General features: G+C 29.6%; 54 protein-coding genes and 2 riboswitches (1 of these 56 running past the window's edge). Of the genes, 8 read left to right on the top strand and 46 right to left on the bottom strand.

Features of this window, described 5'->3' with window-relative positions:
• On the bottom strand, positions 1-17 hold the start of the coding sequence (locus H8R92_RS01780; protein ID WP_022213129.1) for a RidA family protein. Its footprint begins 361 nt before the window's first position; only the first 17 of its 378 coding nucleotides appear in the window; it begins with the start codon at positions 15-17; the stop codon falls past the left edge of the window.
• Positions 18-160: 143 nt separating this feature from the next.
• Here H8R92_RS01780 and H8R92_RS01775 point away from each other — a divergent pair, with 143 nt between their 5' ends.
• Entirely contained in the window at positions 161-1,186 is a 1,026-nt protein-coding gene (locus H8R92_RS01775) for a branched-chain amino acid aminotransferase (RefSeq protein ID WP_022213130.1), read from the top strand.
• Between the two features lie 31 nt (positions 1,187-1,217).
• Here the strand turns inward: H8R92_RS01775 and H8R92_RS01770 are convergent, their stop codons facing one another.
• The 8 genes from H8R92_RS01770 to hemA are packed head-to-tail and all read right to left on the bottom strand — an operon-like array spanning position 1,218 to position 8,570.
• Positions 1,218-2,024: a formate/nitrite transporter family protein gene (locus H8R92_RS01770; protein WP_022213131.1), complete on the bottom strand. Its 807-nt coding sequence runs from the start codon at positions 2,022-2,024 to the stop codon at positions 1,218-1,220.
• A gap of 12 nt (positions 2,025-2,036) precedes the next feature.
• Entirely contained in the window at positions 2,037-2,180 is a 144-nt protein-coding gene (locus H8R92_RS01765; protein WP_186834543.1) for a hypothetical protein, read from the bottom strand.
• On the bottom strand, positions 2,158-3,453 hold the full coding sequence (gene hemL / locus H8R92_RS01760; protein ID WP_022213133.1) for a glutamate-1-semialdehyde 2,1-aminomutase: 1,296 nt from the start codon (positions 3,451-3,453) through the stop codon (positions 2,158-2,160). The genes H8R92_RS01765 and hemL overlap by 23 nt, the downstream gene beginning before the upstream one ends.
• The gene (gene hemB, locus H8R92_RS01755) at positions 3,453-4,427 is read right to left on the bottom strand and encodes a porphobilinogen synthase (protein WP_022213134.1); all 975 of its coding nucleotides are present in this window, start codon (positions 4,425-4,427) and stop codon (positions 3,453-3,455) included. Before hemB ends, hemL begins: the two co-directional genes overlap by 1 nt.
• Positions 4,420-5,895, bottom strand: coding sequence for a uroporphyrinogen-III C-methyltransferase (gene cobA / locus H8R92_RS01750; protein ID WP_186834542.1), 1,476 nt, complete (start codon positions 5,893-5,895; stop codon positions 4,420-4,422). Before cobA ends, hemB begins: the two co-directional genes overlap by 8 nt.
• Before the next feature lie 11 nt (positions 5,896-5,906).
• On the bottom strand, positions 5,907-6,779 hold the full coding sequence (gene hemC, locus H8R92_RS01745; RefSeq protein WP_022213136.1) for a hydroxymethylbilane synthase: 873 nt from the start codon (positions 6,777-6,779) through the stop codon (positions 5,907-5,909).
• Complete coding sequence (locus H8R92_RS01740) at positions 6,748-7,416, bottom strand: NAD(P)-dependent oxidoreductase (protein ID WP_022213137.1); 669 nt, start codon at positions 7,414-7,416, stop codon at positions 6,748-6,750. The genes hemC and H8R92_RS01740 overlap by 32 nt, the downstream gene beginning before the upstream one ends.
• On the bottom strand, positions 7,377-8,570 hold the full coding sequence (hemA, locus tag H8R92_RS01735) for a glutamyl-tRNA reductase (RefSeq protein ID WP_022213138.1): 1,194 nt from the start codon (positions 8,568-8,570) through the stop codon (positions 7,377-7,379). The genes H8R92_RS01740 and hemA overlap by 40 nt, the downstream gene beginning before the upstream one ends.
• A gap of 309 nt (positions 8,571-8,879) precedes the next feature.
• A riboswitch (purine riboswitch) is annotated at positions 8,880-8,982 on the top strand.
• A gap of 30 nt (positions 8,983-9,012) precedes the next feature.
• Between hemA and ade the strand changes: the two genes are divergently transcribed.
• Positions 9,013-10,749: an adenine deaminase gene (gene ade, locus H8R92_RS01730; protein WP_186834541.1), complete on the top strand. Its 1,737-nt coding sequence runs from the start codon at positions 9,013-9,015 to the stop codon at positions 10,747-10,749.
• 73 nt (positions 10,750-10,822) lie between these two features.
• On the opposite strand, the gene H8R92_RS01725 is transcribed toward ade, so the two are convergent.
• The 4 genes from H8R92_RS01725 to H8R92_RS01710 all read right to left on the bottom strand — a co-directional run bounded on the left by H8R92_RS01725 (position 10,823) and on the right by H8R92_RS01710 (position 14,478).
• Complete coding sequence (locus tag H8R92_RS01725; protein ID WP_022213140.1) at positions 10,823-12,325, bottom strand: DUF1846 domain-containing protein; 1,503 nt, start codon at positions 12,323-12,325, stop codon at positions 10,823-10,825.
• 266 nt (positions 12,326-12,591) lie between these two features.
• Entirely contained in the window at positions 12,592-13,242 is a 651-nt protein-coding gene (locus H8R92_RS01720; protein WP_186834540.1) for a ferredoxin-like domain-containing protein, read from the bottom strand.
• Between the two features lie 59 nt (positions 13,243-13,301).
• Positions 13,302-14,114: a sugar-phosphatase gene (gene yidA / locus H8R92_RS01715; protein WP_279287092.1), complete on the bottom strand. Its 813-nt coding sequence runs from the start codon at positions 14,112-14,114 to the stop codon at positions 13,302-13,304.
• An 88-nt stretch (positions 14,115-14,202) separates the two neighbouring features.
• A complete protein-coding gene (locus H8R92_RS01710; RefSeq protein ID WP_243166557.1) occupies positions 14,203-14,478 on the bottom strand; it encodes an ATP cone domain-containing protein in 276 nt (91 codons plus the stop codon).
• Positions 14,479-14,708: 230 nt separating this feature from the next.
• On the opposite strand from H8R92_RS01710, the gene H8R92_RS01705 reads away from it, so the two are divergent.
• Complete coding sequence (locus H8R92_RS01705) at positions 14,709-15,218, top strand: L,D-transpeptidase (RefSeq protein ID WP_022213144.1); 510 nt, start codon at positions 14,709-14,711, stop codon at positions 15,216-15,218.
• Here H8R92_RS01705 and H8R92_RS01700 read toward each other — a convergent pair.
• Complete coding sequence (locus tag H8R92_RS01700) at positions 15,211-15,864, bottom strand: peptidylprolyl isomerase (RefSeq protein WP_022213145.1); 654 nt, start codon at positions 15,862-15,864, stop codon at positions 15,211-15,213. The two genes, H8R92_RS01705 and H8R92_RS01700, sit on opposite strands and share 8 nt — an antisense overlap.
• Positions 15,865-16,007: 143 nt before the next feature.
• Positions 16,008-16,424, bottom strand: a complete 417-nt coding sequence (locus H8R92_RS01695; RefSeq protein WP_186834539.1) for a DUF3785 family protein — start codon at positions 16,422-16,424, stop codon at positions 16,008-16,010.
• Positions 16,425-16,596: 172 nt separating this feature from the next.
• On the opposite strand from H8R92_RS01695, the gene H8R92_RS01690 reads away from it, so the two are divergent.
• Positions 16,597-17,157: a hypothetical protein gene (locus H8R92_RS01690; protein WP_186834538.1), complete on the top strand. Its 561-nt coding sequence runs from the start codon at positions 16,597-16,599 to the stop codon at positions 17,155-17,157.
• 65 nt (positions 17,158-17,222) lie between these two features.
• On the opposite strand, the gene H8R92_RS01685 is transcribed toward H8R92_RS01690, so the two are convergent.
• From H8R92_RS01685 to H8R92_RS01615, 15 genes are all read right to left on the bottom strand, one after another.
• A complete protein-coding gene (locus tag H8R92_RS01685; protein WP_186834537.1) occupies positions 17,223-18,524 on the bottom strand; it encodes a homoserine dehydrogenase in 1,302 nt (433 codons plus the stop codon).
• Positions 18,525-18,640: 116 nt separating this feature from the next.
• Positions 18,641-19,588 carry an ABC transporter permease gene (locus tag H8R92_RS01680; protein ID WP_022213149.1) on the bottom strand — a complete coding sequence of 316 codons (948 nt, stop codon included), beginning with the start codon at positions 19,586-19,588 and terminating at the stop codon, positions 18,641-18,643.
• Positions 19,588-20,676: an ABC transporter permease gene (locus H8R92_RS01675; RefSeq protein ID WP_186834536.1), complete on the bottom strand. Its 1,089-nt coding sequence runs from the start codon at positions 20,674-20,676 to the stop codon at positions 19,588-19,590. The genes H8R92_RS01680 and H8R92_RS01675 overlap by 1 nt, the downstream gene beginning before the upstream one ends.
• Positions 20,676-22,196 carry an ABC transporter ATP-binding protein gene (locus H8R92_RS01670; protein ID WP_186834535.1) on the bottom strand — a complete coding sequence of 507 codons (1,521 nt, stop codon included), beginning with the start codon at positions 22,194-22,196 and terminating at the stop codon, positions 20,676-20,678. The genes H8R92_RS01675 and H8R92_RS01670 overlap by 1 nt, the downstream gene beginning before the upstream one ends.
• Positions 22,197-22,341: 145 nt before the next feature.
• A complete protein-coding gene (locus H8R92_RS01665) occupies positions 22,342-23,397 on the bottom strand; it encodes a BMP family lipoprotein (RefSeq protein WP_186834534.1) in 1,056 nt (351 codons plus the stop codon).
• A 158-nt stretch (positions 23,398-23,555) separates the two neighbouring features.
• Positions 23,556-23,654: riboswitch (purine riboswitch) on the bottom strand.
• Positions 23,655-23,868: 214 nt separating this feature from the next.
• A complete protein-coding gene (gene asnB, locus H8R92_RS01660) occupies positions 23,869-25,710 on the bottom strand; it encodes an asparagine synthase (glutamine-hydrolyzing) (protein WP_186834533.1) in 1,842 nt (613 codons plus the stop codon).
• Positions 25,711-25,956: 246 nt separating this feature from the next.
• The gene (locus tag H8R92_RS01655; protein WP_022213154.1) at positions 25,957-26,058 is read right to left on the bottom strand and encodes a MetS family NSS transporter small subunit; all 102 of its coding nucleotides are present in this window, start codon (positions 26,056-26,058) and stop codon (positions 25,957-25,959) included.
• A gap of 2 nt (positions 26,059-26,060) precedes the next feature.
• Entirely contained in the window at positions 26,061-27,572 is a 1,512-nt protein-coding gene (locus H8R92_RS01650; protein WP_022213155.1) for a sodium-dependent transporter, read from the bottom strand.
• A 342-nt stretch (positions 27,573-27,914) separates the two neighbouring features.
• The gene (locus tag H8R92_RS01645; RefSeq protein WP_022213156.1) at positions 27,915-28,757 is read right to left on the bottom strand and encodes a Cof-type HAD-IIB family hydrolase; all 843 of its coding nucleotides are present in this window, start codon (positions 28,755-28,757) and stop codon (positions 27,915-27,917) included.
• Positions 28,758-28,932: 175 nt separating this feature from the next.
• Positions 28,933-30,348, bottom strand: coding sequence for an aminotransferase class I/II-fold pyridoxal phosphate-dependent enzyme (locus H8R92_RS01640; protein ID WP_186834532.1), 1,416 nt, complete (start codon positions 30,346-30,348; stop codon positions 28,933-28,935).
• Positions 30,349-30,504: 156 nt separating this feature from the next.
• Positions 30,505-31,722, bottom strand: a complete 1,218-nt coding sequence (locus H8R92_RS01635) for a M16 family metallopeptidase (RefSeq protein ID WP_186834531.1) — start codon at positions 31,720-31,722, stop codon at positions 30,505-30,507.
• Between the two features lie 77 nt (positions 31,723-31,799).
• Positions 31,800-33,152: a thioether cross-link-forming SCIFF peptide maturase gene (gene scfB, locus H8R92_RS01630; RefSeq protein WP_022213159.1), complete on the bottom strand. Its 1,353-nt coding sequence runs from the start codon at positions 33,150-33,152 to the stop codon at positions 31,800-31,802.
• Between the two features lie 180 nt (positions 33,153-33,332).
• Positions 33,333-33,470: a six-cysteine ranthipeptide SCIFF gene (scfA, locus tag H8R92_RS01625; RefSeq protein WP_022213160.1), complete on the bottom strand. Its 138-nt coding sequence runs from the start codon at positions 33,468-33,470 to the stop codon at positions 33,333-33,335.
• 151 nt (positions 33,471-33,621) lie between these two features.
• Positions 33,622-33,855, bottom strand: coding sequence for a hypothetical protein (locus H8R92_RS01620; protein WP_022213161.1), 234 nt, complete (start codon positions 33,853-33,855; stop codon positions 33,622-33,624).
• Positions 33,856-34,070: 215 nt separating this feature from the next.
• The gene (locus H8R92_RS01615) at positions 34,071-35,468 is read right to left on the bottom strand and encodes a VanW family protein (RefSeq protein ID WP_186834530.1); all 1,398 of its coding nucleotides are present in this window, start codon (positions 35,466-35,468) and stop codon (positions 34,071-34,073) included.
• 179 nt (positions 35,469-35,647) lie between these two features.
• Between H8R92_RS01615 and H8R92_RS01610 the strand changes: the two genes are divergently transcribed.
• Positions 35,648-36,799 carry a DEAD/DEAH box helicase gene (locus H8R92_RS01610; RefSeq protein WP_022213163.1) on the top strand — a complete coding sequence of 384 codons (1,152 nt, stop codon included), beginning with the start codon at positions 35,648-35,650 and terminating at the stop codon, positions 36,797-36,799.
• Between the two features lie 27 nt (positions 36,800-36,826).
• On the opposite strand, the gene H8R92_RS01605 is transcribed toward H8R92_RS01610, so the two are convergent.
• Positions 36,827-37,660 carry an Mrp/NBP35 family ATP-binding protein gene (locus H8R92_RS01605; RefSeq protein ID WP_186834529.1) on the bottom strand — a complete coding sequence of 278 codons (834 nt, stop codon included), beginning with the start codon at positions 37,658-37,660 and terminating at the stop codon, positions 36,827-36,829.
• A 219-nt stretch (positions 37,661-37,879) separates the two neighbouring features.
• Here H8R92_RS01605 and H8R92_RS01600 point away from each other — a divergent pair, with 219 nt between their 5' ends.
• Positions 37,880-38,536: a hypothetical protein gene (locus tag H8R92_RS01600; RefSeq protein ID WP_022213165.1), complete on the top strand. Its 657-nt coding sequence runs from the start codon at positions 37,880-37,882 to the stop codon at positions 38,534-38,536.
• 78 nt (positions 38,537-38,614) lie between these two features.
• Here the strand turns inward: H8R92_RS01600 and H8R92_RS01595 are convergent, their stop codons facing one another.
• The 6 genes from H8R92_RS01595 to H8R92_RS01570 all read right to left on the bottom strand — a co-directional run bounded on the left by H8R92_RS01595 (position 38,615) and on the right by H8R92_RS01570 (position 46,941).
• Positions 38,615-39,445 (bottom strand): carbohydrate ABC transporter permease, encoded by an 831-nt coding sequence (locus H8R92_RS01595; protein ID WP_186834528.1) that lies wholly within the window; start codon positions 39,443-39,445, stop codon positions 38,615-38,617.
• Positions 39,445-40,287, bottom strand: a complete 843-nt coding sequence (locus H8R92_RS01590) for a carbohydrate ABC transporter permease (protein WP_022213167.1) — start codon at positions 40,285-40,287, stop codon at positions 39,445-39,447. Before H8R92_RS01590 ends, H8R92_RS01595 begins: the two co-directional genes overlap by 1 nt.
• A gap of 102 nt (positions 40,288-40,389) precedes the next feature.
• Positions 40,390-41,754: an ABC transporter substrate-binding protein gene (locus tag H8R92_RS01585; protein ID WP_186834527.1), complete on the bottom strand. Its 1,365-nt coding sequence runs from the start codon at positions 41,752-41,754 to the stop codon at positions 40,390-40,392.
• 302 nt (positions 41,755-42,056) lie between these two features.
• A complete protein-coding gene (locus H8R92_RS01580) occupies positions 42,057-43,394 on the bottom strand; it encodes an alpha-amylase family glycosyl hydrolase (RefSeq protein WP_022213169.1) in 1,338 nt (445 codons plus the stop codon).
• A 149-nt stretch (positions 43,395-43,543) separates the two neighbouring features.
• Positions 43,544-45,109: a C40 family peptidase gene (locus H8R92_RS01575; protein WP_022213170.1), complete on the bottom strand. Its 1,566-nt coding sequence runs from the start codon at positions 45,107-45,109 to the stop codon at positions 43,544-43,546.
• Between the two features lie 296 nt (positions 45,110-45,405).
• On the bottom strand, positions 45,406-46,941 hold the full coding sequence (locus H8R92_RS01570; RefSeq protein ID WP_022213171.1) for a carbohydrate-binding domain-containing protein: 1,536 nt from the start codon (positions 46,939-46,941) through the stop codon (positions 45,406-45,408).
• Between the two features lie 239 nt (positions 46,942-47,180).
• Here H8R92_RS01570 and H8R92_RS01565 point away from each other — a divergent pair, with 239 nt between their 5' ends.
• Complete coding sequence (locus H8R92_RS01565) at positions 47,181-48,104, top strand: polyphosphate polymerase domain-containing protein (protein ID WP_022213172.1); 924 nt, start codon at positions 47,181-47,183, stop codon at positions 48,102-48,104.
• 67 nt (positions 48,105-48,171) lie between these two features.
• Here the strand turns inward: H8R92_RS01565 and H8R92_RS01560 are convergent, their stop codons facing one another.
• The 9 genes from H8R92_RS01560 to H8R92_RS01520 all read right to left on the bottom strand — a co-directional run bounded on the left by H8R92_RS01560 (position 48,172) and on the right by H8R92_RS01520 (position 57,073).
• Positions 48,172-48,411, bottom strand: coding sequence for a hypothetical protein (locus H8R92_RS01560; protein ID WP_022213173.1), 240 nt, complete (start codon positions 48,409-48,411; stop codon positions 48,172-48,174).
• 90 nt (positions 48,412-48,501) lie between these two features.
• Positions 48,502-50,886, bottom strand: a complete 2,385-nt coding sequence (locus H8R92_RS01555) for an ABC transporter permease (RefSeq protein WP_186834526.1) — start codon at positions 50,884-50,886, stop codon at positions 48,502-48,504.
• Positions 50,887-51,555 carry an ABC transporter ATP-binding protein gene (locus H8R92_RS01550; RefSeq protein ID WP_186834525.1) on the bottom strand — a complete coding sequence of 223 codons (669 nt, stop codon included), beginning with the start codon at positions 51,553-51,555 and terminating at the stop codon, positions 50,887-50,889. It abuts the gene before it with no gap.
• Positions 51,556-51,701: 146 nt separating this feature from the next.
• Positions 51,702-52,940 carry a sensor histidine kinase gene (locus tag H8R92_RS01545; protein ID WP_022213176.1) on the bottom strand — a complete coding sequence of 413 codons (1,239 nt, stop codon included), beginning with the start codon at positions 52,938-52,940 and terminating at the stop codon, positions 51,702-51,704.
• Positions 52,941-52,944: 4 nt separating this feature from the next.
• Positions 52,945-53,634, bottom strand: a complete 690-nt coding sequence (locus H8R92_RS01540; RefSeq protein ID WP_022213177.1) for a response regulator transcription factor — start codon at positions 53,632-53,634, stop codon at positions 52,945-52,947.
• An 84-nt stretch (positions 53,635-53,718) separates the two neighbouring features.
• Positions 53,719-54,045 (bottom strand): thioredoxin family protein, encoded by a 327-nt coding sequence (locus tag H8R92_RS01535; protein ID WP_186834524.1) that lies wholly within the window; start codon positions 54,043-54,045, stop codon positions 53,719-53,721.
• A gap of 134 nt (positions 54,046-54,179) precedes the next feature.
• On the bottom strand, positions 54,180-54,968 hold the full coding sequence (gene trpA, locus H8R92_RS01530; protein WP_186834523.1) for a tryptophan synthase subunit alpha: 789 nt from the start codon (positions 54,966-54,968) through the stop codon (positions 54,180-54,182).
• Complete coding sequence (gene trpB, locus H8R92_RS01525) at positions 54,961-56,148, bottom strand: tryptophan synthase subunit beta (RefSeq protein WP_186834522.1); 1,188 nt, start codon at positions 56,146-56,148, stop codon at positions 54,961-54,963. Before trpB ends, trpA begins: the two co-directional genes overlap by 8 nt.
• Before the next feature lie 655 nt (positions 56,149-56,803).
• Entirely contained in the window at positions 56,804-57,073 is a 270-nt protein-coding gene (locus H8R92_RS01520) for a hypothetical protein (RefSeq protein ID WP_022168431.1), read from the bottom strand.
• 150 nt (positions 57,074-57,223) lie between these two features.
• Here H8R92_RS01520 and H8R92_RS01515 point away from each other — a divergent pair, with 150 nt between their 5' ends.
• The gene (locus tag H8R92_RS01515) at positions 57,224-57,490 is read left to right on the top strand and encodes a hypothetical protein (RefSeq protein ID WP_186834521.1); all 267 of its coding nucleotides are present in this window, start codon (positions 57,224-57,226) and stop codon (positions 57,488-57,490) included.
• The last annotated feature ends 181 nt before the right edge of the window (positions 57,491-57,671 follow it).

Below are 57,671 nucleotides of genomic sequence, written 5' to 3'. Positions count from 1 at the left end.
ATTATTTCTTTATTCATTTTTATCCTCCTCATACAATATCATAAATTGATTATATACTATTTTACTTATATTTTTGAATATTATTTTTCTACATTTATCATTTCATATTAATGTTAGTAGTGGTAAAATATTATAAAATAAATAAAAAAGGGTGATACTTATGAGTAAAATTATAGATTTAGATTGGAATAACTTGGGGTTTGAATATATAAAGACTGATTTCCGATATATATCAACTTGGAAAGACGGTAATTGGGATAAAGGATCACTTACTGATGATAATTATCTCCATATTAGTGAAGCATCTTGTGCTCTTCATTATGGACAACAATGCTTTGAAGGGCTAAAAGCATATAGAACAAAAGATGGCTCAATTCAATTATTCAGGCCTGATAGAAATGCTGAAAGATTAAATTCTAGCTTAAGAAAACTTCTTATGCCAGAAATTCCTGTGGAAAAATTTATTGATGCATGTATACAAGTAGTAAAAGCAAATGAACATTTTGTTCCACCTTATGGTAGTGGTGCAACTTTATATTTAAGACCTTTCGTCATAGGTGTTGGTCATAACATTGGCGTAAAACCTGCTCCTGAGTATATCTTTTCAGTATTCTGTACCCCTGTAGGTGCTTACTTTAAAGGAGGATTAACTCCTTGCAATTTTAATGTAGCTGAATATGACAGAGCAGCTCCTCGTGGAACTGGACATACAAAAGTTGGGGGTAATTATGCCGCTTCTCTTCAAGCACACAAACTCTCTGCTGACAAAGGCTTTGCCGATTGTATTTATCTTGATCCAGCAACTCAAACCAAAATTGAAGAAGTTGGTGCAGCAAACTTTTTTGGTATTACAAAAAACAATGAATTTGTTACACCAAAATCACCTTCCATATTGCCGAGCATCACAAAATATTCACTTATGGAAATAGCTAGAAAATATCTTCATATGCCTGTTTATGAACGAGAGGTATATATAGATAATTTAGATGAATTCAAAGAAGCAGGTGCCTGTGGTACTGCTGCTGTCATAACTCCTATTGGTGGAATTGAATATAAAGGTAAACTTCATGTCTTCTATAGTGAAACTGAAGTAGGTCCTGTTATAAAAGAACTTTATAAAATTCTTTATGGGATACAATTTGGTGATATAAAAGCACCTGAAGGGTGGATTTACAAAATCAATTAAAAAAGACACAGCTTTTGCTGTATCTTTTTTATTATGCTACTTTCTCAGCTTCTTTTGTAGATTTTTTCTTATCAGTAATAAAATAATATGGTAATCCTACAAATAATACTCCACCTATAAAGTTTCCAAGGGAAACCCAAGCTATATTGTGGAACCATCCTCCAATTGTAACTGCTGCATCATGTGGTAGTAATAATCCCATAGTTAAGAATCCCATATTAGCAACACTATGTTCAAAACCTGCAGTTATAAATGTAAATAAGCACCAGAAAATCATTATTAATTTAGCTGTTTCTTCTTTTAATTTATAGCACATCCAAGTTGCTAAACAAACTAATATATTACAAAGTAATCCTCTTAAAAATAATTGTCCAGAAGGGGTTCCCATTTTTATAGCAACTTGTTCTACTATAAACTCACCTATATAATCGCTTTTTCCTAAAGCAGCACCACTGTAAACATATAGGCATGCACCTATAACACCACCCATTACATTTCCAATCCAAACTGCAACCCATATTTTCACTGCATCTAGCCATGTTACTTTATTTTCTAAAGCACCTATAGTCATTATCATAGCATTACTAGTAAATAAATCTCCACCTGCCATGAACACTAAACTTAAAGCAACACCAAAACATAATCCCATTACTATTTTGTAGGTTCCAATATCAGCATGATGCATTATTCCACCAATAGAATAAATAAGCATAATTCCTAAACTTACAAATAAGCTTCCAAGCATTGCTGATGTTAAGTACTTTGGCACGCTTTTGTTAAATAATCCAATCTTAACTTCAGCTGAATGAGATAAATTATCAATCTCTTTTCTATACATTACTACTTCCTCCTATAAATCACATATTTTTTCTTTATCACACCTATATGACCTTAATAATAATACAACTTTTTCCCCTTTTTGTAAATTGTCAGAAAAGTCAATCATTTCAAGATATAAATTGTGTATTTCACTATATGGAAACAATGAATTCATTTTCCGCAAACTCCTTAAAAGCTGATAAGAATTTTTTAACATGATCTTCATTATGCTCACTACTTAAAAATAATGCTTCAAACTGCGATTGAGGAATATTTATTCCATTCTTATTCATACATAAGAAATACTTTTTGAACATTTCCAAGTTACAACTTTTAGCATCTTCATATGTTCTTACAGTATCTTTATCAGTAAAGAATATGGTCATCATTCCACCAAATCTATTTACCACTACATTTATATTATTTTCAGAAGCAATACTTTCTACACCTTTTTGTAACATTTGTCCTAAATAATTTATTTTATCATATATTTCTGGCTTAGATTTTAATATATTAAGCGTAGCAAGTCCTGCTGACATAACTATTGGATTTCCAGACATAGTACCAGCTTGATATACTCCCCCTAGAGGTGAAAGATTTTCCATTATTTCTTTTCTTCCTCCATAAACACCTGCTGGAAGTCCACCTCCCATTATCTTAGCATAAGTTATAAGATCAGGGCTTACATTAAATAATTCTTGTGCTCCTTTAAAAGCAACTCTAAAACCACTCATTACCTCATCAAAAACAAGTAATGCGCCATACTCATCACACAGCACTCTAAGAGTTTCCATAAATTCATTATCTGCTTTAATAACACCCATATTACCTGCTACTGGTTCAATAATAACAGCTGCAATATCATCACCATAAGCTTCAAATAATCCTCTTACTTGTTCTGCATCATTATAAACACCAATTAATGTATTTTTTATACTATCTTGTGGTATACCAAGAGAACCGGCAATGCCTTCTGTAAGCACACCTGATCCTGCTTCTACTAAGAATCCATCAAAATGCCCATGATAGCATCCAGCAAATTTGATTATTTTATTTTTCTTGGTATATCCTCTAGCTAGTTTTATGGCACTCATAGTTGCTTCTGTTCCTGAATTAACCATTCTCACCATTTCAACATTATCCATTTCCTCACATAGAAATTTTGCCATTTGAAGTTCTAATTCTGTTGGTGCTCCAAAGGCTATTGCACTTTCACTTATTTCCTTTATGGCAGTCACTACCTCATCATTACAATGGCCTAATATCATAGGTCCCCATGCTAATACAAAATCAATATATTCCTTACCATCTTCATCTTTGATTATTACACCTTTTCCACTCTTCATCACAGGAGGATTTATTCCCATATCCCTATATGCCCTTACTGGTGAATTAACTCCACCTGGCATATATTCGTTTGATTTAATAAATATTTCTTCATTTCTCATTAATTACTATCCTCCTTTAACCATCTTGCTGCTTCTATTGCATAATAAGTCATTATCATTTTTGCACCAGCTCTTTTCATAGACATAAGCATTTCTAAAGCAACTCTTTTTTCATCAATTAGTCCTGCTTCTCCTGCACTCTTAACCATTGCATATTCTCCACTGACATTATATACGCATAATGGTACATCATATCTATTTCTTGCTTCTCTTACTATATCAAGATATGACATAGCTGGTTTAACCATTATAATATCTGCCCCTTCATTTATATCTGCTTCAATTTCTAGCATTGCTTCTCTTGAGTTAGCAGGATCCATTTGATATCCCTTTCTATCGCCAAATTGTGGAGCTGAACCAGCTGCTTCTCTAAATGGACCATAAAATCCTGATGCATATTTTGCTGCATAACTCATTATAGGTGTCATTTTAAAGCCATTATCATCTAAAACCTTTCTAATATGACCAATTCTTCCATCCATCATATCTGATGGTGCAATCATATGTGCACCTGCCTTTGCATGTGATAAAGCTATCTTTCCTAAATACTCTAAAGTTTCATCATTATCTATGCTCTTTCCATGAATGATTCCACAATGTCCATGATCTGTATACTCACACATACATACATCTGTTATTATATACAGTTCATCATCTAATTCTCTAAGCTTTCTTATGGCTTTTTGAACTATTCCATCTTCATTATAAGCTTCTGTTCCTTTACAATCCTTATGTTCTGGCACACCAAAAATTATTACTGATCTTACTGCTGTTTCCTTTAATTCCTTTACAAGTTCACCTAGTCTATCTACTGACCAATGATAATTTCCTTTAAGAGAGCTTATCTCTCTTTTTATATTTTCACCTTCCACCACAAAAATAGGAAGGATAAAATCTTTCACACTAAGCTCATTTTCTCTTACAAGATCTCTTATAATTACTGTATCTCTTAATCTTCTTCCTCTTCTAAACATCATATTCCTCCTTTATACCTATTATTTCTTCCAAAAATCCTTCTTCTGAATGCTTTTTGCAAGTATAACAATGAATATCATTAGACTTTAATGCCTTAGCAGTCTGTCTACCAATGGCTATTGATATCTTCTTGCTTATTTCTTCTTTACCAAATACATTAATCATATTATGTACAGTGCTTGGACTTGTGAATAATACATAATCTACTTCTTCAAGAGCCTTTTTGTTTTTCATATCTCCGCATACTGTATCATAAGTATGAACTCTATCAACATTTAATCCTAAGGCTTCTATTTCTTCCTTTAAATACTCTCTACTACTTGAAGAACACGGAATAAGTACATTTTCTCCTTTTTTAAGATATGGATTAAGTACTTTAAATAATCCTTCACCTACAAACTCCCTAGCCATGATAAAAGGCATTACTCCACGAGCCTCTAAAGCCTTTCTTGTTGCTTTTCCTATAACTGAGAAATTAGCCTTAATAGTTCTAATATCTATTTTCTCTTTAATTAAATAATCAAAGAACATATTTACTCCATTTACAGAGGTTAAAATTATATGGTCATATTTATCAATCTTTTTCTTTACTTCATTTAGATTATGCATTGTAGACTTTCTCTTAATAGAATTAATTTCTGTAACTTCTGCACCTAAATCTCGCAACTTATTTTTTAAGTTTGAAGATTGCTCTCTTGATCTAGTTATACAAATATTTGCTCCAAATAAAGGTTTTTTCTCATACCATGATAATTTTTCATTTAATGATACTACTTCTCCAACCACTATGATACATGGAGACTTTAATCCTACTTCTCTCACCTTAACACATATGTCATCAACAGTACCAATGACTTTTTTCTGCTTAGACGATGTACCTCTCATAACCACAGCAGCTGGTGTACTACCATCTTTACCATTTTCTAATAAATTACTCATTATTCTTTCAATATTTTCAAGCCCCATCATAAATACTAAAGTACCTATTTCCTTTGCTAATGCCTTCCAGTTAATCTTTTCATCAGCTGCTGTCATACCAGTTATTATATGGAATCCTTGTGACATTCCCCTTTGAGTTATAGGAATACCTGCATAATTAAGTACTGCTATAGGAGAAGTAACTCCAGGAATAACTTCAAACTCTAAGTTTTCTTCCTTTAAAGCTAATACTTCTTCGCCTCCTCTACCAAAAACATATGGATCTCCACCTTTTATCCTACCTACTACATGGCCTTCCTTTACCAAACTTACAATCATCTCATTTATTTCTTCTTGAGTCTTATAATGACATCCTGGCTCTTTTCCACAATAATATATTTCACAATCTTCCTTTAAATAATTTAGTATATTATTAGATACAAGCCTATCATAAAGAACTGCTGTACATTTTTCTAATACCTTTACTGCTTTTACAGTTAATAACTCCTCATCTCCTGGCCCTGTGCCAATTATATATGCTTTGCCCATTTTTAATCCTCCTATACTTCTAATATGCTTTCTGCTAATTTAATACCTAATTGTATATTATCATCCTTTTTTCCAGTTATATCTTTAACAACTATTTTGCCATTAACTTCAAATGTTCCTATGATATAAAGATTATCCTTTTTTATTTCAGCATAGCATCCTATTAATGTATGGCATCCACCATTAAGCCTTTTCATAAAACTTCTTTCTGCCTCTACAGCAATTCTTGTATCTTTATCATCTAGTGCCTTAAAATATTTTCTACTTTCACTATTTTTTAAACATTCAATTCCTAATGCACCTTGACCAACAGCCGGTATAAATACCTTTGGATCTAAATATTCTGTTATTATATCTTCCATGCCAAGTCTCTTAAGACCTGCTGCTGCAAGTATTATCCCATCCATACCTTCATTTTTCATCTTTTCTAATCTAGTGCCTACATTACCTCTTATAGGTACAATATTTAAATCACTTCTTATCTTTCTTAATTGTGCTGCTCTTCTAATACTACTTGTTCCAATTATAGCTCCTTTTCTTAAATTCTTTAAGGAAATTCCATCTCTTGATACAAAAACATCTCTTACGTCTTCTCTTTCTGGCATTGCTACTAATTCAAAATCTTCTGCTAATTCATATGGCACATCCTTCATTGAATGAACAGCCCCTTGTGCTTTTCCTTCCAATAAAGCAAATTCTATTTCTTTAACAAAAAGACCTTTACCACCAATCTTATCTAAAGTTACATCTAGTCTTTTATCTCCTTCAGTAACTACTAATAATTTTTTTGCATCTATCTTTTGCTTTTCTTTAAGCATTGCAATAATAGTTTCTGTCTGTTTCTGTGCAAGCTTACTTTTTCTTGTTGCTAAAATCAAATTCATTTATTTTCTCCTTATAAAATAACTCTAATACTATTTTCCCCTTACCTTTATCAAATATATATTTAAAATCTTCACTGTTAACAAAGGAAAGTAACTTTAACTTTTCTGCATTTTCCATATTAATAGTATTTCTTAAATTTCCTGTAAACTCCATAAAATCATCATATCCTACAATTTCTTTTTGAAGTTTATCAGCCAGCATCACTGCACCTTTTGGATTACCAACCTTGGTGTTTATACTCATTAAAATATTACTGCTTTCCCTTTTCACTGGAATAACACCCATACCCTTTTTAAAATTTGCAGAATTAATATATATTTTAGCTAAAGAATTACAATCTCTTATTATATTATCTATAATTTCTTCATCTGATATAGCTATTATGACCATATGTTTATCTTCAATAAATCTTTTATAATATTCTTTTTTTATTAATGTAACTGAAATATTTTGGAAATCATCAATAAATTCTCTTGATAGCACTTCCACTTCCACTCCATTACTACTTAAAGTCTTTGCTTTAATATATGAACCTCTTCCCCCTCCAATAATACCAACTCTTAAAGTATTAGCAAAGAAAGTTATTGGCATATATTCTATTTTTTCGTAAATATCTCCATTAAAATTCTTAGACACTGTTCTTCCCTACCCTTTGCCTTTTCATTCTTTAGCACTTTTATGGCTCTATTTATATAATAATCTGCCGTACTTTTTATCAGTATTTCTGCTAATTTAGCATCTTCTTTATTCTTACATTTATTTTCAAAAGATTTAACTCTATGGCTTACGATAAAATCACCTGAATCTTTAAATTCTTTAATATAGTTGGTAACACATCTTAAATTCAACCAATTCATATATTCTTTTATGTATTTATCAATAATATATTTATTTTTTTGCATTCTTTCCACTCTTAAATGCTTATTTTCATCATCAAGCTTGCTTATCTTATCAATATCTAAAAGTTGTACTCTTTCATAATTCTGAAGCTGTGGATCAATATCTCTTGGCATGGCTAAATCTATCAATAATATATTCTTACCTTCCTTATTTATATGATATTTTTCAACTACAAGATGGCTAGCTGCTGTACAGCTTATTAACCCATCCATTTCATTTAATCTTTCTCTAGCCTCATTGTAAGTTAATATATTTACCCTCTGGTCAGTAATTTTCTCTACTTTACTCTTATCTCTTACTACTATGTTTATTTCTTTAAGCTCTGTACCTAAAGCATATTTAATCACTAGCTTTCCTATAGTTCCATAACCCATAACCATTAATTTTTCAGCTTTACTTTCTATAACTTTATTTACAGCTATAGAAGACGATGATACTGGAATCTCATAAAGCTTAGTATCACTCCTAAATCTTTTACCACAGCTTATGGCTTCCTCAAAAAGTCTCATAAGCTCTGAAAATATATATCCTTTTTCAACTCCTTCTAAATAAGCATCCCTTATTTGACCTAAGATTTGATCCTCACCTAATATTCTGGAATGAAAACCACAAGCAAGCTCAAATAGATGTTTTACAGCACTTTCACCATCTATGTAAAATACATACTCTAAAAGACTCTTATCCCAATTTAAAACCTCAAATATCAATTCCTTATCTATGCCTTGACCTTTAAAGTAAATTTCTGTCCTATTGCATGTGCTTAATATTACAAATTCATCAGTAATATTTCTCAATGAGTTACTTATTAAATCTTTAGTTCTTGGTGAAATCACTAATTTTTCTCTAATACTTACATCTACACCCTTTTTTATCCCTATTAGACCTAACATACTTCACCACCTACTTTTTATTTAAAAACATACTTATAATTATATACACTACCTCATACATTAACAACTTTTCAGCATAATTTTATTATATCCTGTGAAACATCTCTTTCATTATTCATTAAAAAATATTTTCGTCACTTAACACCTTAAATTTAGGTAAATCTCTCGAAATACTTATCTATATTTTTTTTCCTCCCTTTCCTCTACTAAATCATTTTTACTTTATTTTTCATATTTATTATTATTTTCAATTTATAACTATCTTGGTGCTTATATAAATTATTCTTTGACATAGTTACGTAAAATTACTATAATATAAACAATAACTTTCGTATAAGCTTAATAATACGGTTTAAGCGTCTCTACAATATCACCGTAAATGATATTTACTATGAAGAAAAGTCCACGAAGGTTAAGTACATATAAAGAGGTGGATTTATTAATGAAAAAAGATGTATTTATCAAAAACATACAAGCTGCATCTAAGCAAATAATTTCTGACTTGGTCATAAAAAACATCACCATTGTAGATGTTTTTCAAAACTCTACATTCATTTCTGATGTTGCAATTTGTAATGGATATATAGTAGGTATAGGTGAATATAAAGGAAAAACTGAAATTGATGGTACTGGAAAGTACATTTGTCCTGGTTTAATAGATGGACATGCTCATATTGAAAGTTCACTATTAACACCTAAAGAATATTATAAAGCCGCATTACTTCATGGAATAACTTCTATGATTGTTGACCCCCATGAAATTGCAAATGTATTAGGTATAAAAGGCATTAACCTTATGATGGATTTAAGTGAAAACTTACCGTTAGATTTCTACTTTATGCTTCCTTCTTGCGTTCCATCAACTCCTTTTGAAAATTCTGGTGCTATATTAAATAACTTAGACCTAAAGCCATTATATGATAATAAAAGAGTTTTAGGACTTGCAGAAGTTATGGATAGCCCATCAGTTATTAACTGTAGTGAACATATGATATGTAAACTTTATGATGCAGTTGAAAACAACTCCATTATAGATGGTCATGGAGCTGGCTTTGATATTGATAAAATAAATAGCTATGCTGCTGCATCTATTAAAACTGATCATGAATGTCACACTTATGAGGAACTTATTGAAAGAGTTCGTAGGGGAATGTACGTACTTATACGAGAAGGTACTGTAGCTAAAAATTTAAATGAACTAGTTAAAGGTGCTTCAATACATAATAGCAGAAGACTTTGTCTTTGTACAGATGATAAACATATAGATGATTTATTAAAAAATGGTTCCATTGATAATTCAATTAAAATGTGTATCCGTGATGGACTACGTCCAGAGACAGCAATTCAAATGGCTACTTTAAATACCGCCGAATGTTATGGTTTAAAAACAAAAGGTGCCATTGCTCCTGGATATATTGCAGACTTTATCATTCTTGATTCTTTAGTTACCTTTAAAATTTCTTCTGTTTATAAAAATGGTAAACTTGTAGTACAAGATAATAAACTAATTACTAATAGCTCTGTTGAGGTAACGAAAATTAACATTGAGCCAACTATTAATATTCCAAAGCTTACAAAAGAAAGCTTTAATATATCTCTTGAAAATAAGACACAATTAAATGTAATTGAAATCATACCTAATAACTTAGAAACTAATCATCTTAAAATAAATATTTCAGCATTAAATTTAGATAAATCTTTCATCCCATCTATTGATGAAGATTTATTAAAGATAGCTGTAATAGAAAGACATCATAATTTAGGTAATATAGGTTTAGGAGTAGTTAAAGGATTAAAATTAAAATCTGGTGCCATTGCAACTACTGTAGCTCATGATTCTCATAATTTAATTGTATGTGGTACTAATGATACTGATATGATTCTAGCTTGTAATGAAATTAAGCGATTAGGTGGTGGAATAGTTGTGGTGAAAAATGGTTTAGTTCTTGCTTCTTTAAGCTTAGAAATTGCTGGTCTAATTACTAATAGAAGTGCTGATGAGGTTATAAATGATTTAGTAAAATTACATGCTGCCATTGATAAAATTGCTCCATCAATAAACTTTAATCCATTTTTAACTTTATCATTTTTATCACTGCCAGTTATACCTGACATAAAAATTACAGATAAAGGGCTTTTCAATGTTAAAACCTTTGAATTTATAAATATAGCTGAATAAAAAACAGGAAATAGCCGTTAGGTTATTTCCTATTTTAATTAAACAGTACATATCGTTGCACTTATGCACGTAATTAATAATAAAGGCTTTCTGATGGATATACTGCATCACAGGTTATATCTATTCCAAGCTTTCTGAAAGTTTGTTCATCATTAGTTGGAATTATTATTGTTGAATGTGCTTGCCCACCTGTAAGTAGTGGTAATTTATCCATTGCTGCTTGAGCCATTGGATTTGTTGCTGCACAAATACTTAATGCTATAAGAACCTCTTCACAATTTAAGGCAACATTTTTACTTGATAAAGTTTCAGATTTTAATTTAATTATCGGTTCTAATATTACTGGTGATATTAAATGAATGTCATCTGAAATATTTGCTAAATACTTAATTGCATTTACTAAAACTGAAGCAGAACTATCTAAAGTTTCAGTATTTCTACCTGTGATTATTGTTCCATCTTCTAACTCTAATGCAATAACTGGCACTATCTCATTTTTATCTACTGTTTCTTTTAAATTTTCTGCACGTTTTCTAGCTGGTAAAACCACATTTCTATCTTCTTCTTTTAAATTAACCTGTTCCATGATAAGTTTTGCAGCTTCAAAAGTTTCTTTATCTACATAACCTTTTTTATATTCACAACCTGTTTTAAAGTATCTTCTAATTATTTCTTGTTTTGATGCTTCTTTAACAACATCATCATCTATTATTCCAAACCCTACTCTATTAACTCCCATATCAGTTGGCGATTTATATACAGATTCCTTACCAGTAATCTTTTCTATTATTCTTTTTAATACAGGAAATGTTTCAAGATCTCTATTGTAGTTTACTGCTGTTTCTCCATATGCATCTAAATGGAAGTAATCTATCATATTTACATCCTTAAGATCTACTGTTGCTGCTTCATAAGCTATATTTAAAGGATGCTTTAATGGTACATTCCATACTGGAAAAGTTTCAAATTTGGAATACCCTGCCGCCTTTCCTCTTTTGTATTCATGATATAACTGACTTAAACAAGTTGCTAACTTTCCACTTCCAGGACCTGGTGCTGTAACTACCACTATTGGTTTACTAGTTTCTATATATGGATTTTTACCATATCCCTCATCACTAACAATTGTATCCACATCTGTAGGATATCCTTTTGTAGCTCTATGCTTATAAACCTTTATTCCTCTTCTTTCCAGTTTATTAATAAATACTGTTGCCGATGGCTGGTCATTATATCTAGTTATAACTACTGAATTAACTTCTAAATCATAAGATCTTAAATCATCAATAAGTCTCATAACATCCATATCATATGTTATTCCAAAGTCACCTCTTATTTTATTTCTCTCTATATCACCAGCGTATACACAAATAACTACTTCCACATTTTCTCTTAACTTATGTAATAATTTAATTTTAGCATTTTCATCAAAACCTGGTAGCACTCTCTTTGCATGAAGGTCGAATAATAGCTTTCCACCAAATTCTAAGTACAGCTTATCATAATTATTTACTCTTTCTAAAATATATTTAGATTGCTCTTCTAAGTATTTTTCATGATCAAATCCTATTTTCATTTTTTCAACTCCAGTATATTATTTTTTATTTCTTTTGTAATACATAAACAATTATATTATACATAATTTCCTGTATCTTTATCATACATATTCATATTTCATTTTTACAAAATATATAATATTATCACATAGAAAGACATTATTGTAAACATAAACCCGAAATCTATTTTAAATTACTTATTTATAATTCGTAAAATTAAAACCAAGAATCATATTTTTTTTAAATTCCATTCAAAGGACGTTATTCCTCAATTCATCACTCATCATTATCTTAATTTTACTCTTTCAATGAAGCTCTCAACTCCAATTCTTTCTATCATTAAGCTAAGTTTTTCTCCTAGTTCTGCTTCATCTTTATAATATTCAAAGATATTATCTACTAATTGTAGAGCTTCTTCTTCTGTAAGATCCTTGGCAATAACATCTGCCACTCTTGGATGAAAACCTGCTGAGCCTCCTGCCACCACCATCAATCCTGACTTATCAGCTATTACACCAACATCTCTAGCATAAACACTTCCACAGGCATTTCTGCATCCAGCTACTCCTATCTTAGTTCTACAAGGCATTTCTTTTTTAGCATATTTCTTAGTAAGCTTAACACCTATACCAATGGTATTATACTTACTTCTTTTACAAAATCCTGCTGGACAGCTTTCTACATTCTTTACAGAATTAGTTGTTATAACTGCTGGCTCCATTCCAAGTTCTTTCCACACCTTTGGTAAATCCTCTTCCTTTAAATTAGTAATTAATATCCTTTGCCCTGATGTTATCTTTAATACAGCTTTATATTTTTTTGCCACCTTAGCAATTTTTTCTAACGTTTCTGGTTGTATAAATCCACTTGGAATATCTGGTGTTATTCCAAAAGTTCTTTTCCCATCACGTATCTTTTGTAAATTCCCATAATGCATAAATTTCTCTCCTAACTAAATATAAGAACTCTATAAAGAGTCCTTATACGTAAATATTATTAACTATTTAAAACTAAATGCTCTATTGCTTTGGCAACTCCATCATTTTCATTAGTGTCTGTAATATAATTTGCAGCTTTCTTAACTTCTTCAAAAGCATTTCCCATGGCAACACCCATACCTGCACATTCAATCATCTGAAGATCATTTCCTGCATCTCCCATAGTTATTACTTGATCTAATGTTATTCCCATATGCTTCGCTAGCATTTCAACACCTACACCTTTATTTACTTCTTTATTTAAAAATTCAAGGAAATATGGCGTACTTCTAACTACTGTATACTTATCATATACTTCCTTTGGAAGATTATCTACAGCCTTCTGTAATACTTCTTCTTCATCAATCATCATTATCTTTATTATGCTATGCTCTTTTTCTAACTTATTAAAATCTTCAATGTTTATCTTAATATTATTAATATTTGCTTCTACTTCAGTATACTTACTATTTTTAGGTGTAATTAATCCTTTTGTTTCAGAGAAAGCATGAATATTTACCCCTAAATCCTTACTTACTTCATATAAATAATGTAAATCTTCACCAGTTAAACCTATTTTACAAATTGGCTCTCTATCCTTAGTCTTTAAAACTAAACCACCATTATAGCTAAGTACATAGTCATTTTCACCATACATATCTAGTTCTTCTAAATATCTAGTTACACCATCTATAGGTCTTCCTGTAGCTAATACTACCGTTACTCCCTTTTCTCTAGCATCATCTATTGCTTTTTTAGTTCTTTCAGATACTGTTTTATCCTTTCTTAGTAACGTTCCATCCATATCTAATGCTATTAATTTATAATTCAAAAATACTCACCAATCCTTACTTATACTTTTACTTCTTTAATTATTAATCATTATATCATAGTTATAAATCCAATAGCAAAAATATACATCATTGTTTTTCATAACCTACGTATTTCTCTATTATGTCAGAAAATCCATCTCTTTTTAATATAGCAATTACTATACCAGATATTTCATAACTTGAAGTGTCTTCGCCATTTTTCCTTACTTCTTTCATTTTAGAATTGATGTCTTCCACTAATATCTTTACATCTGATTCATTTAGTAACTCTTTACTATCATTAGTAGCACTTAAAATACTGATTTTTATTTTTTCAAGATCAAGTTCTTGAAGTCTTCCATCTTTCTTAATAACTTTCATCATATATCACCTCAAGAATTATTTTGTCTTGTTCCCTAAAAAATACTCTTTCTATATGGTGATTTTATTTTTTTATCATAAATTTCAACTATTTTATTATTAAAATATTATCAATTCTCATAGATGATATCATCATAAATATCAATCTATAGCATATAAGTTATAAATTTCATACCATTTTATATTTATTTTTATAATATATAGTATATTAATGATTTGAGGATTTCTAAATTATGATTTCTAAATTTATAAAAAAAATTCATACGAAACTTAATTTAAAAAACCTTCATCCATTTTCATCAAAACGTTATGCAAAAGACTACTTATCAAATGCCGAATCTTTTATAAATTCAAAAAATATTAATAGCTCAAGCATTTATCTAATCTGGGTTGATACTGACCATTTCAAAACTAATATCTTTAAAAAATCTAAAAATTCCTGGACTCTATATAAAAGCTTTTTATGTACCATAGGTAAACCATGGGAACCAACCATTAAGGGAACCTTTTTCGTTGGCGTAAAAGGTTATTCCTTCGGTGAAAATCGTGGCTTTAGATGCCTCTACTACACCCAAATTAAAGGAAACTATCTCTTTCACTCTATAGTCTATTATCTAGATGGTACCATAAAGGATGATAGACTTGGCATGCAACTCACCGATGGTTGTATTCGCCTTTCCACTGAAAATGCCAAATGGATTTATGATAACATCCCTGAAGGAACAACCATCTTTATTAATTAATCTTTTCCACTTCTGGATAATTAACTCCCTTTGTATCTACTGTAATAGATTCTATAACCACAGCTTCCTTTGGCTTATCGTTGTTATCTGTTGCTACTTTGCTAATGTTCTTTACTATATCTAGTCCACTTATTACTTTCCCAAAAGCAGCATATTGACCATCTAAATTATTGAACTCACCTACCATAATAAAGAATTGGCTTCCTGCTGAATCATTACTTCTTGCTCTTGCCATTGATAATACACCATCAATATGCTTTAAATCATTTGCTTCATAACCATTACTAGAAAATTCTCCTGCTATAGAATATCCTGGACCACCAGTTCCGTTTCCTTCTGGATCTCCACCTTGTATCATAAATCCATCTATAATTCTATGGAATGTTAATCCATTATAAAAGCCAGAGTTTGCTAGGGAAATAAAGTTATTCACTGTATTTGATGCTTTACTTGGATATAACTCTGCTTTTATAGTTCCATAGCCCTTTACCACTATTGTAGCAATTGGTAAATCACCATTTTCAACACTAACATCATCCTTACTTTCTTTTACTTCTGTACTGCTTTCATTCTTAGTACATCCAATTGCTGCAATTATTGCTGTACAAACCGTTGCAGCTAAAATAATTTTTTTAACAATCTTCATATTTCTACCTCAATTTACTAATTTTTTACTATAGCACTTATTATATCATTTTTTCCATATAAAGAGGAACACTATTTACTTAATAGTATTCCTTCATAAATAGCTATATTTATTCTAAATCCTCTCCATTCATATACTTATATCTATATTTCAAATTCCTCTATTTCCACTGAATAGCTTCCGCAATGCTTACATACATTGACTAATACTATATAGCTATTATCCACTTTCCCTGCCTTTTGCAGCCTGTTAAATGAAAGTCCTTCGTATTCTTTATCAATTGAACTTATAACAAATTCTCCATTATTAGTATATATGTAAAAATTATATCCTAGAAAAGCAAAGAATTTTTTCTTTTCCCTAAGACCTTCTTTACATTCTCCACATGACATATCAAAGTACTCTTTTGAAAAATCCACTTCATTACTATTTGTCATTATTTCTAATACTTTATCTAAATCAATATTTTTTATAGGATTTTCCTCATCATTAATAAAATAATCTAAGTTTTCTTTATTTAGTTTATATTCTCTTCCTTCGAAAGTAAATCTGTATTCCATCTATTTTTTTCCTTTCTTTTTTATTAACTAATTCTATCATAAGATATCTTATAAATAAACAATATATTGTACCTATTGACATTTTCTTAAATAATTATTAATGTATTTCACTTTTTATTAACATTGATGGAATTTTAGTGTACAATATACTTTATATAATGGAGGGATAGTTATGAGCTCAAAAAATATTTATTTAGTATTTTCAAAAACTGGTACAATGTTTTCACAATTAATTTCTTTATGTACTCACGAAGAATATGCTCATGTTTCACTTTCTTTAGACAACACCTTCACAAAAATGTATTCTTTTGGCCGTATTAATCCAGCTAAAGTGCTTCCTGCTGGATTTGTATATGAAAATATATATGACGGAGTATTTGCTATGTTTCCTGAAAGCAAATGCCTAATTTATAAAGTTAGTGTTACTGAACACCAGTATCATAAACTTGTCAAAGAAATACGTATTTTCGAAAATAACAAAGATAATTTAAAATACAATATTTTAGGGACAAGCCTTGTATACTTTAATAAACCAAAAAAAAGAGAAAATTATTATTTCTGCTCTGAATTTGTCTCTGAAGTATTAATAAATAGCGGTATCTTTAATACCCATAAAAAACCTGAGGAAATCTTACCTTTAGACTTATTGGCAGTTGAAAATAAAACATTAATTTACGAAGGATATATTAATAAACTAAGTTTTGCAAGTGAAACGTTAACCAGCGTAATTTAAATATAAAACAGCGGATGTAATAAACACATTCCCGCTGTTTTTTATATTAACCTCATATCTTTAATTTATCTAAAATCTTCTATTCTTATTATATTATCAATACTTTTAACAGTTTTCAAATCATAAAGCCTCTCTATTGAATCCATAATTAATCCTTCTGTGGTACTATGAGTTATCAAGACCAATGTGACGTCAATATTTTCTTCCTGCTTTACACCCTTTTGAATTACTGATTTTAAACTGACTTTATTGGCACCAAATATTGTTGTTATCTGACCTAATACACCTGGTTTATCACTTACTGTAATTCTTAAATAATATCTGCTTTCAATATCCTTTAAATCTTTAATATTCATTTCCCAAAGGTTGTTCTTAACTACTGGCTGCATATTTTCAACTTCTACATTATTTCTTAATATCCATATAATATCACTAACTACTGCACTTCCTGTTGGAAGACTTCCTGCTCCTCTACCATAAAACATCATATCCCCTACAGCATTACCATTAATGAATACTGCATTAAATGAATCATAAACATTAGCTAAAGGATGAGTTTCTGGAATCATGGTTGGATGTACTCTTAATTCAAGTTCTCCATTCTCTTCTTTAGCAATAGCTAGAAGTTTTATTACCATACCAAAGCTACTAGCATATTCCATATCTATAGAATTTATCTTTGTTATACCTTCTCTATATACATGTTCAGGTTTTATTTTGGTACCAAATGCTAAAGAAGACAATATTACAAGCTTGTATTGTGCATCATATCCTTCTATATCAGATGTGGGGTCAGCTTCAGCATATCCCTTATCCTGAGCCTCTTTTAACACATCCTCAAAGTTCAAATTCTCAAGTTCCATCTTACTTAAAATATAATTGGTAGTACCATTAATAATACCATATAAAGTATTAATTTTATTAGCTGTTAAGCTTTGACTTATTCCATTAATAATAGGAATACCACCTGCTACACTTGCTTCATATTGGAAACTTACTCCCATTTCATCAGCTTTTTCAAATACTTCATCACCACAAGTAGCTAAAAGCATCTTATTAGCTGTAACTATTTGTTTTTTAGCTTCCATAGCCTTGATAATGTATTCTTTTGCTGGCTCTATACCACCCATAACTTCAACAACTATCTTTATTTCATTGTCATTTAATATCTCTTCATAACTTGTTGTAAGTATTTCTGTTGGTACTTCTACACCTCTATCTTTCTTTACATCTCTTACCAGTATCTTAGCTATTTCTACTTCATATCCTGAGCGCTTAACTATTTGTTCTTTATTCTCTCTTATTATTGATAATACACCTTTTGCTACATTACCTAATCCTAAAAGTGCAATTTTTACTTTTTTCATAAATATCCCCCTTTGTTTTTAGGTTAGTGTAAAGTTTTATTGCATAAAAAACAACGATCTCCTAATTTTATGTTAAAATTGAATATCCAACAAAACAAATTATATATCTTTATTACCTATCTCTTTCCTGCATCAAATGGTTCTCCAGCTGCTTTCGGAGCTTGTGTAGATTTAGAGAATATAATAAGTGCTATTAATGTTATTACATAAGGGAACACCTTTAATAGTACTAGTGGTATCTGTTGTAATTGTGGAATTACTTGTGAAACATTGGCAAGTGTAGACGCAAATCCAAAGAATACTGTTGCTCCTAAAATTCCAAGTGGTTTCCACTGTCCGAAAATTAATGCTGCTAAAGCTAAGAAACCTAACCCTGCCACACTTCCATTAAACTCTCCTGAATAAGTAACTAATATTATACATCCACCTAAAGCTGATAAAGCTCCTGAAATTATAACCCCAAAGTATCTCATCTTTGTAACGTTAATCCCTACTGCTTGTGCAGCTTGTGGATTTTCACCACATGCTCTTAATCTCATACCAAAAGCTGTCTTATATAATAAAAATGTACTTACAGCTAATATAACAAGTACTAACCATGTTGTTGCATAAGTTCTTGTAAAGAATAGCGGTCCTAATACCGGTATATCTTTTAATATACTTATACTTTGTGGTACAAACCCCATAGTTATTCTTATATTACCACTACCAGTGATATTTCTTGCTAAAAATACTGTTAAAGCTCCCGCCACCATATTTATAGCTGTACCACTTATTACTTGGTCTGCATTTAAATTTATACTAGCAAAAGCATGTAATATTGAAAATAACGCCCCAACTAAAGCTGCTACTAATAAGCCAATCCATAAAGCACTTTCAACACCTGCTGCTTGAAGCTTAGATATAGTTAAAGCTCCTGCAAAAGACCCAACAATCATAAATCCATCTAATCCTATGTTAATTATACCACTTCTTTCACAATATAATGCACCTAAAGCTGTAATTAGCATTGGTATTGTATAAGCTATTGCATAAGGAAAAATCTTAACTAATATATCCCACATTATTTCTCCACCGCCCTTTCAGTAGTTTTACCTGCTATCACTTTTTTCTTTTCTTCTTTTATTTTCTTAAACTTATTTATTACCTTATCCATAATCATACTTGTAGCTGCAAAGTAAATAATTGTTGCTATAATTGTATCTGCAAGTTCTGGTGGTACTTTAACATTAGCATTCATAAATCCTTTACCAACATAAAGAACGCCAAAGAATAATGCTGATAATAATACTCCCAATGGTGAGTTATTACCTAATAAAGATACTGCTATACCATCAAATCCTTGTGAAGGCATAACCCCTATTTGCATAACTTGTGAGTTACCCATATATTGAACAACTCCTGCAAGACCAGCTAGCGCCCCTGCAATCATCATTGATACAACAATATTTCTATTTACTGGCATACCTGCATATTCTGCACCAAATTTATTATATCCAACGGCCTTTAATTCATATCCTAAAACTGTCTTATTAAGTATAAGCCAAATAATTACAACAGATATTATTGCTAATAATATACCAAGGTTTATGTATGAACCTCCAAACATTTTTGAAAGCCACTCAGACTTTAGTGTAGCTCCTTGAGCAAGCTTTGCTGATTCTGTTTCTGTAGTTCCTTTTAAATATTGTGGAACCATATAATATACTATCCAGTAAGCAGTCCAGTTCATCATGATTGATGAAACAACTTCATTAACCTTAAATAACGCTTTTAAAACTCCTGGTATAGCTGCCCATAAAGCTCCAGCCATTATACCACATATAACCATTAAAGGTATTAATACTGGTGATGGTAAATCTACTAAAATACCTATTGCTGTTACTGTAAATCCACCTGCTAACATTTGTCCAGGAGTACCTATATTAAATAACCCAGTCCTATTTGCAAAGGCAACCGACAACCCTGTTAAGATTAAAGGTGTAGCCGTCGCAATTGAATTACCAATTCTCTGAGTATTCATTAATCCACCTTTAAAAAGGTAAGTATATCCATCTATTGGGTTATACCCCATAGATAACATTAATAAAAATCCTGCAAATAATCCTAAAACTATTGCCATAAGAGATTTTAACAATTGATTCTTATGCACTAAGCTTCCTCCTTCTTTACGCCGGCCATCATTAAACCAACTTCATTTTCATTTGTTTCATTAGCATTGACTATCCCTATTAATTCACCATTATTTACTACAGCAATCCTATCTGATACATTTAATACTTCATCAAGTTCAAGTGATACTAAAAGGACAGCCTTTCCTAAATCTCTTTGTTCTACTAATCTCTTGTGTATATATTCTATAGAACCAACATCTAGCCCTCTTGTAGGCTGAACAGCTATTAATAAATCCGGATTCGATTCTATTTCACGTCCTATTACTCCTTTTTGTTGATTACCACCTGATAAAGATCTTGCTATAGATTGTCCACCTTCACCACTTCTAACATCGAAAGTTTCTATTATTTTATTTGCATATTCTCTTATCTTTGCTCTATTAATTAAGCCAAATTTAGAAAATGGAGCTTTTTTATATGCCTTTAACACCATATTATCTTCCATTGTATAATCAAGAATCAATCCTCTCTTATGTCTATCTTCTGGAATATGTGCAATGCCATCATCAATTCTTTGACGGATAGATTCTTTTGTTATATCTTTATTCTTAAATTCTATTATTCCTGATTCAACTTGTCTCATACCAGTTAATGCTTCAACCAATTCAGTTTGTCCATTACCTTCAACACCAGCTATACCTACTATTTCTCCAGCTTTAATATCTAATGAAAAATTCTTTAGACCTAAAACTTTCTTATTATTTTTAACTGAAATATTCTTTATACTTACAACAGTTTCTTGGGGTTTAGCTTCTGATTTTTCTACTTTAAATGATACCTCTCTACCAACCATCATTTTAGCCATTTCTGATTCAGTAGTATCTTTTACATCAACTGTTCCTATGTATTTACCTCTTCTAATAACTGTACACTTATCAGCTACAGCTTTAATTTCCTTTAATTTATGTGTTATGATGATTACAGATTTCCCTTCTTTTGTCATTTCCTTTATAATTGAAATCAATTCATCAATTTCACTAGGTGTTAATACAGCTGTAGGTTCATCAAATATTAATACATTTGCATTTCTATATAACATCTTAAGTATTTCTACTCTTTGTTGCATCCCAACTGAAATATCTTCAATCTTTGCGTATGGATCTACATTTAATCCATACTGTTTAGATAATTCTTCAATTCTCTTGGCAGCTGTTTTAATATCTACTACTAAACCTTTTTTAGGCTCACATCCTAGAGTTATATTTTCAGTAACTGTAAAGTTCTCCACAAGCTTAAAGTGTTGGTGAACCATCCCAATTCCTAAATCATTTGCTACATTAGGATTAGAAATTTTCACTTCTTTACCTCTTACCTTTATACATCCTCTATCTGGTTTATACATACCGAATAACATTCCCATAAGAGTTGATTTTCCAGCTCCATTTTCTCCTAAAAGAGCATGTACTTCTCCCTTTTTAAGTTGAAGTTTTATATTATCATTCGCCACTATTCCTGGAAACTCTTTACGGATATTAAGCATCTCTACTACATATTCCATTGATATCCTCCTTAAACTAAAAATATTTACTATTCTATTCAGCTACTTTTACAATTACATTTTCATACACGAAACTTTATTTAATTTATAACGACAAATAAAAATGCATCCAGTTTTACAACCGGATGCATATATATATAATATATTATACTTCTGAATTAACTACTATTTCACCATTCTTTATAGCTTCTAAAACTTCCTTAACTTTTTCAACTGTTGAATTACTTAAGTTTGGATTTTCTGATGGTATACCAATGCCATCATTTTTAGCATCAAATGTTATAGTTTGTCCACCCGGGAAAGTACCTTTTAATTCTGCTTCTATCATTTGGTAAGCTGCTTCATCTATCTTCTTAATAGCTGAAGTTAATATTACAGATGTTCCATCCGATTTTAAACCATCATTGTATTGGTCAGAGTCAACACCAATTACCCATACCCCTTCTCTATTCTTAGCTTCAGTAATAACACCATTTCCTGTTCCACCTGCGCAAGCAAAGATAGCTTTTACACCATTATCATACATAGTTGCTGCTAATTGCTGCCCTAATACTGTATCAGTAAATGATCCTGAGTATACTACGTTCTCATCTTTTAAAGTTACTCCTGTACCAAGATTTTCATTAGCATAAGCTACACCTTGCTTAAATCCAGCATCAAATCTTTGTACTGAAGGTATTTCCATACCACCAATGAATCCCAAATCACCACTTTTTAATTCTAAGGCTGCTGCAACACCTGCTACAAATCCTGATTCTTGCTCAGCAAAAAATAGCGCAGCTGTATTATCTGCTACTAAAGCATTTCCATTTCCATCATTTGGCTCACCATCAATGATTACAAACTTTGCATCGCTATATTTTTCTTGAGCTGAATATATAGCTCTTTCAAACTTAAATCCTGGACATATTATAAATTTATAATCTGCATCGTAAAGATTTTGAATTTGAGTTAAGTAATCAACTTCTGTTTCTCCATCTGGTTTCATATAATTTCTTTCAATTCCTAATTTCTCTTCAGCTAATCCAATTCCTTCCCAGCTTCCTTGGTTAAATGATTTATCATCTATTGTTCCTGAATCTGTTACCATACCAACTTTTAAAGTTGCCTCTTCACTACTTTTGACTTCATTATTTCCACATCCTACTAACCCTGTTACCATTAAAGCTGAAAGAACTAATGCTATTGATTTCTTTTTCATAAATTTTCCTCCTAAACTTTTTTCAATAAGTTATATTTCCTAAATACTTCTATATGAAAACCCATGTAAATTATCTGACTAAATTAACATGTATAGCTTAGTTACATTTAAATTAAATATATCAATTAGCATTTTATACCTTATTATGCATTAAGTCATATACAATTAAATTTACCCATAGCTTAGAAATTTTAGGTTTCCAGTAGAAACATCCCACCATATTAGGGATTTATATGAATAATCATAGCCCTCTTATAACAAACTATATTTCTTATAACAAACTATATTTTCATTATAATTCAAAACATTCGTAATATCAACATATTTTTTTCATTTTTTATAAACTTATACAAAATTTGCTTTGCTTCTGTTATTGCACCATTTCCAGTTATCGCCGCTGATTAGAATATGGCTGTAACTCAACTATAATACATTTTAGCTGCTAGTTGTATCCCTTCCCAAGTTCCTTGGTTAAATCAATATATTTACATTATATTCTTTCATCCATATATTAAGTTGAATTAAATATGCTATAAGTTGTGGCCCTGTCATCAATTGCCCAAACCAAGGAGTAGTATATGATTTTCCTTCTGTATCAACTATTTCTTTAACAACTTTGTTATCAATTATTTCTAAAATAGGAGAATTATTATCACTTAAAATTTTATTCATTTCTTTACATACCATTTCTGTATATATAGGATTATGGGTTTTAGGATACGGGCTTTTTTTTCTATAAACCACATCTTCTGGCAGTACTCCTTCTAAAGCTTTTCTTAAAATCCCCTTTTCTCGTCCATGAAGAAGCTTTATCTCTGCTGGAAGATTAAAAGCATATTCCACTATCCTAATATCTGCAAATGGAACTCTAACTTCTAAACTATTATACATACTACATCTATCTTTTCTATTTAATAGATTTACCATAAACCATTTTAAATTCAAATAGAACATTTCTTTCATTCTATAATTTTTCTTATCTTCATTTTCAAAATGTGGTACTTCCTTTAAAGTTTTTAAATATTCATATTCAGCACATTCTTCTATATTAAACTTTTTAATTTTTTCATTTAAAATACTTTTTCTCATTCCTACAGCTCTAGACCAAGGAAAAGTTTTTGCATTTAACATTTCTTCATTAGTATACCATGGATATCCACCAAAAATTTCATCTGCACATTCACCTGATAAACTTACTACAAAATTCTTTCTAATTTCTTTACAAAATAGCAATAAAGACGAATCTACATCTGCCATCCCTGGAAGATCTCTTGCCAAAGTTGACTCTTTCAATGCCAATACCAAATCTTTATGATTTAATACGACATTTTTGTGGTTACTTTTAATAAACTCTGCCACCCTAAAAGCCCAGTACTTATCTGAAGTAGGCTGAAATAAAGAAGATTTAAAATACTTTTCATTATCTTTATAATCAATAGAATAAGTATTTAGTATCTTGCCCCTATTTCTAAACTCTTCTGCTGCTATTGCTGATATGGCTGATGAATCCAATCCACCTGATAAAAAAGTACATATTGGTACATCTCCCACCAATTGACGCTTTATTGCATCAAAGAGTAATAGCCTTACATGTTCTGCCGCTTCTTCTACTGTTTCTTTATTTTCCTGTAAAGTAACCTTCCAATACTCCCAAACTTTTATATTTTCCTTACTTATAAGCAAACAATTAGCTGGTGCAATTTCCAAAATATTTTTATAAATAGCTTTTCCTGGAACTACCGCTGGACCTAAAGCAAATAGTTCAGTTATTCCTTCTCTATCAATTTGAGCCTTTACCATAGGATTTGCTAGTATTGCTTTTATTTCAGAAGCAAAAATTATATTTTTATTATTTATAGAATAAAATAAAGGTTTTACCCCCATTTGATCTCGTGCCAAAAATACTTGCTCTTTTTCTTCATCATAAATGGCAAAAGCAAATATTCCATTAAATTTTTTTATACAATTAACACCCCATGCTATATAAGACATTAATAGCACTTCTGTATCACTGTAAGAATCAAAAAAATAACCTTCTTCTAAAAGACTTTTTCTTAACTCTTCAGTATTATATAATTCACCATTATATACTAACACATACTTATTACCATTGATTATTTTTATCATAGGTTGTTCTCCACCTTCAGGGTCAACCACTATCAATCTTCTATGTCCTAAAAGTACATTTTCACTTTCATATATTCCTTCACTATCTGGTCCTCGCCTCTCTAATATATCAGTCATTTTTTTTATAATTTTGCTGTTTGATTTTAAACTTTCACTAAAATTTACCCATCCAGCTATACCACACATAATTTCACCTTCTCATTATTTTAATATAATACACAATTTATGTAATAAAAATAATCTAGGTGATTATTTTTAATTAATAGTATAATAATTAGTTGAATCACATTAAAGCTAGTTAAGATTTCATAAGTTACAAGGTGAAATGCTACACCAGTTAAGAATTAACACTTCGTTAATTAAGTTCATAAGCAAAGTAACATGAAGTGTTTAACTAAATAATAAAGGAATAGCCAAACGGCTATTCCTTTATTATTTGCTTTCATTTCTTATTGTTATTGTTAATGTTGTTATTAATCCTCCATACAGAACTATTGCTCCTATAAAGAAGAATGTCATTGCTATCGGTGTCATAATTACGCAACCTCACTTTCATTATCAAAATCTAATGAATTTTTATTTTTCCACGGCATTTTACTAAATAAAAGTGCACCTATTATTCCAATTCCTACAATAGCCCAACCATATGTTATAAGCTCAGCTGTTGAATAGCCTCCATATGGCGTTTTAATTTCAGTAATTATACTGCTTATTAACATAATTGCAAGTATTGCTGGTGTTACATATTTAATAATAATATCCCACCATTTTCCTATTCTATAATAAGAAACTGAATTTGTATGATTTCTAATAGTTTCTGGTTTAATTATCCATCCTATTACAAAGGCTTCTAATAATCCAATAACCACTATTCCATAATTATTAACAAAGTTATCTATAATATCTAATAAATAAAGTCCTGCTCTTGTAGCAAATGCTATACTAACGATAAAACCTACTCCGCATATTAGACTTACTACTTTTTTTCTTTCCCATCCTGTTTTATCAATAACTGCTGAACTTACAGCTTCTACTAAAGATACCGATGAAGTTAAACCTGCAAATACTAAACATGTAAAGAATAATACTCCAAGTATTGTTCCCCATACTCCCATTAATCCAAATACCTTAGGGAAAACTATAAACGCTAATCCTATTCCACCTGAAACAACTTCTTCAAATGGTAATCCTTGGCTTGATGCCATAAATCCTAATATTCCAAATACGCCTATAGCACATAAAAACTCAAATCCACAGTTTGCAAATGCTGTCATAAATGCACTATTATTTATATCACTTTTCTTTGGAAGATAACTTGAAAAAGTCATCATAATTCCCATTCCAACACTTAATGAAAAGAACACTTGTCCATAAGCTGCAATCCAAACTTGTGGCTCTAACATTTTACTCCAATCTGGTGTAAATAATTTATTTAAACCAATAGTTGCACCTTCTAATGTAACTCCTCTTATAACAATTATAATCATTATAATTATTAATAGTGGTAATAATATTTTATTAAGTTTCTCTATACCACCTTTTACACCCTTATAACAAATAAACCAGTTAACTGCCCATAAAATTGCAATTCCTATAAGTATTGGCCATATTATGTAACCGAACTCAAATGCAGAATTTGAAGATTGAAGGAAATCATTATAAAAATATGAATTTGTATCATTTCCCCATCCTTTTGTAAAACTTAATGTTAAATATCTTAATGCCCAACTTAATATCATTGAATAATAAGCTAATATAATAAATGCATTAATAGTTGGCCACCAACCAAGCCATTCCCATTTTTTATTTGCTCTAGCAATTGCTAAAGGTGTTGAACCTTTATATTTATGTCCCATTCCATACTCTAATATAAGTATTGGAATAGCCGCTGTAAATATAGCTACAAAATATGGAACTAAGAATGCTCCTCCACCATTTGTATATACTAAATAAGGAAATCTCCATATATTCCCTAAACCTACAGCTGATCCTACAGCTGCAAGAATAAATCCTAACTTACTCCCCCACTGTTCTCTATTTTCTTGCATTTTTATCCCTCCGTTTTATTAATTTATCATCTAATAAGCTTTTTTATTGCTAATTCGTTATGTTTTATCGTTCTTTTCTATATAATATATCATTTAGTATATTTGTGCAAGATAAAATTATACTTTTATCATATATACATTAATATTTTTATAAAAATATTAATGTATACGATTATATTTTAATTATTTTTAAATTTAAAGTACCATTTTATAATAAAATGATTTTTAAATCACCTCCTAATTCCTTTAAATAAACAATGGGGCTGTCTCATCAAAAATTTTATATACAATATATTGTATTATTTATTCTTAATGCGACATCCCCATCTCTTAATTATATTATTAACTTTTTATCTTTAATTCATTTAATCTTTTTTCTATAAATAGTGCAACACCATCTTCATCACAACTTCCAATTACATCTGTAGAAATACACTTAACCTTCTCCACAGCATTTGATGTAGCATAACATTCATCAGCTAATTCAAACATTGGTATATCATTTAAATTATCTCCAAAACACACAAGCTTATCATGCTCTATATATTCACTTAAAAGCTTAATTCCATTTGCCTTAGAAGCTGCTGCACTATAAGCTTCAAGGAAGTAACATCCACTTTCATATATATCTTCATAATATTCAACAAATATTTCATCTATCTTCTTAAGTTCTTCATATATCCCTTTTATTTTTTCGTATTTATCAAAAACTATAAAATTAATTATTTTTGATTCCTTCAAAAACTCCTTATAATCTTCTACTTTTAAGAAAGTTTTTTGCTTTCTATCAGCTCTTTCTTTGTAGAAATTATATTCCCAAGAGTATTCAAATTCTTTATGATAAACCCATAAATGATCATTTCTTACTCCATATACCATGGCATTCTTATGAAATTTATTTAATATATCGAAAACTTTGTCTACTGTATTCTTTTCTATTTCTTTTATATTAATATATTTTTCTTCTTTAATATCGTAAAGCAATACACCATTCATTAGTACTGCTGGAAGTTTTAAATTTACATCTTGTAATAAATCCACAACTGTTGCAGGTGTTCTTGCCGTAGCAACTGTAAAGTTAACACCATCATCTATAAGCTTATTTAAAATCTCAATTGATTTTATAGATACCTCTTTATGACTATTTAATAAAGTTCCATCTAAATCTGTAACAAATAATTCCATAACTTTTACCTCATACCTTATCTTTATAGTTACTTATTTCTTTTCCTGCGAGTATTACATTATATACTATAAAGAATATAAATTCTAGTACTTTTTTAAAATTATGTTCTTTTTCTTCTGTGAATAAAAAGTTAAGGAATAATATTCTGGTTTATTTTACCAATATATCTTTCTACTATTCTTTAATAACTTTGATATATTCTTTATTTCTTATACCAATTACCGAACGATTATTGCTAAGATAGTCATTGATAATAGCTATTGCTTCTTTTGTTATGACTTCACCAGGACATAACAAAGGTATTCCAGGTGGATATGGTATTATAGCTTCACTGGCAATATTTTTATCTGCTTCATTTATTTTTACATATTTATACTCTTTTTTAAAAACCTCATAAGGTTCCAATACCTTTTCAGGAATAAAGGAATAATATTTAGAGTAATTATCTTGTCTTATATCCTTAAGCTGTAAATTTTCAAATGATTTTAAGAGCTTATTAAAATCATTATCATCATTTATAGGAGATAATAATAAAACCACTCCTGAAGCAAAGCTCATTTCACATTGTATTCCTTGCGTTCTTAAATACTCTAAGAGCTTATGCCCACTATATTCCTTTGATAAAGTTACAATATATCGAGATTTATCAATATCATAATTTTCTGATAAATCCTCTTTTGATATTATATGAACTTTATTTAACAAATTAATTATATTTTTATATTTCTCCGCCTTATTTATAAGTTTTTCATATTCATCATTACCATATTCATCTAAATAGAATCTTGCATAATCCAGTGATGACATAATAAGATATGACGGTGAAGTAGTCATAAAAGTATTTAGATAAAATTCTATATCATTATCGTCTCTATTAGATAAAAGATAAGATCCTTGGGTTAAGGCTGGCAATGTCTTATGAGCACTTAAAACCACATAATCAGGTATACTATAAATAGCTTTAGGTAGATTGTCATTTGCAATAAAATGAGCACCATGGGCACTATCTACTACTATTTTTAATCCTCTTATCTTTAAATCTCTAAGCACTTCTTCAATATCATAAGTTATACCAAAATAACTTGGATAAGTTAAAATAATTCCCTTTAAGTTTTCACATTGCTCTATGGCATCATAAATATTCTTCTTATCTGGTGGTAGAAATATTCCTAACTTTTCATCTATTAGTGGTTCAATATATTTAACTTTTAGTTTCCTTAAAATAAGTCCATTATAAATAGACTTATGGCAATTCCTTTCAACTAATACCTCATCACCTTCATTAAAGGCTACAAAAATTGAACAAAGATTACCTCCAGTGCTTCCATTAACCATAAAGTACGCCTTTTTCACACCATATGTCTTAGCTAATAATTTCTGTGCTTCTAATATTATGCCTTCTGGTGCATGAAGGTTATCTAAAGGTTCCACTTCTGTTATATCAAGATAACCCATGGTATCTACAAATTCTTTTCCTATATCGTCTTTTAAAAAGCCCTTTCCACACTTATTGCCAGGCATTGAAAAAATTAAATTTTCTTCCTTTTTATATTTTAATACTTCATCTAAAAGAGGTGTTTTTTTACTCATCTAAGTTCTCCATTCAATGTTTTATCTATGATATTATAATACAAATTGTAGCTTTTCTTCACATTCTTTAATAAATTATTTAATTATTTGTAATTATACATATAATTATTGTAAGTAACTAAACTGTTAGACATACAAAACTTACTATATTTCTTATTACCTTGTAATTATTTCTATACACTTATTATGAAACACTTTACTGCTTACAGCTATCAAATCTTCTTTATTTATATTTTCTAAGCCCTTGATTTCATCAAAATATAACTCATAATTACCAAACATAATATCATACATTGCTACTGCATTAGATAATCTTATGCTTTGTTCTTCATTAAATAACCTCTTTAATTTCAAGCTTTTTACAAGTCCATCAATTTCCTTCTTAGATAGATTTTCTAATGTTTCTTCTAAATTTTCAAAAATAATCTCAATGGAATTTATAGCTTCTTGTATTTTTTCTTCTCCAGTACTGAAAGTAATTTTATATAATCCAATACCACTTTCATTACTCACTTTAGTTAACACATCATACACTAGACCTTTTTTAGTTCTTAAACTATCAAATAGAAGGGAGTTAACACCTTCCCCAATATATTGATTTAAAACTTTAAAAACCTTTATTTCTTCATGATTTAAAACACTGATATCATATGTAATTAAAACTTTTGCAGTGTTAATGCCCTCTCTTTTATCTCTATAAATTCCTCCCTTAGCTTTTTCACTTTCTGTTAAAGTTGTTGTAAAACCACTATTATCCCAACTAATGAAATATTTATTAACAATCTCAATTATCTCCTCAAAACTCTTTTGAGATATTATCACTATGGTTGTGTTTTCTGGGAAATAATATTTATTATAAAACTCTTTCACATCCTCAATGCTTATATTTTCTAAAGATTTTTCCATTCCAATAATTGGATATTTTATCCTTCTATCTTTGTAGCTATTAAGAAATAATTTATCTTCACAAAATTGCTCTACTTCCTCATCCCACTCTTTAAGTTCTTCCTTAATAACATCCATCTCTTCTTTAAAACCATCATTTCCTAAAGTAGTATTAATTAATAAATCTGCATATAACTCTATACCTTTTGCTAAATCCTCACTTAATAATGTACCATAATAAATCACATAAGGATAATTAGTCATGGCATTTTGAAAACCAAAAATTTCACTGAACTCTTTATTTATTTCTACTTCTGATCTATTGCTTGTACCCTTATATATCATGTGTTCTGTTACATGTGCAATCCCAAACTTCCCCTCTGTATCTCTTATTGCACCTGCATCTAGTGCAATAGATATAGATGACAACATGGAATCAGTACTTTTATACACAAGCTTTAAACCATTCTTTAATATATATTCTTGCATAATACCCCCTAAAAATTTAATTGATAAACTGCTACTGCTTTTTAATAAAAAAACGAAGCTATTGCTTCGTTTTTTTATTATTCTGCCTTAAGTGCTATAGCACATTCAATTCTCTTCTTTTGCATTTGACATCCAATATCGTAAGGATTGTTAATATCGTTATTGAACGCTATGTTATTAGCTTGGCATCCACCAGAGCAATAGAATCTAGCCCAACAGTTTCTACATTTTGGCTTATTGTATATATGTGCTTTCTTAAAACTCATTCCTAAATCTGCATTATAACTATCATCATAAATGCTTCCTAATTTATATTCTTCCTTACCAACAAATTGGTGACATGGATAAACTTCACCTTGTGGCGTTATTGCAACATATTCAAATCCTGCTCCACAACCTGATATTCTCTTATAAACGCAAGGACCACCATTTAAATCTACTTTAAAGTGGTAGAAGTTAAACTCTTTTCCTTCTGCTTTCTTTTGTACTAGTTCATCATATAATTTATCATAGCTTTCAAATATTTTAGGTAAGTCTTCTTTTCTTAAAGCTAACGGATGTCCATCTTCTAAAACAACTGGCTCGATAGATATTTCTCTAAATCCTTCATCTACCATCATCTTAACATCTTCATAGAAATCAAGATTTTCTCTTGTAAATGTACCTCTTACAGTATGAGCTTTAGTCTTATCTCTCTTAGCTACCATTTTCTTTATATTTGGTAATATTTGATCATATGATCCTTTACCATCAAATCTAATTCTTACCTTATCATTCACTTCTTTTCTACCATCTATGGAAAGGATTATGTTTTCTAACTCCTTATCCATATAGTCCATCATCTCATCAGTTAAAAGTGTAGCATTAGTGGTCATGGTAAATCTTATTCTCTTATTCCATTTTGCTTCATTTTCTCTAGCATACGCAATAATTTCTTTGATTGTATCCATCATCATTGTTGGTTCTCCACCAAACAAATCTATTTCAATATTTTTTCTAGGACCACTTCTTTTAACTACATAATCTATTGCTTTTTTTGCTGTTTCTAATGACATCTTACCTTTATGTCCATTATATTCTCCTTCATCGGCAAAGCAATACTTGCATCTTAAATTACAAGCATGGATTATATTTAAACATACTGCTTTTATATAATCTCTATCATCCATTGAAGAATGAGCTATATCTTCATACTGATCTTCTGTGTAAAGAATTCCTTCAGCAACTAATTCTTGTAGTTCTTCATAAGCTTCTTCAACTACATCAGCCCCATATTTAGCTCCAAAATCTGCTACTAACTCCTCTTTTGATCTTAATTTGTTGTCATCTACTAAATCATATACTAGCTCGTCTACTATATGAACTGCTCCAGTATTTACATCTAAAACAAAGCATTTTCCACCTTGTTTAAATTTATGAATTAATGACATTAATACATCCTCCTTATAACAATACAGCTATTATTAAACACTACACTATATATAAATTTTTCTTTAGTAATCTTAATAATTCAACTTTATTAACTTACGCTACAATTTATAGGTATTCTTTCTTTGATTTCTTAAAAGTATAGGCAGTAACTAAGCATTATAGTTACTGCCACTTTTTAACTATGCTTCACATTCTAAGTTAGCAACTGTGCAAGAAGTCTTGCAAGCTGATTGACATGAGTTTGCACATTCCTTACAACCTGGTTTGCTTAAGCTATTTTTTATATTTGTCTTGTTTATTGTTTTGATATGTTTCATGTACAAATCCTCCATTTTATATTAATAACAACGGTTATTATAACACATTTTACCGTGGTAATAAAGCTATTACTTTCCATAACATCTTTTTTTTACTATGAATATAAATAAAGTAGCTAAGCTAACAAGCTTAAACTACTTAACTACTTTTCTACAATGAACTTTCCTTCTTAATTTCATTTATCATTTCTTCTTCACTTAAAGTCTTATCATCATAAGAATTATATAAATCATCTAATGAAACAGTATAATAAAGTCCTTTTTCTTTTTTATTTTTTTTATTTTTTTCACTGACCTTATTTTTTATCATGGTTCCAGCTGCAACTGAAGCTGCTATTGCTGAAAGTGCTCCTATAAGAATCTTTTTTCCATTTTTTCCTGACATACTTTCACCTCTCTTATTATAAAAATTATAATAATTTATATTAACTTAATCAATTTATTTTTTCATTGAATTAAATTAATAATTTCTATTTTTTTTCATACTTACATCACCATATCCTAAAAATTATAACTATTAATTATATTTCCATTATAATTGTATTTTATAACCATATATAACAAAAAAGCTATTGCAACTTTGCAATAGCTTCTAAATTTTTAAGAAAATGGTTGATATACACTTTCATTTAAGTATATGCTATCAACTAAATTTCCTGATGAATCATACTTATCTAAGTAAGTATAGCAATAAAGACTGCTTACAGCCTCTACTCTTGGTTCATAAGTATATCCATTAGTAGCATTTGAATTTGACCATATTTCCACAGTTAATGACCCACCTGTTGATGAAGTAGTTATTATTAATGGATAATCATAAGTATTAACAAATCTTAAATCAATTAAGTCATCTGCTAATGTTGCATCTAATCCTATTCCTATATATCCTACTGTCATCATATGGTTTTGTCTTTCTGTTGGAAGTATTCCAGCTCTAAGCTCTGCGTTGTATAAAGTAGTAGCTATCTGGCATACTCCTCCTCCCATTCCTGGAACTACTTGTCCACCTACATACGTATTGGAACTTACAAAACCTCTCTCTGCTGTAGTTGGACCGATTCCATCAGTACAAGAGAATTCTTTGCCAGGCATTAATAACGTATTATTAAAATATGCTGCCCCAGTTTGAATGTTATGTCCACTATTTCCAGCTGAAAAATACGTTGTAAAGCTTGAAATTCTAGTATCTATTGTTCTTAATTCACTAGCTTTTATATCTGCTTCACTTTCAACTAATGATCCATTAGCAACTACATCAGCACCACCATTTTTTCCAGTAATTTGAGAAGTTATTGAATCAACTAATGTTTGCTCATCTAATATATATCCGCTTTGTTCTTCTACTACATTAACTACTCCACCTGAAATTGATGCACTTGCATTTACTGGTTCAACTTTTACATCTTCAGCTATCTGTGCAACAAATTCTTTAATTTTTTCTTCATTAACAGTAGTTGTTAAGTCATAAGTTTTTTTCTTAGGTTCATTAATTAAATTTAATTTGCCCTTGAAGCTTTTATTTTTACCATATGACATTATTTCATCTTTAACTTTATCTGTATCAGTAGTTACATCTAACTCAGTATAACTTGAAGAATATTCTTTACCATTCACAGTTACCTTAATTGTTTTATTAGCAATCTCAGCATCTTTTTCTGCTAATATTTTTGATAAATCCGCTTCATTTAATTCACCTACAGATTCAGAATAAATATACACTTCTGGATATACCTTATTTTCATAACTATCAACAAGCTTTTTATTGCTTATCCACCAATATAATATCCCACTTATAATGCCTATAAGAACTATAATACCTATTGTTAACCCTACCTTAAATTTTTTACTTTTTACATTTACATCCTTATGAATATCTTTTTCAGAAATTCTCTGCATAGTATCTTCAGATTCAATCTTTTCTTCATGAGTTTTATTTTCTATTTCTTCTTTAGCAATTGTTTCTTTTACTTCATCTAATTTTTTATTATCATTATTCATATTCATCCCTCCCTTATTTAAACAACTTTTCCCATAAACCATTATACACTATTTATACCTATTCTTATCATTTTTTGTTCGCAAAATTCTCTAATTTTTTTACTGTTTATTTTTTTCTTTATACTGTTATTTATTTTAGTGTATACTATAAATACTATTATTATATTAAGGAGACACCAATGAATAAATCATTTAATGAATTAAATATAAACCAGTCTATTGTTATGGCATTAAAAAAACAAAATATCACAACCCCAACAGGTATTCAAGAAACTTCTATTCCTTTTGCTTTAGAAAATAAAGATATTATTGCTGAAGCACATACTGGAACTGGCAAAACCCTTGCATTCCTTATTCCTATATTTGAAAAAATAAACTTAGAAAAACGTGAAATGCAAGCTATTATTTTAGCTCCTACTCACGAATTAGTAGTTCAAATTGAATCACAAATAAAACTTCTAGCTACTAATTCTCATATGGATATTAAATCTTTATCAATAATGGGCGAATCTAATATTGAAAAGCAAATAAAGAAACTAAAAGAAATTAAACCTCACATAATTGTTGGTTCTCCTGGAAGAATCCTTGACTTAATCAAGAAAAGAAAAATTACTGCTCACACTATTAAAACAATCGTACTAGATGAAGCAGATAATTTATTATCTAAAAATAAACCTACAATAATAAAAGATATTATAAAGTCAACTATGAAGGACCGTCAGCTAATGTTCTTCTCTGCAAGCATTAATAAAGAAACTTTAAACCTTGCTAAAACATTAGTAAAAGAAGTTGAAATCATTAAGATTGAAAATAAATCTGAAATAAATCCAAGAATTGAACATATCTGTATCTTAGGTAGCCTAAGAGATAGATTTGAAAATTTAAGAAAACTACTTGCTGCTGAGCAACCTAAAAGAGCTATTGTATTTGTTAATAACAATACTGAGCTTAGACAAATTAATGAAAAACTACAATACCATAAGGTTAAATCTACAGCTATTTATGGAAATGCTTCTAAAGAAGAACGTCAAAGAGCTTTAGACTCCTTTAGAAGAGGTAAATGTAATGTTCTTGTTTCTTCTGACTTATCTGCTAGAGGTCTAGATATTCCTGAAGTAAGCCATATAATCAGCTTAGATTTCCCTGTAAATCCTGATGAATACTTACATAGAGCTGGAAGAACAGCTAGAGGAGATAATTCTGGAGTTTCTGTGTGCTTAATAACTAATAAAGATATTGAAATACTTCAATCTTATGAAAAAGCCTTTGGCATTGAGTTTACCGTAAAAAAATTATACGGTGGAAAACTTATGGACATGGAACAACAATAAAAAAGCAGCTTTATAGAGCTGCCTTTTTTATAGGATTATTTTCTTTTTGCATTTACTTATTATTTTATCAATTATCGGATCAAATAAATCTAAAAGGTCTTCATTCTGCTCTGCAATACTATAATTTACAATTGATTTATGCATTGGAAGCTCACCTAATAAATCTACATTCATATCCTGCAAGAATTTTTCTGTATTCTCACCATCAAACATCCTAATTTTCTTGTCACAATCGGGACATTGTATATAACTCATATTTTCAATAACACCAAGTACTTCGATGTTCATTTTTCTAGCCATATTAATTGACTTTGATACTATCATAGATATCATATCTTGAGGTATAGATACCATTACAACACCCTTTATAGGAATTGATTGCATTACAGTTAGTGGTACATCACCAGTCCCTGGTGGCATATCTATTATTAAGTAATCTAGTTCTCCCCAATATACTCCTGTCCAGAACTGATTAACAATCCCTGTAATGGCTGGCCCTCTCCAAATCACAGCTTCATCTTCTTTTTCAACCACTAAATTAAGAGACATAACTTTAATTCCTTCAACAGTTTCTACTGGATAAATAAGCTCTTCAGTTCCCCTAGCTCTTTCATTTTCTATATGAAATAATCTTGGTATACTAGGTCCTGTTATATCAGCATCTAAAACCCCAACTTGATATCCTCTAGCTGCTAATTCTTTTGCTATCATAACTGACATTGTTGATTTCCCAACTCCACCTTTACCGCTCATTACTCCAATTATATTTTTAATCTTATTTTGTGAATTATTTACTATTCCACAGCTTTCTTCATCTTTACCACATGTTCCTTTACTTGGACAACTATTACAGCTTCCCATAGTAATCACCTCTTATCTATTGAATTCAATATAAATTCTATTTTATTCTTCTTATATATGGTTGTCAAACAATAGCTATCATACAGAATACATGTCATTATATCACTTATAGATATTATTTGCTAAATATAGCATAACTATCATTTATTAATTATACCTAATAATTTTTATAATTTTACATAAAATAATTTATATTAATTAATATAAGGAGTAAATTTTATGAAAAAATTATTAATTACATTTTTAATAGGAGTTGCTTGTACAACTGCATTTCTTCCATCTTTACATAGTACTGCCTCATGCATGAGCATTACTAATCACTCTGCTCCTGCCTCTAAAGATTATTATAAAGATAGGGCTGCAGTGCACATCACAGATTTAAAAGATGAGTTTTCTATACTCACCTCATCTGGCATTAATGATGTAGATTTTCTTAATTCAGAAATTGCAGTACTTAGAACAACCATTTACATTTCAGCTTTAATTCAAAGTTATATAACAGATGAACAACTTATTGATCTTGCAGAAGAAATTGTACAGCAAAATAGTGGTATTATACGTGAAAGTAGAATACTAATAGATAAACTTTCTATTTCTGAAAAATCAAATTCTACTAACAATGAAAATTATGTAAAATCATCAAAGGAAATTACTGATGCACTATTTACTAATTTAAGCAAAATAAATCCTGATGAAAGCGACTCTTTGACTTATATAAATCAAGTTCAATACCTTATTGAAGCCTCAAAATCTCTAGCTAACTTAATAAATAAATCTACTGAAAATAATATTATCAAGGAAATGGCTGAAGATATAATTAATAATGCAGATAATAATCTTGAAACAATAACAGAAATAAAGCCAGCCTTTAACTAATTGATTATAATATGAAGAAAGTCATAATTGACTTTCTTCATATAGTTTTCTTTTCATTATCTATTATCAATTACTCCACTATCCTTTAACTGCTCCTGCTGCTACTCCTTCAATAATATATTTCTGACAAGTTAAATAGAATATTATTATAGGTATAATTGCTAATACTAATACGGCCATCATTGCACCCATATCAATTGCGCCATAACCGCCTCTTAAATATTGTACTGCCATTGGAATTGTTTTATAATCACTCTTTAATACTAAAGATGGTAGCAAATAATCATTCCATATCCACATTACATTTAATATTGCTACAGTAATACAAATTGGCTTTAATAATGGAAGCACTATTAAAAAAAATGTCTTTATAGGATTGCAACCATCTATCAAGGCTGCCTCTTCAATATCAATGGGAATTGACTTTACAAAGCCAGAAAACATAAATATTGAAAGTCCTGCTCCAAACCCAAGATAAAGTACTATAAGACCTATAGGATTATCTAAACTAAGCATATTAGCCACCTTACTCATAGTAAACATGACCATTTGGAATGGAACAATCATAGAAAATACAAAGATAAAATATAATACTGTACTTACTTTGTTTTTAGCTCTAGTGATATACCAACCTGTCATAGAAGTAAACAATACAATTACAATTGTTGAAAAAAATGTTATGAATATTGACCAACCAAAGGCACTTAAAAAACCTGTCTTTGACAATCCATCAATATAATTTTGTACCCCTACAAATGTCTCAGCTGTAGGTAATTTAAAAGGAGCATCACTAATATAAAGCTTACCTTTAAAAGAATTAAATAATATTATAAATATAGGAGCAAGAAATATAACTGCCAGTATTACTAATAATATATAAATAACTATATTACTTTTTTTGCCTTTCATTAACTTTCAACCTCCTTTTTCCTAGTAATATTTAATTGAATAATCATTATTATAGCAACTATAATAAAAAATATTACTGCTTTTGCCTGTCCTACTCCTTCCCAGCCATTCCTACTATAGAATGTTTTATAAATATCCAAAGCTAACATTGATGTTGCTCCAGATGGTGCACCATCTGTTAAGGCTAAGTTCTGATCAAATAACTTAAAAGCATTAGATATAGTTAAAAAGAGACATATTGTAACAGAAGGCATAACTAATGGAATTGTAACCTTTCTTAAGATTTGTGATTTTGAAGCACCATCAATCTTAGCTGCTTCAATTAAATCATTAGGTATATTTTGAATTCCAGCAATATAAATTATCATCATATATCCTATAAGCTGCCAATTCATCATTATAACTAAACCCCAAAACCCATAGCTAGCACTATATGTTAAATTCACATTAAAGTGACTTAATACACCATTAATTATTATTTGCCATATATACCCTAAAACAATTCCTCCAATTAAATTGGGCATAAAGAAAATAGTTCTAAATACATTAGTGCCTTTTAATTTCCTAGTTAATAAATAAGCAAAGGTAAATGCCAATATATTTACTGTTATAGTTGAAACAACAGCAAACTTAACTGTAAAAAATAGTGCATTAATAAATTCATCATTTGAAAAAACCTTTATATAATTACTTAATCCTACAAACTGTGCATCAGCTACTGTTGTAAACTTAGTAAAAGATAAGTAAATCCCCATTATAAAAGGTACTAGAAAAGATATACAAAAAGCTACAAAAGTAGGCAATACAAAAAAAGCAAAATACTTCTTTAAAATCTTCTGCACAAGAATCCCTCCTTAATTAATCGATAATTGATAATTAAGGATGAAACTCCTTAATGACTTTCCTCCTCAATTATCAATTCTCTATTTTTAATTATCAATTAACTACTGTGCTTTTTCTAACTTCCAATCATCTTTTACTGTTTTAACTACATAATTCCAATCTTGAGTCCCTTGAACATACTCAAGTAATGCATCATTAAATGTCTCTTTAAATTTTTCACTTGGGAATGCTTGGAATATCCAATTTACATTTTTAATATTATCTTTCTCCATCCATTCCATAACTTGCTTTGACAATGGATCTAATGGTCTCTCATCTTCAGTAAAAGTATCAAATGGTGCTATAAATCCTAAATCACCAACAACATAAGATTTTCCTGTATCACTGGTAAATAGCCAGTTTATAAAATCTATTGAAGCTTGTTGTTCAGCTTCTGAAGCTTTACTATTAACTGCGAAATAGTTCTCTGTACCTATACATATACCTTGACTTTCTTCTCCCTTTATACCTGTATATATTGGCAAGAATTTTATATCATCTTGTTTAACAACATTACCATCAACATCTTTAATTTGTGCCCATGCCCAATTTCCATTTTGAACCATTGCACATTTACCTAAAGCAAATTCAGACATTGAATCATCAACACTCTTATTTCCTAAAAGTCCTTTTTCAGTACAAGAATTATCTAAGTATAAATCAAAAATATTTTTATATTTATCATTATATTTAAATTCTACTGTATCTGATGCAAGACCAGTATCTATAATTTGTGTATCATCTTCACTTTCATCTTTAAACTCATAATAAAATGGTAGATTTGCTAAATGAGTATCCCAACGCCATCTATTTCCTGAAGACATAGATGTTGAAGCAAATACACCATCTATACCAAGTTCATCTTTATTAGCCTGCATATCTTCAACAACTTCTTTTAATATATCAAAATTATTAATATCATCTACAGATGTAATATTTGTCTTTTTATTGGCAAGAGTTATATATTTGTCCATTATTTCCTGATTATAAATTATTCCATATCCCTCAACTGCATAAGGTATACCATAAACTCCATCTCCATCAGTTACTGCTAGAGATTTATCAGATAAATGACTATAAAGATCAGTATCTTTTAAATTTGCACAATAATCTTTCCAGTTATTATATCCTACTGGCCCATTTATTTGAAATATTGTAGGTGCTTCACTCTTGGCCATTTCTGACTTCAAAGTTTGCTCATAGTCTCCACTTGCAGCTGTTTCTACTTTAACTTTTACTCCAGTCTCTTTTTCATAGTCTTCAGCTACACTCTTATAAACATCAGCAATTTCTGGTTTAAAATTCAAAAAATAAATCTGTGCTGAATCTCCTCCATTTCCTTCTTCACTGCTTCCTCCACATCCAACTAAAGAACTGGCAACCATAGACATAACAACTCCAGCTGCTACTAATTTTTTATTAACCATAAAACATACCCTCCATATTTTATATTTAAAATTTATTCCATATGGAATAAATCTTACTTGCAAACCTCCAGTAACGATTTCATTTATTGAATCATAATAATTATTTAATCTCTTTATACAATATATAACTTTATGTAAAAAAATATTAATACTAAAAATAATTTATTTTATTTTTATCAGTTTGTTGAAAAAAAGAGGATGTGGCATTAAGAATAAATAATACAATATATTGTGTTGATTTTTAATTATTAAAACAATATATTGTATATAAAATTTTTAGTGCGACAGCCCCCTTTTTTCTTTTATATAGAATTATCTTTACTGATTATTAATGCTCCATATGGCTCTATAGATATATTTCCATCTATGCTAATTTCTTTTCCACTTAATAAATCTATTGCCTTATGAAAACTAAAATTGTAATTAATATCTACATTTTTATCATCTAAATTTAGGGCAACATATATTTCCTGTTCTTTAAACTTTCTTAAAAAGACAAATTGTTCATTTCTTATAATGATGGGACTATATGTTCCGTGCCTTATAGCCTGGCTTTTACTTCTTATCTCACCTAAATCACATATTAATTTAAAAAGTTTCTTATTTCCATCTTTTAAAGTATCTATATTTAACTCTGGTCTTAATGGTAAATCAGTATTCTTTCCCTTTATAGCCTTTATGCCATATTCACTACCATAATATATACTAGGAATTCCCGGCATAGTATAAAGCAATGTGTAAATATTATATATATGCTCTGGATTTTTTATTACACTAGCAAGTCTATTTACATCATGATTATCTACAAAGTTATATAAACATAACTTTTCATAGATTCCGCCTTTTTCAAACTGCCTTCTAAATGAATGAGCTATTTCAAAATAATTTCTATCATTATGACTGGAATATAACCCCTTATAACACTCATAATTAGTAGTTGTATGAAGCATTTCATCATTAGCCCATCTTGAATAATCTCCATGAATAACTTCTCCCATAAGCCACAAGTCTTCCTTTTTATAATTTATATGATTTCTTAATTTTTTAAAAAAACTAAAATCAATACTATCTGCTGCATCTATTCTCACTCCATCTATTTTAAATTCATCGACCCAAAAATCTAGTGCCTTAAAAAGATATTCACACACTTCTTCATTCCATACATTAAGTTTCACTAAATCAAAACATCTATTCCATGGCTCATAATAAAAACCATCGTTCTCTGGAGTGTTGCCATTAAAATTTAAATTAACAAACCAACTACAATATCTAGACTTGTCTCTATTTTCTTGCAAATCTTTAAAGGCAAAAAAATCTCTTCCTACATGATTAAAAACTCCATCAATAACAATCTTTATATCATTATCATGTAGCTTGTCACATAATTCTTTAAAATCTTCATTTGTCCCTAATCTCTTATCTATTTTAAAATAATCTATTGTATCATATCCATGATACGTAGATTCAAATACTGGTCCTAGATATACTGCATTTACCTTCATTTCTTTTAAATGTGGTATAAATTGTATAACTTTCTTTAGTCTATTTTTCTCTTGATATTCTTTACCTGGTTCTAATACTCCACAAAATCCTAATAAAAATAATTCATAAAAAATACATTCACCTATCCATGAAACCATTTTTTATCTACTCCTATTTAATTATTACTATAAATATTTATATGTTTATATATAATTTATATACTACTTTTATCTATATAATGACAAAAGGATTAAGCTTATTTATATACTTAATCCTTTTTAATAAATATTTTTTATATTATAAATAATTAACTTAAAACTCTTCTAGCTCTGCTTACATAACTCCAAGGAACATTTCTTATTTTAACAAAGTCTCCTGTATTTGAAGATTCTATCCATTGATTATCACCTATATACATACCAACATGTCCAAGATCAGCACTAAACAATAAATCTCCTGGCTGAACACCGCTTAATTGTATTTCAATACCAGCATTTATTTGAGAATAAGTAGTTCTACCAATATTTATTCCAGCTTGAGCAAATCCCCATTGCATTAATCCAGAGCAATCAAATGCACGATACCCTTGATTCACATATCCTTCAGCATGAATATACTCACCATATGCTGCATCTTCAGGAAATCTAACCTTCAATTCATTTAGTGAATTAGTGGTAAGATATTCTCCTGATCCACCCCATACATATGGTGCACCTACTTGCTCCTTCATAGCATTTAAAACTATATTATATGCTTCTGAATTTGAAATATTTTCTGAACCTGTAGTATTTCCTTCTGATGAATCTTCATTTAAAGTGCCACCTATTCCAACTTTTATGTAATCTGAATGTACATATCCTGTTGAATTTCTATAATTGATCTCATACCAGTTTCCCTCTTCTCCAACAATTTCTACTGCTTCACTATTTACTAGATATCCTAAAACAATAGCACTAGAAGATGGACTTTGACGCACTCTTAAATTTGATCCTTCAACATTAACAACATATCCACTTCTTATTGAAGCATTATTATCTGATTCTGTTTCTGATGAATACTTATTTAATGTAATATACTCTTTACTCACATAAGCAATAGAATTATTATATAATATCTTATACCAATTTCCTTCTTCTCCTATTATATTAACTGCATCTCCTTCATATATATTACCTAAAATAGTTGATGAAATTGATGCTCCTTCACGTATTCTAAGAGCTATATTGCCTAAATCATAAGCATATCCTACAGCTGTTATTGAAGAACTTCCTGAATCATTTTTTGAATTTCCGCCATTACTTGTACTTCCTATAGAAACATAATCTGCACTTACATAGCCATATCCCCCATTATATTGGATCTTATACCAGCTACCTTCAACAGCCACAATAGATACTGTAGAGTTATCTAACACATATCCTATAATTGATGAATCTAAAGAAGCTCCACTTCTTACTCTTAAATTAGGAGCTGCATCATATACAGTTCCTGTATATATAACATCATATGTGGTAGATGATGAACCTGCTGATATTTCATCAACATAATCTTCAAATACATATCCTACTATATCATTATATTGTATTTGATACCATTGATCACTTTTTGATATAATATTAAATCTTGTTCCTTCAATCATAGTTCCTAAAACTTCTGAAGATGTTGATGCTGCTGCTCTAATCCTTAAATATGTTGAGTCAACATTTACAACTTGTCCCTTATTTGATGATCTGCTATTAATATTTTGCTCATGACCATCATTTGATAAATCATCAGTAAGTTCTACCGCATGAGCTTTTACTGAATTTAAAGCTAATATTCCACCAATTACTCCTGATATTGCTATAATTTTTTTAATTTTTCTTTTCTTCATACTAATATTTTCCACCCCACTTATTTAACATTTAATTCTCGTAAAATTTTAACTTTTCTTTAAAGTATTTATTTTACCATGTTTTTACCGTTTTTTCTATGGAATTTTTTATATTATTTTACATTTATGTATGTTTTTTTATTTGTTAAGTGTATATTAAAATATTTTTCAACAATATAATCTTAAACCTTTTATAAAGCATAACAAAAAAAGGCTTTTATATAAGATATTTGCTATTTTATACAAAAACCTTTATTTATAATTATACTTCATAGATTAATTTTTATAATTAATCTCTACCTTGGTGGTCTTCCTCCCCCTTGCATGCCACCCATGCCACCTGGTGCTCTCATTCCGCCTGAAACTCCTTCTGTTGCTCCTGTGCTTGAAACTGTCATTACCGAACTAGAAAGAGTAAAATTTGTAAGCTCTGTTCCACTTGTTGCAATTCCATCAGTATATAGTCCATTACTTTCACTACCAGAATTATTTCCTCCATAATATACAGAATAACTTGAGCCTATAACCAATTCTGGCGTAGAAATTATCACTGATTGACAGGTCTTGCTTGGCATAATAGAATCTATTCCATCACCAGCTGCATTAATCCCATCATCACTAGCCACTAAATTAATATTTCCATCATTTACAGTAATATGTGCTGCTTCTAACCCTTCATAACTATCTGTAATATTTATATCACCACCATTTATTTCCAAAACATTATCAGCATGAATTCCATCATCGCCTGATTTTATATGAAATATTCCAGTATTTATCATTACAGTATCATTAGTATGAATACTATCATCAGCTGAATCTATATTTATATTTCCACCATCAACTGTTAAAGCAGTACCTGCTTTAAGTGCTTTGGCACTTCCTGTCTCACTGCTAGATGAACTACTTGTATTTGAAGGATTTGCCCATGGGCCCATTTGGAAACTTTCAGCATGAGTAGCTGCATTACTGCTTCCCCCTCCTGAAACTATATTAATATCTCCATCAGAAATTGTCAGCGTTGTTTCTGCTTGAATTCCATCTCCGCCAGAAGTTATATTTAAACTTCCACCTTCAATTATTATATATCCTTTGGTTGTATCTTCTGTATTATCAGACTTAACACCATCTCCTGTGGAATTTACAGTTATCTCTCCACCTTTTATAGTAATAGAATCCTTACCTTTTAATCCATTGTTTACTGCTGTTACATTTACTGTTCCTGCCGTAATCTTTAAATCATCCTTACTGGCAATACCATTATTGTAGTTTCCAACAACATTAAGTGTTCCATTTCCATTAATAGTTAAATCATCTTTACTAAATATACATGCACTTGGTTCATCTGTTACTGTTCCATCATCATTTAGCTCTTCATATAGATACTCACTTCCATCACTAAGATAATTTTCACTATTATCTGCTAAAGTTATAATAGTATTCTTGGCACTTTTAACATATATAGGTGCACTATTACTACAAGAAATATCTACTCCATTGAAAACTATATAGACATTGATCTCATCAGCTGAATCAACTATTATTTGACCATCTTCTAAGGTACCGCTTACTTCATATGTACCACCTGAATTAATGGTAATTGTCTTATCTACTACCTCAACACCATCCCCCTCTGCACTTATACTATTATTACTTAAAGTTATTTTAGCTTTTACATCTGCACTAGCTGATTCATCGCTACTATCACTGACTGATACATTGGTATTGCTTGAAGCAGCAGATTTGGAAGATTCATTAGTATTATTGGAACACCCCATAGCTGTTACTGCAATAGCAGATACTATTAACATTGATAAAAATTTCTTTTTCATATATATCCTCCTAATAAAGATTATTATCTTACTTTAATCTTTTTATTGTTAAATACTTTTTAAATTTGTTTACTTTTCTTTAATTAATGCCATTATATATTATTTTTTTCTAAAAAAAGTAAAATTTACATTAACTTTAGATTGATTTCATACTAACTTTTAAAAGACCATTTATGATACAAATATGGATTTAATTTCAGCAATATCCAAATAAAAATTTAATAAGGAGGTCCTACAAAATGGCCATTAAGTCATTTAAAAGATATGAAAAAAAGTATCTTTTAACTGGTGAGCAATATGAAAAGCTTATTCCAAGATTACTTGAATATATGAAAATGGATGATCACTGTGTTAATAACAGTTACAGTATTTACAATATATATTATGATACTGATGATAATTCAGTAATTAGACATTCTATTTCCAAACCATACTATAAAGAAAAACTTAGATTAAGAAGCTACAAGATTCCTCAGTCTCCTTCTGACAAAGTATTTCTTGAATTGAAGAAAAAAATAAATAAAATTGTTAATAAACGAAGGGCCATAATTACTTTAGAAGAAGCTTATAACTTTCTTGAATTTGGTGAAAGACCAAAATGCACTGATTTTATTACAGAACAAGTTATAAACGAAATTGAATATTACTTAAGTCATACAAAGGTAAATCCTACTATCTATATTGGATACAATAGAATTGCCTTCTTTGGCAAAGAAGATAAGGACTTTAGACTTACCATAGATTCAAAAATCATTACCCGCCGTGAAGATTTATTTTTAGAAAGCGGCTGTCATGGAACAGATATATTGAAACCTAATGGATATGCAGTAATTTTCACTATTATCCTTTGTGCAGTAATGATAATTTTAGATAGCCTTAATTTTGCTATGCCTAAATCTAAGGCAATGGTACTAAAAATAACAGTACCTGAAGACTTAAACTTTGAAGGTGTATTTGATGAAATATTAAATACAAATACTACATCATGGAATATGGTAAAAGTTAGAACTAGAGATTTTGGTGCTTTATATGAATTAAATTACTCTATTCATCTTAAAAATGATGTTAATCAAAAAAAATTCATCGATTCATTAAGGGTAAGAAATGGTAACTTAAATATCTCTCTTACATCTTGCGGATCAGAAGATAAAATATTTAACTAAATTCAAAAGGAGCTGATAAACACTATCAGCTCCTTTTTAGCAATATACAATATGCTAATTCTTATTATTAATCTTTATATTTTGATAAAGTTCCACATGCACCATTTAGTGAAGTTATTGCTTGTTGAATAACAGCTTTATTTTCTGCCTTTTCTGCATTGCCTAAAGCTTGTTGTAATGAACTAACTGCTGACTGCACTGATGTCATGCTTTGATCAACATATTGTTTTGCTTTTCCAGGCAATCTCATCATCTCCTTATTACTTTTCTTGATATTATATTGCCCTGCTCTTAAAAAATTATACATACTATTTATACTATATAAATTTTCTTAACTCCTTAACTCCCTAACTCCCTAACTCCCTAACTCCTTAACTTCTTAACTCCTTAACTTTCCCTACTCGCTATATCTTATCCTATCTACTAAAGAATCCTTCTTAAAATTATTTGTAACCATATAAGTAATTAATATTTGTACTAAAGTAATTGCCACTATCATAATAATTGTTTGTGTTAAAGGATAATCATATATTGCATATGATGCTCCTGTATTTCTAAAAATAATTACAGCAATATATCCTAAAATATTTCCTAAAGTTAAAGTAATTAAAAGAGTTCCCACAGTATAAAATAAGCCTTCAATTTGTAGCATTTTTACCAGTTGCTTGTCTGAAAGTCCAATGGCTTGTAATATACCAAGCTCTCTTTTTCTTGTTATTATACTTGTTATCATTGTATTTATTAAGTTCATCAAACCTATAACACCTATGATAATTACAAGAGAATATATAAGTACACTGGTTATAGCCATACTCTTTTTATAAGTTTCTATAGAATCTTCCAAAGTCCCATAGCTCAGATATTCATCATTATCTGTGATGTTTTTAATTTCTTCTTCCACAGACTTTAACATATCCTTTTTAACTTCTAAGCCTACTCTTATGGTGGTATCTGTTTTTATTAAAGAATCCATCACACTTTCAGGAATCCTAATGGACGCTCCCCCTATATCAACTAAAGCTAATACAGTAAATTCCTTCTTATAAGAATCTTTTCCATCATAAATAGTAATTACTTGCGTACTACCTACCTTTATCCCAAATTCTTTTGCATATGATGGATGAGTATATACTAATCCTTCTCCACTTTCTAGCGCTTCTTTATTTATTTCTCCCTCAACTAAATGCTCTGATAATTCATCATAAAACTCTTTATCAAATCCTTGTATATCTTCTAAATTCTTTTCTCCAGCACCAATATCAATACTTGCCCAAGCTGACTTTTCCATATTTATTTTTTTAACACCTGGAATATTTTCTAGTCTCTCACACATTTCTTTTCCTAATGGATTATTGGCTTGAATATCATATAAATTATTACTGCCATCTTCATTCCAATCATAATTATCTAAGTATACCGTTATATCTCCTAATGAATGATCTTTTGCCATATTTTCTGGATTCATACAATTCATTATTGTTGATGCTACTATAAATAATATCCCACTTAAGGAAAGAGATAATAGTGTTATTACTGTCCTTTTCTTATTTCTTGATAAATTTGCAAAAGTTATTTTCTTTAAATTTATCTCTTCATATCCTTTTCTTTTTTTCTGCTTGCTGTCATTACCATCATATCTCATAGCCTCCACCGGTGAAATATTGCATGCCATCTTCATAGGTTTTAAAAGAGATAATAATACTGAAATTACTGTTATTACTGCAACACCTATAGCAATAAAAATATTCATTCCACCTACGCCATACCTATCCATTTTTAAAGCTTTTAAGATGACTACCTGGCCAATTAAATAACCAATAGCAATTCCTAGTGGTATAGAAATACAGCTTAAAATAAATCCTTCTCTTAAAATTATCTTTCTTATCTGTCGTTTAGTTGCCCCAACAGCTCTTAGTTTTCCATATTCATGTACTTTATTAATTACTGAAACATAAAAAATACTATAAATAACTAGCATACTTGATAAAATAATTATTAAAGCAACTATAATTCCTCCTGCTATAACCTGGGGATCTGGATTAGATGCATTTATATAATCTGTATTTATTCTTACATCATATTCTTCTATGCCCATATTCTTAGCAATGGAAAGTATGCTTTCCTTCACCTCATCAGCTGTTAACTTTTTAGGTTTAACAATATTTATATAAACATTATATTTAGTATTTTCATCTACTTCTTCACTTACAAAATATGATTTTGATATAATTGCCGAATAACTTTTTTGTGCCTTACTAATATCAGATGTTTGCAAAATACCACTTAAAATAAACTCTTTTTCTTTTATTTCTCCAGTACTTAAGGATTCATATGATAACTTTATTTTATCGCCAATTTTTGCACCATTATTTAATAAATTTAAGTATCCACTTTCAATGGCTATTTCATTTTCTTTTTCTGGCATGGTTCCATCTTCAAACTTTATATTGGCCATATTCTTTATTGTATTATCAGCATAAATTAATCCTAAATTGCTATCTTCATATTGTGATGTGCCAATAGCCTTATATATTCCATATTGATCAATACTGGCATTATTTTTTATAATATCGAGTTTATCTTTATTTACTCTTTTATAAATTCCCTCAAAGGAACCTGAATACTCAATAGTTGCAGCCTTATTGGTTTTAAGCCAATTGTTACAAATAATTCCTACAGAAGTTAAAAGCGTAGTTGTGAGCATTATTGTTATACATATCAATACACTTTTAGCTTTACTACTTTTTAAATTTCCCTTAACAAGATTAGTTAATGTTTTCATTTATTCCACCACCTTGCCATCTTCAATGCAAATTATTCTATCTGCCATTTGGGCAATGCCTTCATCATGAGTTATCATCACTATAGTTTGATTATACTTTTTAGCTGTAAGCTTTAGTAAAGTTAATACTTCTTCTTCTGTCTTAGAATCTAAATTGCCTGTAGGTTCATCTGCTAATATTATTGATGGCTTTGATGCTAACGCCCTGGCTATGGCTACCCTTTGTTGCTGTCCTCCTGATAAAGTATTTGGCATATTATGCTTCTTCTCCTTCAATCCTAATGTATCTAAAATATCATTGACAAAATCTTTATCTACCCTTCTTGAATCTAGCCCTATAGGAAGCACTATATTTTCCCATACGTTAATTGAAGATATTAAATTATAATATTGAAAAATGAACCCTATCTTTCTCCTTCTAAATATAGCTAATTCTTCCTCTTTCATAGTTGATATATACTTATTATCTATAATAACCTCTCCTGATGTTGGTTTATCTAGCGCTCCTAGCATATGTAGAAGTGTACTTTTACCTGATCCTGATTTTCCAACTATAGCTACAAATTCACCTTGAAATATGTTGATATTAGTATTATCAATGGCTTTAACAATATTTTCTCCCTCTCCATAATATTTCTTTAAATTTATAGTTTGTAAAATTGTATTCATTTTTTTCTCCTTTTCATTAATTACTATATTTAAAGGATAATCTTCCTAGCTTTCATATAACTTTCAATTTCACTTACAATTTTGTAAGAATTGTATTTAGCTCTGAAATTATAAAAGATTGCTACACTGATAAGTGCAGCAATCTTTTATTTAGGTAGCATCAGCGTAAACTTACTTCCACTGCCAATTTTAGATTTTACTAGTATACTACCGCCTTGATCCTCAAAAATCTTCCTGGTTAGGTAAAGCCCTACCCCTGAACCTTCAATTCCTTTTTTTTCATGCTCTTTTCCTCTATAAAATCTCTTGAATATATTGTTAAATTCCTTTTTATCTATCCCACTACCATTATCCTCTATATTTATTTTAATGAAATTTAAACTTTCCTCCATGGTTATGATTATCTTTCCACCTGGCTCTGTATATTTTATACCGTTATCTATCACATTAAAGATTGCTTCTTCTGTCCACTTATTATCATGAACTATTTGGTAGTCTTTTAAGATTTCCAAGATAATATCAATATTCTTATTTTGTGCCTTTATATAAGCGCTATTATAAGCTTTAATAACAGTATCTTTCAAACTACTTTTTACAGGCTTTAATTTAATCATTGCAGCTTCCAACCTTGAAATATTTACCAAACATTCAATAAGATTTTGTAATTTGCTGATATTTTTATTGCTCATAGCTAAGAACTCATGCTTTTCATCTAATGTTAATTCATCATCCTCTAAAATAGAATTACACATACTTAAAGATGCTAAAGGCGTCTTTAATTGATGTGATATATCTGTAACTAGAGCCTTTGAATCTTCTTTTTCATTTTCTAATTTGTCATAAGTATTACTAATATTTTTTCCTAGAATAGCAAGCTGATTATCGATTATATTTACTATGCCTTCCTTGCTAAATTCATCTTTATGTTCAAAATTCCCATCAATATAATTTCCTAAGGCTGTTGAAATTTTATATAAATATTTAAATACATATATGCAAATTATACATATGGCAATACAGCTTACTAAAAATACTATAGTTATAAAGATTACATTTCCCGCCATATATTCATTTACATATCTGTCACTTGCAAAACTTTCTATAATTTCATTAGTATAGCCATATTTATTAAGAATGTTTTCTCCGTATTCTTTATACTTTTCATCGTCATTAAAAATACTATTTAAAATATTTGCCTCATCATTGGGATACTTACTAGCTAAAGCACCAACAACCTGCTTATAAACTTCAGCCTTATCAGCATATATCTTTTCTAACTTATAATTTTGAAAAACGCCCCATGATGCTATTAACATAAGCAAAATTACTATACTTCCTAAAATAACTCTTCTAATAAATGAATTTGATTTGATACTTTCCAACATACTCTTAACTAATCTCCTCATTCCATCTATAGCCTATACCTCTTATATTTTTAATAAATACAGGCTCCGAAGGAATATCTTCTATCTTTTCCCTTAACCTTCTTATATTTACTGCCACTGTATTTTCATCTACAAAAGCACCATCTTTGTCCCAAAGTGCTTCAAGTAATTGTCCCTTTGTTACAATTTGACCTGAATTCTTTATTAGACGATTTAAAAGCTTATACTCATTTTTACTTAATATAACTTCTTCATTATTTATCAATAGTTTCATTTCCTCTGGATAAAAACTTAAGTTTCTGCATCTTATGATTCTTTTACTTTCTTCTCTTAAGGATGTCCTTCTCATTAAAGCATTAACCTTAGAAATAAGAACCATTAAACTAAATGGTTTTGTTATATAATCATCTGCTCCCAAATCATAGCCTGTAACCATATCTACTTCTTGATCCAATGCAGTAAGGAATATAAAAAGCACGTCACTATTTTGTCTAATTTTTTGGCAAAGTTCATATCCATCTCCATCTTCTAAAGTTATATCACTTATGACCAAATCAATCTTATTATTTTCAAATATAACAATAGCATCCTTTACTGTGGGGCTTGTTAGCACCTCATAGCCTTCCTTTTTCAATTTAAAGCTTATACCTCTACATAAAGATGCATCATCTTCTACCAATAATATTTTTTTCATTATTATTACTCCTTCTTATTCTTATATGGTAAAAATACTGTTATCCTTGTACCAATTTCTTTTTTACGTTCTTTATATTCATATTTAATTAAAAAGCATATGATAATACCTTCCTATGCTTTTCTCTAAATCTAGCAAATCAACATTCCTTCCTATCCTGATGCTTTCTCTTCCTTCAATGAATAAAATAAATACTGGCACCGAATATACATCATATTTAATTGCTAAGCTAATATTTTCCTCACCATTTACTTCTCCACCTAGAATTCTAGGAAATCTCTTCAATATCTCTTCTATTTTAACCTTTATTACTTCACAAGCAGAGCAAGAATTTCCTGTAAAATAAACCACAGCCATTGCATTATTCTTAATTAACTCTTCTATTTCTTTTTCATTATGTAACTTATTCATATATAATTAAACCTTTCTTAATTTTTTAATACTTGGAAAAAATCCAAAGAAAGTAGATATGTTATTATAAGTGCTATACCTTAATGCTCATACAAAAACCATCTACTCTCTTAATATATTTTATCCAATACCATTTAAAAGCTACTTTTTATTTTTTTAACAAATTCATATACGTCTTTTTTTCTTTCCTCAAAATCTTTTTCTTCACCAATCCTTCTTACTATAGCACTTCCAATAATAACTCCATCACAATATTCCTTAACAGCACCAGCTGTTTCTACTGATGAAATTCCAAAGCCTACACATATTGGAGTGTCTGTATTATTTTTTACTTCCTGTAAATATTCCTTTATATTGCTTGATACAGTGTTTTGTTCTCCCGTAGTTCCTGCATGAGATACACAATATACAAAGCCTTTTGAATTTGTTATTATTTTATTTATTCTTTCTTTTGATGTTGGTGCCACAAGAGGTATTAAATCAATATTATTATTTTCACATGCTTTTAGTAATTCTTCTCTTTCTTCTAGAGGTACATCAGGAACAATAATACCACTTACCCCTGCATTTTCCAAATCATTTAAAAACTTTTCAACACCTTTACAATAAACCACATTATAATAAACCATTATAATTACAGGTATATTAATTTTTGATGTTATATTTTCTACTGTTTTTATCATATCCTTTATATTAATTCCTGAAGTAAGTGCCCTATGATATGCATCTTGTATAATTGGTCCATCAGCAAGTGGATCACTAAAGGGTATTCCAAGTTCTACAATATCTGCTCCAGCCTTTTCTAAAACTTGTGCTATTTCAACTGTTTCATCTAAACTTTTATCCCCTAATGCAATAAATGGTATTAATGCTTTTTCATTTTTTTCTCTTAATTCTTTAAATTTTAAATCTATTTTATTCATTAATTGCGCCCTCCTTATTTTCATAACTTTCTATTATATCCATATCCTTATCTCCTCTTCCTGATAAATTTACTAATATAATTGAATCTTTTGAAAGAGTAGGAGCAATCTTCATGGCATATGCCACAGCATGAGAGGATTCTAACGCTGGTATTATTCCCTCTATTCTAGTTAATTTATAAAAAGCATTTACAGCTTCATCATCTGTTATTGCAGTATACTGAGCTCTTTTTATATCATTTAAATATGCATGCTCTGGCCCTACACCTGGATAATCAAGACCTGCTGATATAGAGTGTACTGGTGCAATATTCCCATCATCATCGCTTATTACATAACTTTTCATACCTTGAAGTATTCCTTTTTTACCTACAGCAAATCTAGCTGCATGAAATTGCGTATGAAGTCCAAGGCCTCCTGCTTCTACTCCTATAAGCTTAACTTCTTTATCATTTATAAATGGATAAAATACTCCTATAGAATTACTTCCTCCACCAACTGCTGCTACTATATAATCAGGTAGCCTTCCTTCTACCTCTAATATCTGATTTCTTGCTTCATCACCAATTATTCTTTGAAAATCCCTAACCATTGTTGGATAAGGATGTGGTCCTAAGGCTGATCCTAAAACATAAAAAGTATTATCTACATTAGTAACCCAATCTCTTATAGCTTCATTAACAGCATCTTTTAATGTTTTCGAGCCAATTTTTACAGAATTAACTTTAGCTCCTAAAAGCCTCATCTTTCTAACATTTGGAGCTTGTCTTTTTACATCTTCTTCTCCCATAAATATTTCACACTTCATATTAAACATTGCTGCCACTGTAGCTGTTGCCACACCATGTTGTCCTGCTCCTGTTTCTGCTATTACTCTATTTTTTCCCATTCTCTTAGCCAAAATAACTTGTCCTAAAACGTTATTTATTTTATGAGCTCCAGTATGATTCAAATCTTCTCTTTTTAAATATATTTTTGCTCCACCTAATTCTTTAGTTAAATTAGCTGCATAATATAATGCACTTGGACGTCCTACATAATCCTTTAAATATTTATTTAATTCATCTTTAAAGCTTTTATCATTTTTTGCCTTTTCATATGCTATTTCTACCTCTTCCAAAGCTTTCATCAATATTTCTGGTACATATTGACCACCATATTCATTAAATTTCCCTTTCATTATAACTCCTCACTTTCCCTATTATTTTTTCCTTAAAATAAAAAAGAGCCACTTCTATCCCTATATGGGACGAAATGACTCGTGGTACCACCCAAATTTATATACTTAAGTAATAATTAAAAAATGTTATTTTACCTAAATAGAGCGAAACACCATTTTTTTGCTATACCTCCTAAGTATAACTCTTCACCAGATACGAACTCTTTCTATAAATAAAGCTGTCGATATCCTGTCCTTTTAACGGTAGACTTGCCGAAAACCACTACTAATTAATTGATAATTTCTTTTGAAAGAATTAAAAACTCTCCTATTTTTATCCATAATTTTCAATTCTAAATTTTCCATTATCACTTAATATTCACTGTTTCATCTCCAAGGCCCATTCACTATCTGCTACAACATTTGGCTTACACCATCCCAAACTCGCTTAAGCTAAACTCAGATAGCTACTCTTCTTTTCATTGATTTTAACTTTGATATTATTATATACATCTCTCTTTAAATGTTTACTATTTCTCCAAATAATTTTTTATAATTATCATACCACCTCATAAAACCACCCTGTAATATTAATACTCTTACTTCTATATATTAACTACATTATAAAAACATAACTAAAATATTCCGCTTTAAAGAATGAAGAATTCAAATTAACTTATAAAGGGCTTACTTTAATATATTGATTTTTTACTGCATTAGGCAATAAATATGATTTTGAATCTTTCTCACTTTCTCTACTTTCTATAGCTTCATCATCTGTTTCCACACTATCTTTATATTGAATAAGTAAATTTGTTTCTTTTTCATTGGACTCTGTTTTAGATGCCTTCACTGCTCTAAATTGATCTATGCTTAAAACAATTAAAAATCCTATAAAAGTAACTATAGTAATATAAGTTATAATAGTTATTAATTTCTTTACCATAACACAGCACCACCTTTATACTTCATAATATTATTTATATGCCAATAATATTATTGCTATCTTAAGTATTTCCATAATTATTTCTATAAATTCTCATAATTTTTTCTTAATTGATAAAACTATATATAAAATACTTATGGAGGTATATTCATGCTAAAAAAACATTTTAAAATGTTATGTACAATGGCCTTATTATCATTATTTTTACAACAATCTGCAATTGCTTCAACTATGTATCCTAATGCTTTTGATAATATATTTGAAAAATTAGATAATTTTTTTCATTCTAATGGAGGTCATAAAGAAATAAATGTGCCTGAAGAAGAATTTTTAGAAAATCAATATTTACAAGACTATTATGAGGAAGATGAGAAATACTTAGAAAGACCAGAAGCACAACAATTTTATAAAGATTAATTAGATTTATGACGTTAAAAAGGATGTATTTACATACACCATGCAAGAAAGTATAAACATATAAAAAAGTGGCTTTCGCCACGCTCCCTTCGGGAATTTAATTTTAAGTATTCTAAAAGGCATAGAACTAACATCGGTTCTATGCTATATTTTTCCTATTAATTAATACTTTATTCCGTAT

Origin of the sequence: Clostridium lentum, from assembly GCF_014287815.1 — a bacterium.
Taxonomy (GTDB): Bacteria; Bacillota; Clostridia; order Clostridiales; family Clostridiaceae; genus Clostridium; species Clostridium lentum.
Note: the sequence above shows the minus strand (reverse complement) of the source record. Positions and strands in the feature narration are given on the sequence as shown.

Bases quoted from the DNA above. Each gene is read 5' to 3' on its own strand.
- scfA (WP_022213160.1), bottom strand. From the start codon at position 33,470: ATGAAACATATCAAAACAATAAACAAGACAAATATAAAAAATAGCTTA.
- hemA (WP_022213138.1), bottom strand. From the start codon at position 8,570: ATGTTAGGTCTAATAGGGATAAAAAAGGGTGTAGATGTAAGTATTAGA.
- H8R92_RS01615 (WP_186834530.1), bottom strand. From the start codon at position 35,468: ATGAATAATGATAATAAAAAATTAGATGAAGTAAAAGAAACAATTGCT.
- H8R92_RS01560 (WP_022213173.1), bottom strand. From the start codon at position 48,411: ATGTATAATTTTTTAAGAGCAGGGCAATATAATATCAAGAAAAGTAAT.
- H8R92_RS01540 (WP_022213177.1), bottom strand. From the start codon at position 53,634: ATGAAAAAAATATTATTGGTAGAAGATGATGCATCTTTATGTAGAGGT.
- H8R92_RS01775 (WP_022213130.1), top strand. From the start codon at position 161: ATGAGTAAAATTATAGATTTAGATTGGAATAACTTGGGGTTTGAATAT.
- trpB (WP_186834522.1), bottom strand. From the start codon at position 56,148: ATGAAAGGGAAATTTAATGAATATGGTGGTCAATATGTACCAGAAATA.
- H8R92_RS01680 (WP_022213149.1), bottom strand. From the start codon at position 19,588: ATGTGGGATATATTAGTTAAGATTTTTCCTTATGCAATAGCTTATACA.
- H8R92_RS01655 (WP_022213154.1), bottom strand. From the start codon at position 26,058: ATGACACCGATAGCAATGACATTCTTCTTTATAGGAGCAATAGTTCTG.
- hemB (WP_022213134.1), bottom strand. From the start codon at position 4,427: ATGTTTAGAAGAGGAAGAAGATTAAGAGATACAGTAATTATAAGAGAT.
- H8R92_RS01720 (WP_186834540.1), bottom strand. From the start codon at position 13,242: ATGCATTATGGGAATTTACAAAAGATACGTGATGGGAAAAGAACTTTT.
- H8R92_RS01575 (WP_022213170.1), bottom strand. From the start codon at position 45,109: ATGAAGAAAAGAAAAATTAAAAAAATTATAGCAATATCAGGAGTAATT.
- H8R92_RS01515 (WP_186834521.1), top strand. From the start codon at position 57,224: ATGCTAAAAAAACATTTTAAAATGTTATGTACAATGGCCTTATTATCA.
- H8R92_RS01605 (WP_186834529.1), bottom strand. From the start codon at position 37,660: ATGGGAAGCTGTAATAGTTGTCCAAGTAAAGGAACATGTGGTAAAGAT.
- hemL (WP_022213133.1), bottom strand. From the start codon at position 3,453: ATGAGAAATGAAGAAATATTTATTAAATCAAACGAATATATGCCAGGT.
- H8R92_RS01670 (WP_186834535.1), bottom strand. From the start codon at position 22,196: ATGGAATATGTAGTAGAGATGCTTAATATCCGTAAAGAGTTTCCAGGA.
- H8R92_RS01545 (WP_022213176.1), bottom strand. From the start codon at position 52,940: ATGTTGGAAAGTATCAAATCAAATTCATTTATTAGAAGAGTTATTTTA.
- ade (WP_186834541.1), top strand. From the start codon at position 9,013: ATGAAAAAAGATGTATTTATCAAAAACATACAAGCTGCATCTAAGCAA.
- trpA (WP_186834523.1), bottom strand. From the start codon at position 54,968: ATGAATAAAATAGATTTAAAATTTAAAGAATTAAGAGAAAAAAATGAA.
- H8R92_RS01765 (WP_186834543.1), bottom strand. From the start codon at position 2,180: ATGAATTCATTGTTTCCATATAGTGAAATACACAATTTATATCTTGAA.
- H8R92_RS01555 (WP_186834526.1), bottom strand. From the start codon at position 50,886: ATGAAAACATTAACTAATCTTGTTAAGGGAAATTTAAAAAGTAGTAAA.
- H8R92_RS01770 (WP_022213131.1), bottom strand. From the start codon at position 2,024: ATGTATAGAAAAGAGATTGATAATTTATCTCATTCAGCTGAAGTTAAG.
- H8R92_RS01710 (WP_243166557.1), bottom strand. From the start codon at position 14,478: ATGATGAAAGTTATTAAGAAAGATGGAAGACTTCAAGAACTTGATCTT.
- H8R92_RS01600 (WP_022213165.1), top strand. From the start codon at position 37,880: ATGAAAAAATTATTAATTACATTTTTAATAGGAGTTGCTTGTACAACT.
- H8R92_RS01705 (WP_022213144.1), top strand. From the start codon at position 14,709: ATGATTTCTAAATTTATAAAAAAAATTCATACGAAACTTAATTTAAAA.
- H8R92_RS01645 (WP_022213156.1), bottom strand. From the start codon at position 28,757: ATGGAATTATTTGTTACAGATTTAGATGGAACTTTATTAAATAGTCAT.
- asnB (WP_186834533.1), bottom strand. From the start codon at position 25,710: ATGTGTGGTATAGCTGGATGGGTAAATTTTAGTGAAAGTTTAAAATCA.
- H8R92_RS01640 (WP_186834532.1), bottom strand. From the start codon at position 30,348: ATGAGTAAAAAAACACCTCTTTTAGATGAAGTATTAAAATATAAAAAG.
- H8R92_RS01520 (WP_022168431.1), bottom strand. From the start codon at position 57,073: ATGGTAAAGAAATTAATAACTATTATAACTTATATTACTATAGTTACT.
- H8R92_RS01685 (WP_186834537.1), bottom strand. From the start codon at position 18,524: ATGAAAAAAGTAAAAATTGCACTTTTAGGATTAGGTAATGTAGCAAAA.
- cobA (WP_186834542.1), bottom strand. From the start codon at position 5,895: ATGGGCAAAGCATATATAATTGGCACAGGGCCAGGAGATGAGGAGTTA.
- H8R92_RS01635 (WP_186834531.1), bottom strand. From the start codon at position 31,722: ATGCAAGAATATATATTAAAGAATGGTTTAAAGCTTGTGTATAAAAGT.
- H8R92_RS01665 (WP_186834534.1), bottom strand. From the start codon at position 23,397: ATGAAAAAGAAATCAATAGCATTAGTTCTTTCAGCTTTAATGGTAACA.
- H8R92_RS01650 (WP_022213155.1), bottom strand. From the start codon at position 27,572: ATGCAAGAAAATAGAGAACAGTGGGGGAGTAAGTTAGGATTTATTCTT.
- H8R92_RS01700 (WP_022213145.1), bottom strand. From the start codon at position 15,864: ATGAAGATTGTTAAAAAAATTATTTTAGCTGCAACGGTTTGTACAGCA.
- scfB (WP_022213159.1), bottom strand. From the start codon at position 33,152: ATGTCATTAATTCATAAATTTAAACAAGGTGGAAAATGCTTTGTTTTA.
- H8R92_RS01550 (WP_186834525.1), bottom strand. From the start codon at position 51,555: ATGAATACAATTTTACAAACTATAAATTTAAAGAAATATTATGGAGAG.
- H8R92_RS01690 (WP_186834538.1), top strand. From the start codon at position 16,597: ATGAGCTCAAAAAATATTTATTTAGTATTTTCAAAAACTGGTACAATG.
- H8R92_RS01580 (WP_022213169.1), bottom strand. From the start codon at position 43,394: ATGGTTTCATGGATAGGTGAATGTATTTTTTATGAATTATTTTTATTA.
- H8R92_RS01585 (WP_186834527.1), bottom strand. From the start codon at position 41,754: ATGGTTAATAAAAAATTAGTAGCAGCTGGAGTTGTTATGTCTATGGTT.
- H8R92_RS01565 (WP_022213172.1), top strand. From the start codon at position 47,181: ATGGCCATTAAGTCATTTAAAAGATATGAAAAAAAGTATCTTTTAACT.
- hemC (WP_022213136.1), bottom strand. From the start codon at position 6,779: ATGAATTTGATTTTAGCAACAAGAAAAAGTAAGCTTGCACAGAAACAG.
- H8R92_RS01725 (WP_022213140.1), bottom strand. From the start codon at position 12,325: ATGAAAATAGGATTTGATCATGAAAAATACTTAGAAGAGCAATCTAAA.
- H8R92_RS01620 (WP_022213161.1), bottom strand. From the start codon at position 33,855: ATGTCAGGAAAAAATGGAAAAAAGATTCTTATAGGAGCACTTTCAGCA.
- H8R92_RS01695 (WP_186834539.1), bottom strand. From the start codon at position 16,424: ATGGAATACAGATTTACTTTCGAAGGAAGAGAATATAAACTAAATAAA.
- H8R92_RS01535 (WP_186834524.1), bottom strand. From the start codon at position 54,045: ATGAATAAGTTACATAATGAAAAAGAAATAGAAGAGTTAATTAAGAAT.
- H8R92_RS01595 (WP_186834528.1), bottom strand. From the start codon at position 39,445: ATGAAAGGCAAAAAAAGTAATATAGTTATTTATATATTATTAGTAATA.
- H8R92_RS01610 (WP_022213163.1), top strand. From the start codon at position 35,648: ATGAATAAATCATTTAATGAATTAAATATAAACCAGTCTATTGTTATG.
- H8R92_RS01570 (WP_022213171.1), bottom strand. From the start codon at position 46,941: ATGAAAAAGAAATTTTTATCAATGTTAATAGTATCTGCTATTGCAGTA.